The 57,671-nt window shown below is 70.4% G+C and carries 51 protein-coding genes and 1 riboswitch (1 of these 52 running past the window's edge); of the genes, 21 read left to right on the top strand and 30 right to left on the bottom strand.

Annotated features, from left to right (window positions below; genetic code table 11):
• From BIV24_RS07285 to BIV24_RS07265, 5 genes are all read right to left on the bottom strand, one after another.
• On the bottom strand, positions 1-404 hold the start of the coding sequence (locus BIV24_RS07285; protein ID WP_071365341.1) for an ROK family glucokinase. It extends 550 nt beyond the left edge of the window; 404 of the gene's 954 nt are visible here — the first part of the coding sequence; its start codon is at positions 402-404; the stop codon falls past the left edge of the window.
• A 110-nt stretch (positions 405-514) separates the two neighbouring features.
• Positions 515-1,000 (bottom strand): DUF5304 domain-containing protein, encoded by a 486-nt coding sequence (locus tag BIV24_RS07280; RefSeq protein ID WP_071365407.1) that lies wholly within the window; start codon positions 998-1,000, stop codon positions 515-517.
• A gap of 77 nt (positions 1,001-1,077) precedes the next feature.
• Positions 1,078-2,247 carry an ArsA family ATPase gene (locus BIV24_RS07275; RefSeq protein WP_071365340.1) on the bottom strand — a complete coding sequence of 390 codons (1,170 nt, stop codon included), beginning with the start codon at positions 2,245-2,247 and terminating at the stop codon, positions 1,078-1,080.
• Between the two features lie 58 nt (positions 2,248-2,305).
• Positions 2,306-2,749, bottom strand: coding sequence for an SRPBCC family protein (locus BIV24_RS07270; protein ID WP_071365339.1), 444 nt, complete (start codon positions 2,747-2,749; stop codon positions 2,306-2,308).
• Positions 2,750-2,951: 202 nt separating this feature from the next.
• Complete coding sequence (locus BIV24_RS07265; protein WP_079168065.1) at positions 2,952-3,749, bottom strand: metallophosphoesterase family protein; 798 nt, start codon at positions 3,747-3,749, stop codon at positions 2,952-2,954.
• A gap of 305 nt (positions 3,750-4,054) precedes the next feature.
• On the opposite strand from BIV24_RS07265, the gene BIV24_RS07260 reads away from it, so the two are divergent.
• Complete coding sequence (locus BIV24_RS07260; protein WP_071365337.1) at positions 4,055-5,851, top strand: AMP-dependent synthetase/ligase; 1,797 nt, start codon at positions 4,055-4,057, stop codon at positions 5,849-5,851.
• A 315-nt stretch (positions 5,852-6,166) separates the two neighbouring features.
• On the opposite strand, the gene BIV24_RS07255 is transcribed toward BIV24_RS07260, so the two are convergent.
• Complete coding sequence (locus tag BIV24_RS07255; protein ID WP_071365336.1) at positions 6,167-7,309, bottom strand: glycosyltransferase family 4 protein; 1,143 nt, start codon at positions 7,307-7,309, stop codon at positions 6,167-6,169.
• 140 nt (positions 7,310-7,449) lie between these two features.
• Between BIV24_RS07255 and BIV24_RS07250 the strand changes: the two genes are divergently transcribed.
• On the top strand, positions 7,450-8,682 hold the full coding sequence (locus BIV24_RS07250; protein ID WP_425442539.1) for a glycosyltransferase 87 family protein: 1,233 nt from the start codon (positions 7,450-7,452) through the stop codon (positions 8,680-8,682).
• Between the two features lie 49 nt (positions 8,683-8,731).
• Here the strand turns inward: BIV24_RS07250 and BIV24_RS07245 are convergent, their stop codons facing one another.
• The 5 genes from BIV24_RS07245 to BIV24_RS07225 form a co-directional block, all read right to left on the bottom strand.
• Positions 8,732-9,943, bottom strand: coding sequence for a hypothetical protein (locus BIV24_RS07245; protein WP_071365405.1), 1,212 nt, complete (start codon positions 9,941-9,943; stop codon positions 8,732-8,734).
• 183 nt (positions 9,944-10,126) lie between these two features.
• Positions 10,127-11,149 carry a C40 family peptidase gene (locus BIV24_RS07240; RefSeq protein ID WP_079168063.1) on the bottom strand — a complete coding sequence of 341 codons (1,023 nt, stop codon included), beginning with the start codon at positions 11,147-11,149 and terminating at the stop codon, positions 10,127-10,129.
• 214 nt (positions 11,150-11,363) lie between these two features.
• Positions 11,364-12,422, bottom strand: coding sequence for a C40 family peptidase (locus tag BIV24_RS07235; protein ID WP_071365335.1), 1,059 nt, complete (start codon positions 12,420-12,422; stop codon positions 11,364-11,366).
• 333 nt (positions 12,423-12,755) lie between these two features.
• Positions 12,756-14,099, bottom strand: coding sequence for an NYN domain-containing protein (locus BIV24_RS07230; protein ID WP_071365334.1), 1,344 nt, complete (start codon positions 14,097-14,099; stop codon positions 12,756-12,758).
• A 33-nt stretch (positions 14,100-14,132) separates the two neighbouring features.
• On the bottom strand, positions 14,133-14,372 hold the full coding sequence (locus tag BIV24_RS07225) for a hypothetical protein (RefSeq protein WP_071365333.1): 240 nt from the start codon (positions 14,370-14,372) through the stop codon (positions 14,133-14,135).
• A gap of 156 nt (positions 14,373-14,528) precedes the next feature.
• On the opposite strand from BIV24_RS07225, the gene BIV24_RS07220 reads away from it, so the two are divergent.
• Positions 14,529-15,260, top strand: coding sequence for a rhomboid family intramembrane serine protease (locus BIV24_RS07220; RefSeq protein WP_071365403.1), 732 nt, complete (start codon positions 14,529-14,531; stop codon positions 15,258-15,260).
• Positions 15,257-15,538: an Lrp/AsnC family transcriptional regulator gene (locus BIV24_RS07215; protein ID WP_071365332.1), complete on the top strand. Its 282-nt coding sequence runs from the start codon at positions 15,257-15,259 to the stop codon at positions 15,536-15,538. The genes BIV24_RS07220 and BIV24_RS07215 overlap by 4 nt, the downstream gene beginning before the upstream one ends.
• Here the strand turns inward: BIV24_RS07215 and BIV24_RS07210 are convergent.
• The 6 genes from BIV24_RS07210 to ctaE all read right to left on the bottom strand — a co-directional run bounded on the left by BIV24_RS07210 (position 15,535) and on the right by ctaE (position 22,915).
• Positions 15,535-16,911 carry an aminotransferase class V-fold PLP-dependent enzyme gene (locus tag BIV24_RS07210; RefSeq protein ID WP_071365331.1) on the bottom strand — a complete coding sequence of 459 codons (1,377 nt, stop codon included), beginning with the start codon at positions 16,909-16,911 and terminating at the stop codon, positions 15,535-15,537. The genes BIV24_RS07215 and BIV24_RS07210 overlap by 4 nt on opposite strands.
• Positions 16,912-17,222: 311 nt before the next feature.
• Positions 17,223-17,339, bottom strand: a riboswitch (SAM riboswitch).
• Positions 17,340-17,480: 141 nt separating this feature from the next.
• Positions 17,481-18,545: an anthranilate phosphoribosyltransferase gene (trpD, locus tag BIV24_RS07205; RefSeq protein ID WP_071365330.1), complete on the bottom strand. Its 1,065-nt coding sequence runs from the start codon at positions 18,543-18,545 to the stop codon at positions 17,481-17,483.
• Between the two features lie 134 nt (positions 18,546-18,679).
• Positions 18,680-20,317 (bottom strand): cytochrome bc1 complex cytochrome b subunit, encoded by a 1,638-nt coding sequence (gene qcrB, locus BIV24_RS07200; RefSeq protein ID WP_071365329.1) that lies wholly within the window; start codon positions 20,315-20,317, stop codon positions 18,680-18,682.
• Positions 20,314-21,372, bottom strand: a complete 1,059-nt coding sequence (gene qcrA / locus BIV24_RS07195) for a cytochrome bc1 complex Rieske iron-sulfur subunit (RefSeq protein WP_071365328.1) — start codon at positions 21,370-21,372, stop codon at positions 20,314-20,316. The genes qcrB and qcrA overlap by 4 nt, the downstream gene beginning before the upstream one ends.
• Complete coding sequence (qcrC, locus tag BIV24_RS07190; protein ID WP_071365327.1) at positions 21,369-22,181, bottom strand: cytochrome bc1 complex diheme cytochrome c subunit; 813 nt, start codon at positions 22,179-22,181, stop codon at positions 21,369-21,371. The genes qcrA and qcrC overlap by 4 nt, the downstream gene beginning before the upstream one ends.
• Positions 22,182-22,294: 113 nt before the next feature.
• Positions 22,295-22,915, bottom strand: coding sequence for an aa3-type cytochrome oxidase subunit III (gene ctaE / locus BIV24_RS07185; protein ID WP_071365326.1), 621 nt, complete (start codon positions 22,913-22,915; stop codon positions 22,295-22,297).
• Positions 22,916-23,094: 179 nt separating this feature from the next.
• Here ctaE and BIV24_RS07180 point away from each other — a divergent pair, with 179 nt between their 5' ends.
• Entirely contained in the window at positions 23,095-23,496 is a 402-nt protein-coding gene (locus tag BIV24_RS07180; RefSeq protein WP_071365325.1) for a response regulator, read from the top strand.
• Between the two features lie 86 nt (positions 23,497-23,582).
• Here BIV24_RS07180 and BIV24_RS07175 read toward each other — a convergent pair whose 3' ends face one another.
• From BIV24_RS07175 to ctaC, 4 genes are all read right to left on the bottom strand, one after another.
• On the bottom strand, positions 23,583-24,887 hold the full coding sequence (locus tag BIV24_RS07175) for a L,D-transpeptidase (protein ID WP_079168062.1): 1,305 nt from the start codon (positions 24,885-24,887) through the stop codon (positions 23,583-23,585).
• Between the two features lie 131 nt (positions 24,888-25,018).
• Positions 25,019-25,417 (bottom strand): cytochrome c oxidase subunit 4, encoded by a 399-nt coding sequence (locus BIV24_RS07170; protein WP_071365324.1) that lies wholly within the window; start codon positions 25,415-25,417, stop codon positions 25,019-25,021.
• A complete protein-coding gene (ctaD, locus tag BIV24_RS07165) occupies positions 25,414-27,150 on the bottom strand; it encodes an aa3-type cytochrome oxidase subunit I (protein WP_071365323.1) in 1,737 nt (578 codons plus the stop codon). The genes BIV24_RS07170 and ctaD overlap by 4 nt, the downstream gene beginning before the upstream one ends.
• A complete protein-coding gene (ctaC, locus tag BIV24_RS07160; protein WP_071365322.1) occupies positions 27,147-28,106 on the bottom strand; it encodes an aa3-type cytochrome oxidase subunit II in 960 nt (319 codons plus the stop codon). Before ctaC ends, ctaD begins: the two co-directional genes overlap by 4 nt.
• Before the next feature lie 290 nt (positions 28,107-28,396).
• Between ctaC and BIV24_RS07155 the strand changes: the two genes are divergently transcribed.
• A complete protein-coding gene (locus tag BIV24_RS07155) occupies positions 28,397-29,773 on the top strand; it encodes a cysteine desulfurase/sulfurtransferase TusA family protein (protein ID WP_071365321.1) in 1,377 nt (458 codons plus the stop codon).
• Positions 29,774-29,812: 39 nt separating this feature from the next.
• On the opposite strand, the gene BIV24_RS07150 is transcribed toward BIV24_RS07155, so the two are convergent.
• On the bottom strand, positions 29,813-30,787 hold the full coding sequence (locus tag BIV24_RS07150) for a carbohydrate kinase family protein (RefSeq protein ID WP_071365401.1): 975 nt from the start codon (positions 30,785-30,787) through the stop codon (positions 29,813-29,815).
• Positions 30,788-31,094: 307 nt separating this feature from the next.
• On the opposite strand from BIV24_RS07150, the gene BIV24_RS07145 reads away from it, so the two are divergent.
• On the top strand, positions 31,095-32,627 hold the full coding sequence (locus tag BIV24_RS07145) for a hypothetical protein (protein WP_079168061.1): 1,533 nt from the start codon (positions 31,095-31,097) through the stop codon (positions 32,625-32,627).
• 86 nt (positions 32,628-32,713) lie between these two features.
• On the opposite strand, the gene erpA is transcribed toward BIV24_RS07145, so the two are convergent.
• Positions 32,714-33,070: an iron-sulfur cluster insertion protein ErpA gene (gene erpA / locus BIV24_RS07140; protein ID WP_071365320.1), complete on the bottom strand. Its 357-nt coding sequence runs from the start codon at positions 33,068-33,070 to the stop codon at positions 32,714-32,716.
• A gap of 312 nt (positions 33,071-33,382) precedes the next feature.
• On the opposite strand from erpA, the gene nadA reads away from it, so the two are divergent.
• Together nadA and BIV24_RS07130 are read left to right on the top strand one after the other, a co-directional pair.
• The gene (gene nadA, locus BIV24_RS07135; protein WP_071365399.1) at positions 33,383-34,567 is read left to right on the top strand and encodes a quinolinate synthase NadA; all 1,185 of its coding nucleotides are present in this window, start codon (positions 33,383-33,385) and stop codon (positions 34,565-34,567) included.
• Between the two features lie 174 nt (positions 34,568-34,741).
• Positions 34,742-35,320: a Uma2 family endonuclease gene (locus BIV24_RS07130; protein ID WP_071365319.1), complete on the top strand. Its 579-nt coding sequence runs from the start codon at positions 34,742-34,744 to the stop codon at positions 35,318-35,320.
• 138 nt (positions 35,321-35,458) lie between these two features.
• On the opposite strand, the gene BIV24_RS07125 is transcribed toward BIV24_RS07130, so the two are convergent.
• The 5 genes from BIV24_RS07125 to BIV24_RS07105 all read right to left on the bottom strand — a co-directional run bounded on the left by BIV24_RS07125 (position 35,459) and on the right by BIV24_RS07105 (position 42,298).
• Complete coding sequence (locus BIV24_RS07125) at positions 35,459-38,584, bottom strand: efflux RND transporter permease subunit (RefSeq protein WP_071365318.1); 3,126 nt, start codon at positions 38,582-38,584, stop codon at positions 35,459-35,461.
• Between the two features lie 445 nt (positions 38,585-39,029).
• Positions 39,030-39,710 (bottom strand): response regulator, encoded by a 681-nt coding sequence (locus BIV24_RS07120; RefSeq protein ID WP_071365317.1) that lies wholly within the window; start codon positions 39,708-39,710, stop codon positions 39,030-39,032.
• A gap of 46 nt (positions 39,711-39,756) precedes the next feature.
• Positions 39,757-40,995, bottom strand: coding sequence for a sensor histidine kinase (locus tag BIV24_RS07115; RefSeq protein WP_071365316.1), 1,239 nt, complete (start codon positions 40,993-40,995; stop codon positions 39,757-39,759).
• A gap of 184 nt (positions 40,996-41,179) precedes the next feature.
• Entirely contained in the window at positions 41,180-41,458 is a 279-nt protein-coding gene (gene pspAA, locus BIV24_RS07110) for a PspA-associated protein PspAA (RefSeq protein ID WP_071365315.1), read from the bottom strand.
• Between the two features lie 39 nt (positions 41,459-41,497).
• Positions 41,498-42,298 (bottom strand): PspA/IM30 family protein, encoded by an 801-nt coding sequence (locus BIV24_RS07105; protein ID WP_071365314.1) that lies wholly within the window; start codon positions 42,296-42,298, stop codon positions 41,498-41,500.
• A gap of 303 nt (positions 42,299-42,601) precedes the next feature.
• Between BIV24_RS07105 and BIV24_RS07100 the strand changes: the two genes are divergently transcribed.
• The 3 genes from BIV24_RS07100 (at position 42,602) to BIV24_RS07090 (ending at position 45,154) form a co-directional block, all read left to right on the top strand.
• Entirely contained in the window at positions 42,602-43,231 is a 630-nt protein-coding gene (locus BIV24_RS07100) for a DUF3043 domain-containing protein (RefSeq protein WP_079168068.1), read from the top strand.
• 83 nt (positions 43,232-43,314) lie between these two features.
• Positions 43,315-44,016, top strand: coding sequence for a class I SAM-dependent methyltransferase (locus BIV24_RS07095; protein WP_071365312.1), 702 nt, complete (start codon positions 43,315-43,317; stop codon positions 44,014-44,016).
• A gap of 70 nt (positions 44,017-44,086) precedes the next feature.
• Positions 44,087-45,154, top strand: a complete 1,068-nt coding sequence (locus BIV24_RS07090) for a S1C family serine protease (RefSeq protein ID WP_071365311.1) — start codon at positions 44,087-44,089, stop codon at positions 45,152-45,154.
• Positions 45,155-45,206: 52 nt separating this feature from the next.
• On the opposite strand, the gene BIV24_RS07085 is transcribed toward BIV24_RS07090, so the two are convergent.
• Positions 45,207-45,419 carry a hypothetical protein gene (locus BIV24_RS07085; RefSeq protein WP_071365310.1) on the bottom strand — a complete coding sequence of 71 codons (213 nt, stop codon included), beginning with the start codon at positions 45,417-45,419 and terminating at the stop codon, positions 45,207-45,209.
• Positions 45,420-45,580: 161 nt separating this feature from the next.
• On the opposite strand from BIV24_RS07085, the gene BIV24_RS07080 reads away from it, so the two are divergent.
• A complete protein-coding gene (locus BIV24_RS07080) occupies positions 45,581-46,780 on the top strand; it encodes a bifunctional adenosylcobinamide kinase/adenosylcobinamide-phosphate guanylyltransferase (protein ID WP_071365309.1) in 1,200 nt (399 codons plus the stop codon).
• Here BIV24_RS07080 and BIV24_RS07075 read toward each other — a convergent pair.
• On the bottom strand, positions 46,769-47,842 hold the full coding sequence (locus BIV24_RS07075; protein WP_071365308.1) for a class I SAM-dependent methyltransferase: 1,074 nt from the start codon (positions 47,840-47,842) through the stop codon (positions 46,769-46,771). The two genes, BIV24_RS07080 and BIV24_RS07075, sit on opposite strands and share 12 nt — an antisense overlap.
• 175 nt (positions 47,843-48,017) lie before the next feature.
• Here BIV24_RS07075 and cobT point away from each other — a divergent pair, with 175 nt between their 5' ends.
• The 8 genes from cobT to BIV24_RS07035 all read left to right on the top strand — a co-directional run.
• A complete protein-coding gene (cobT, locus tag BIV24_RS07070) occupies positions 48,018-49,112 on the top strand; it encodes a nicotinate-nucleotide--dimethylbenzimidazole phosphoribosyltransferase (protein ID WP_071365307.1) in 1,095 nt (364 codons plus the stop codon).
• A gap of 120 nt (positions 49,113-49,232) precedes the next feature.
• Positions 49,233-51,026 carry a phosphatidylglycerol lysyltransferase domain-containing protein gene (locus BIV24_RS07065; RefSeq protein ID WP_071365306.1) on the top strand — a complete coding sequence of 598 codons (1,794 nt, stop codon included), beginning with the start codon at positions 49,233-49,235 and terminating at the stop codon, positions 51,024-51,026.
• Between the two features lie 28 nt (positions 51,027-51,054).
• Positions 51,055-51,756: a hypothetical protein gene (locus BIV24_RS34180; RefSeq protein ID WP_071365305.1), complete on the top strand. Its 702-nt coding sequence runs from the start codon at positions 51,055-51,057 to the stop codon at positions 51,754-51,756.
• A gap of 94 nt (positions 51,757-51,850) precedes the next feature.
• A complete protein-coding gene (locus BIV24_RS07055; protein WP_071365304.1) occupies positions 51,851-52,636 on the top strand; it encodes an adenosylcobinamide-GDP ribazoletransferase in 786 nt (261 codons plus the stop codon).
• 76 nt (positions 52,637-52,712) lie between these two features.
• Positions 52,713-53,318 (top strand): RDD family protein, encoded by a 606-nt coding sequence (locus tag BIV24_RS07050; RefSeq protein WP_245766692.1) that lies wholly within the window; start codon positions 52,713-52,715, stop codon positions 53,316-53,318.
• 357 nt (positions 53,319-53,675) lie between these two features.
• Positions 53,676-55,196, top strand: coding sequence for a leucyl aminopeptidase (locus BIV24_RS07045; protein ID WP_071365303.1), 1,521 nt, complete (start codon positions 53,676-53,678; stop codon positions 55,194-55,196).
• Positions 55,197-55,497: 301 nt separating this feature from the next.
• Positions 55,498-56,886 carry a dihydrolipoyl dehydrogenase gene (gene lpdA / locus BIV24_RS07040; RefSeq protein ID WP_071365302.1) on the top strand — a complete coding sequence of 463 codons (1,389 nt, stop codon included), beginning with the start codon at positions 55,498-55,500 and terminating at the stop codon, positions 56,884-56,886.
• A 62-nt stretch (positions 56,887-56,948) separates the two neighbouring features.
• Positions 56,949-57,671, top strand: a 723-nt coding sequence (locus BIV24_RS07035) for a biotin/lipoyl-containing protein (protein ID WP_342745241.1), incomplete at its 3' end; no start/stop codon positions are given.

Genomic DNA, 57,671 nt, shown 5'->3' with positions numbered 1-57,671 from the left:
CCGAGACCGGTGCCCAGCGTGATGCAGATGACGTTGCGGTGGCCCTTGCCCGCGCCGAACTTGTACTCGCCCCACGCGGCCGCGTTGGCGTCGTTCTCGACGACCACCGGGAGGCCGACGCGGGCCTCGACCTTCTCCTTCAGCGGCTCCTGGCGCCAGTCGATGTTCGGCGCGAAATAGACCGTGGACCGCTGGCGGTCGACATAGCCGGCGGCACCGATGCCCACGCCGACGATCTCGTGTCCGGCACGGGCGCCCTCGACGGCAGCGGCGATGGCGTCCACGATGCCCTCGGGCGTGCCCGGAGTCGGCACCGTGTGGGTCGACAGGATGGCGCCTTCCTCGTCGACCACCCCGGCCGCAATCTTCGTGCCGCCGATGTCGACGCCGATGGTGAGTCCCATGAATCCCTCAGTTTCGGTCAAGCCCCGCTACGGCCCACCGTACCCGAGGGGACCTGGGGGGTCGGGCGACTCCGCGACCCCCTGACACCCGGCCCGAAAAGGCCGAGGCACTAGTCCAGGTCGATGTGCTCCCCGGGTCCCTGATCCCCGTCCTTCCGGTCGGGGTCCCAGCCCTGGGAGGCACGACTCGTCCAGCGCCTCTCCTGGGCCTCGACGGCGGAGCGGTAGGCCGCGAGCAGTTCCGAACCGGCTGCGGCAAGGTGGTCGAAGACTTCCGGATTGCGCTCGATGACCGGTTCCACGGCGACCTTGGCCTGCTGTACCACCTGCTGGACCATCTGCTGGGCCGTGCCCGAGGCGGCGGCGCCGAACAGCGGGCTCTGCAGGCCGGACAGCTTGTCCGCGACGGCGTCGACGAGCCTGCGCAGCTCCTCGGCGGCCGAACCGGGCGGCGGGCCGTACTCGGCGCGGCGGCGGGCCTTCTCCGCGGCGAGGTCCTCGGCGCACGCCTTCGCCCAGGCGTCGGCGTCGGTCACCCGCACATCGTCGGCGGCTTCCTGCTGAGCGGCGTCGGTCCTGGGGCGCTCTTCGCTCATGGCGGACTCCTGACTGCGGTTCGTACGTCCGACGTTACCCGAACGGGGGTACACGACGTCGCCGCGCGCGGGCCCGGTCACAGCCCGCGCGGCCACAGCTGCGGATCCGGCGCGAAGCGGATGCGCAGCTCGCCGTCGCGCAGAGCGGCCCCTGCCACGGTGCAGCGGCGCAGGGCCGACGGAAGCGGAACGATCCGCCGGAACGGTCCGGCGGTCACGACGAGCTCGTCGCCGCGCCGGACCAGGTCCAGTTCCTCGCGTATCGCGCCGGGCAGCGGGAGGTGCCACACGAGCACACCGTCCTCGGCGAGCCGGGGCGTCACGGGCCACTCCACCGGAGAGGGCGCCGGGTTGACGGTGGGCGTGGTGAGCCGGGCGAGATCGTCGGCCCCGCGCGGGTCGCCGCCGAGATGCGGGGTGCGGTGGACGTCGTAGCAGCCCTGCCACTCGGCCAGGGCCTTGCGCTGCTGGGCGGCGAGGGACGCGAGCCAGGTGTCGTGGGCGTCGTCCGGCAGGACGCGGTTGGCGACGAGGGTCTCGGTACGCAAAGCCCGCAGGGCGAGCCCGGTGGCGGCGGCCCGGACGGCGTCGGTCCCGGCCGGGCCGGGCTCGGCGACCAGCCATGCGGTCGTGGCGCTGTCGGCGAGGACGGCCTCGACGGCGGCCAGGTCGAGGTCCCAGCGGGCGGCGGTCTCGTACAGCCACTCGGCGGGCATCGGGACGCCCGCGAGCCGCCCGAGGACGGGGCGCAGGGCACGGGCGGCCTGCCGCTCCGGCGGGAGCAGACGGCGCAGGTAGCGACGGAGTTCCTCGGGAAGGGCGAGGAGGGCGAGCGCCTGGGGGACGGGGGGCAGGTCGACGACGAGGAGGTCGTACGCCTCCGAGAGCGCGGCGTCGCGCAGGGCGCGCAGGAGGGCGAGTTCCTCGGCGCCGGGGAGGGGAGTGACCTCCTCGGCGTCCAGCCGGGCGGCGCCAAGAAGGTCGAGCGCGCCGGCCGCGCGCTCCTGGAAGGCGACGAGGCCCTCGCGGAAGCGGGCGGCGGCATCCGGGCGCCAGGCCGTGAGACCGGGGGCCGCCTCGACGGGGGAGGCGGCGGTGGGCACGCCGAGCACGGCACCGAGGGTGTCCGTGCGGTCGGCGCTGAGCACAAGGGTGCGCGTGCCCTGGCGGGCGGCGTGCAGCGCGGTGGCCGCGGCGACGGTGGTACGGCCACAGCCGCCGGGGCCGGTGATCAGGATGGTGCGCATGACGGTGAACGGTACTCGCGCCGTGCCGTGGGGCCGACCAGGACGTGGCCCTCCGCTCTTACTGCTCCCTCGACTCCACCCTCTTCTTCAGCCCCGCCAGCGCCCGGTCGATGATGACCTTCTCCGCCTTGCGCTTGATCATGCCGAGCATGGGGATCTTGACGTCGACCGTCAGCCGGTAGGTCACCTCGGTCGCGCCCGGGCCCGCCGGCTTCAGGAGGTAGGAGCCGTCCAGGGAGCGCAGCATCTGGGACTTGACGAGCGTCCACGAGACCTCGCTGTCGCCCTTCCATGTGTACGCCAGGGTCTGGTCGTCCTTGATCGCTCCCGCGTCCATGACGAGGTGCACCTGCTCGGCGCGGCCCTGCGCGTCCGTCGCGAGGACCTCCGCCTCCTTCACCTCACCCGTCCAGTCGGGGTAACGCGCGAAGTCGGCGATCACCCGCATGACGTCGGCCGGAGCCGCCTCGATCGTGATGCTCGAGCTGGTGTGTTCCGCCATCGCCGTGGCTCCTCCAGATGCGATCCGGTGAGGTAAGGGGGTGTGCACGTGCGCACGTGTGTGCAGCGTGAAGGCTACCGCGCACGCCGCGTGCCGCCGTCACCCCATCTGCGGTTGGGCCACCGGCCTGTCGGCCCGGGACCGCGGCCGCGCACCGCACTGCGGTCCCTCCGGACCGTCCGCTCCCTCCTGCGCCGCCCGTTCACCACTCCAGGGTCCACGGCCTCCCGCTGCCCGCGAAGTGCCCCACGTTCACGCACTCCGTCGCCCCGATCCGCATCCGCCGCACCAGCGGCTGGTGGACGTGGCCGAACAGGGAGTACCTCGGCTTCGTACGGCGGATCGCGTCCAGCAGGGCCGGGCTGCCGCGTTCGAAGCGGCGCGCCACCGTGTCGTACACCAGTTCCGGTACCTCGGGCGGGATGTGCGTGCACAGCACGTCCACCTCCCCCACCGCCTCGATCTTCGCCGCGTACTCCTCGTCGCTGATCTCGTACGGGGTCCGCATGGGGGTGCGCAGGCCCCCGCCGACGAAGCCGAACGTCCAGCCGCCGATCTCCACCCGCTCACCGTCGAGCACCCTCGTCCCGGGTCCGGCGAACTCCGGCCACAACCCCGGTATGTCGACATTGCCGTAGGTGGCGTACGTCGGCGTGGGGAAGACGCCGAACAGTTCGGCGTACTGCCGGCGGACCGCCTTCTCGATCACCGTGGCGCGGTCCGATCCCACGCCGGCCCACAGCCCGGCGCCGAACGCCCGTGCCTCCTCGAAGCGGCGGGCCGTGCGCAGTTCCACCAGCCGGTCGGTGTTCTCCCGGCCGAACAGGTCCGGGAAGATCCCGCGCGAGTGATCGGAGTAGTCGAGGAAGAGAACCAGGTCGCCCAGGCAGATCAGGGCGTCCGCCCCGTCGCCGGCTCTGGCCAGGTCCCGCACATTGCCGTGTACATCACTGACCACATGAACGCACGTCCTCGGGTCACCGCCCGGTATGGGTGCCATGACGATCAAGCGTAGGGGTGTGGGGCAAACGTGAACAGTGGCGGCCGGACCTGCGATTACTGGCTCGTCAGGAAGGGTGTGAACTACTGTGCGCGAAGGAACGCCCACACGTGTGACGCATGGAACATCTCGTCGAGACCCCCTGTCCCAAAGGCCGTACCGGCGGGTAACGTCCAGGCAGTCCAGTCATGCTCGGGATTCGACCAACGGCTTCCGGAGAAATCCTGAGCACCAGTTCGAGCCTTGGACCGCACCGTCGCACTGCACCAAGTCATGGCGTCGGGGCCCTATGAGGAGCAGCAGCCTTGCGCGAGTTCAGCCTTCCGGCCTTGTATGAGGTTCCCGCGGACGGAAACCTGACCGACATCGCCCGCAGAAACGCCGCGCAGCACCCCGACGTCGCCGTCATCGCCCGCAAGGTGGACGGCGCCTGGCAGGACCTCACCGCCACCGCCTTCCTCGCCGAGGTGCGGGCCGCGGCCAAGGGGCTCATCGCCTCCGGTGTACAGCCGGGCGACCGGGTGGGGCTGATGTCCCGGACCCGCTACGAGTGGACGCTGCTGGACTTCGCGATCTGGAGCGCGGGCGCGATCACGGTTCCGGTCTATGAGACCAGTTCGCCCGAGCAGGTGCAGTGGATCCTCGGGGACTCGGGCGCGAAGGCCTGCATCGTGGAACTGGACGCGCACGCGGCGGCCGTCGAGTCGGTGCGCGACCGGCTGCCCGCGCTCAAGCACGTCTGGCAGATCGAGGCCGGGGGCGTGGAGGAACTGGGACGCGTCGGCCAGGACATCAGCGACGAGACGGTCGAGGAGCGCAGCTCGCTCGCGAAGGCCGACGATCCGGCCACCATCGTGTACACGAGCGGAACCACCGGCCGCCCCAAGGGCTGTGTGCTCACCCACCGCAACTTCTTCGCCGAGTGCGGCAATATCGTGGAGCGGCTGCGCCCCCTCTTCCGCACGGGCGAGTGCTCCGTCCTCCTCTTCCTCCCGCTCGCGCACGTCTTCGGGCGCCTGGTGCAGATCGCGCCGATGATGGCGCCGATCAGACTGGGCTGCCTTCCGGACATCAAGCACCTCACGGACGAACTCGCCTCGTTCCAGCCGACGTTGATCCTCGGTGTGCCGCGCGTCTTCGAGAAGGTCTACAACGCGGCGCGCGCCAAGGCGCAGGCGGACGGCAAGGGCAGGATCTTCGACAAGGCGGCGGACACCGCGATCGCGTACAGCCGCGCGCTGGACACTCCCTCCGGCCCGACCCTCGGCCTGAAGATCAAGCACAAGGTGTTCGACAAGCTGGTCTACGGCAAGCTGCGCGCGGTGCTGGGCGGCCGCGGCGAGTACGCCATCTCCGGCGGCGCCCCGCTGGGCGAGCGCCTGGGCCACTTCTTCCGCGGCATCGGCTTCACGGTCCTGGAGGGCTACGGCCTGACCGAGACCTGCGCGGCCACCGCGTTCAACCCCTGGGACCGGCAGAAGATCGGTACGGTCGGCCAGCCGCTACCGGGTTCCGTGATCCGTATCGCGGACGACGGCGAGGTACTGCTGCACGGCGAGCACGTGTTCAAGGAGTACTGGAACAACGAGGCCGCGACCGCGCAGGCGCTGGCCGACGGCTGGTTCCACACGGGCGATGTGGGCACCCTCGACGAGGACGGCTACCTCAGGATCACCGGCCGCAAGAAGGAAATCATCGTCACCGCGGGCGGCAAGAACGTCGCCCCGGCCGTGATCGAGGACCGCATCCGGGCGCACGCGCTGGTCCAGGAGTGCATGGTGGTGGGCGACAAGCGGCCGTTCGTGGGCGCGCTGATCACCCTCGACGAGGAGTTCCTGGGCCGCTGGGCGGCCGAGCACGGCAAGCCGGCGGGCTCCACCGTAGAGTCGCTGCGCGAGGACCCGGAGCTGCTCACGGCGGTCCAGGAGGCGATCGACGACGGCAACGCCGCGGTGTCGAAGGCGGAGTCGGTGCGGAAGTTCCGCATCATCCCCGCCCAGTTCACCGAGGAGTCGGGCCACCTCACGCCGTCCCTGAAGCTCAAGCGCAATGTGGTGGCGAAGGACTTCGCGGCGGACATCGAGGCCATCTACCGCAAGTAACGGGCCGTTCGGCCTTCTGCCATGACGCGGTGCCCCCAGCGCGGACCCGCGTCATGATGCGTTGTGCGAGCGTGGTGCGGGCGAAGTCGCCGACCGAACGGACGCAGCCTCTGGTGCCGCGGCAGGCAACGTTCGCCCCGTCGCGACGCCCGGCACGCTCCCCCAAGCTCTTCGAGCAGGGGGACCCACCAGAGCACGCTTCCCCACTCTCGGCTTCTCCCCCACTCTCGGCTCCGCTCGAGCGGGGGGACCCCCAGAGCGGGAGGTGCCCCCACGACGCCGCTCCTCAACGGGCAGACGCTGCCTGCCACGGCACTAGAGCAGTTCCCTCAGCCGCTCCGCCAGCAAGTCCCAGCGCCACCTCTCCTCGACCCACTGCCGGCCCCGCTCCCCCATACGGCGGCGCAACTCGGGGTCGCCGAGCAGAGTGATGATGCGGTCCGCGGCATCCTCGGCGGAGCCGTCCCGGACCACCCAGCCGGTCTCCCCGTCGAGCACCGCGTCGGGTGCGCCGCCCGAGTCGCCGGCGACCACCGGGAGGCCCGTCGCGGACGCCTCCAGGTACACGATGCCGAGGCCCTCGACGTCCAGGCCGCCCCGTCGGGTACGGCACGGCATGGCGAAGACGTCGCCCGCCCCGTAGTGCGCGGGCAGCTCCGCCCAGGGGACGGCACCCGTGAAGCGGACAGCGTCGGCGACCCCGGTCTCACGCGCGAGTCTGCGCAGGTCCTTCTCGTAGGGCCCGCCCCCGACGATCAGCAGGACGGCGTCCGGCTCCTTGCCCAGGATGCGCGGCATCGCCTGGATCAGCGTGTCCTGACCCTTGCGCGGGACCAGGCGGGACACACAGACCACCACGGGGCGGTCGGTGAGCCCCAGGCGGGCGCGGACCTCGTCGCCGCCCGAGCCCGGGTGGAAGGTCTTCTCGTCGACGCCCGGCGGCAGTTGCACCATCCGCCCGGCCGCCTGCGGGGTCAGCGCGGAGGCGATGCGCGAGCGCGTGTACTCGCCGAGATAGGTGATCGTGTCGGTCGACTCGCCGATCCTTCGCAGCAGGCCGCGCGCGGCGGGCAGTTGGGCCCATCCCGCCTCATGGCCGTGCGTGGTCGCCACCAGTCGTTCGGCGCCCGCCCGCCGCAGCGCCGGCGCCATCAGGCCGAGCGGCGCCGCCGCCCCGAACCACACCGACGAACAGCCGTGCTCCCGCAGCAGGCCCACGGCCCGCCGGGTCGCGCCGGGCGTCGGCAGCAGCATCGTCGTCCGGTCCCTTACGACGGTGAAGGGCTGTTCGGCGTCGAAGGCGGCCGTCGCCTCCACGCCCTCCCGGCTCCGTTTCCAGGTGGAGGCGTGGACGACCAGTCGTGCCGGGTCCAGGCGCAGCGCCATGTTGTGCAGAAACGCCTGGATACCGCCGGGGCGCGGCGGAAAGTCGTTGGTCACGATCAGGGTCTTGTGCATCGTCGTCGACAGTACCGAACCCGGTGTGCCACCGTACTCACCGCTCTGTACGGCCGCGCTTCATGGCCCTCGCACCGTTCGACGGGAGATCATGGCCCCCCATGGCTGAACACACGCGACACGCTGGAACAGGGGCTCAGGTGGACATGGCGGGCACACGGCGGTTCCCGATCGGGCTGCTCTGCACCTGGGGCGTGACCAGACTGGCCCTACTGCTCTTCGTCTACAAGGTGTGGACCTTCCCCGGCCCGGACGTCACCAGCGACGTCTCCGTGATCTACCACGGCTGGTACGAGACCCTGCGCACCGGAACCTTCCCGCACCAAGACGTCACCTGGCAGTACCCGCCGGCCGCCGCGCTCGCGATCCTCTCCCCCGCGCTGCTGCCCTTCGTGGACTACACGCACGCCTTCTACGACATCGTCTTCCTCGCCGACCTGGCGGTCCTCTGCCTGCTCCAGTTCGCGGGCCTGCGTCCCGGCAAAACGCTGCGCGGCGCCTGGGTGTGGACGATCGGCGTGGCGCTGCTCGGCCCCACCGTGTACGCGCGCTACGACGTGATGGTGACGGCGGTGGCGGTCGCGGCGGTCCTGGCCGGAACGCGCCATCCCCGCATGATGGGGGCGCTCGCAGGCTTCGGCGCACTGCTGAAGGTGTGGCCGGCGCTGCTGCTGGCGGGTGCCGTGAAGCGGAGAGCCTGGTTCTCCGCCGCGGCGACGGCAGGCGGGCTCGCCCTGCTCTTCGCGCTGACGATGCCCGGCGCCTTCTCCTTCCTGACCTTCCAGCGCGACCGCGGCACGGAGGTCGAGTCGCTGGGCTCGATGGTCTTCCATGTGGCCCGCCACTTCGGCTGGGAGGGCCGGGTGATGCTCAACTACGGCTCGGTGGAGTTCCTCGGCCCCTACGTCGACTGGGTCAGCTGGGCGGCCGTCTTCCTGAGCGTGATCGCCTTCGGTTGGCTGCTGCTGTGGCGGCTGAGCGTGCGGCGCATGACGGCACAAGGGGTCGCGGACGCGGCCTTCGTGGCCGTGCTGATGTTCACGATCACCAGCCGGGTGATCAGCCCGCAGTACATGGTGTGGCTGGTCGGACTCGCGGCGGTCAGCCTGTGCTTCCACGGCAGCCGGATGGTGCTGCCCGGCGGACTGGTCCTGGCCTCCTGCCTCGCCACCGTCCTGGAGTTCCCGGTGTACTTCGGGGATGTCGTCACCAGCACCCCGCTGGGGATCACACTCCTCTTCGTGCGCAACGGCCTGCTGGTGGCCGCCGCGCTGATCGCCGCCCGGGAGCTGTGGCGCGGCACCGTCTCACGGCCGGCGCCGACCGTACCGCCTCAGGCCACCCGCACTCAGGAGACCCTGACGCCCTCCTGACGGCGCTCGAGGGGAGCATGGCGCCGCACCGCGGCGCCGGCCCGGGGTCTCAGCCCAGCTGCGCCGTCAGATACGCCCGCCACTGCCGTGTGAACTCCTGCGGAGTCGTCCCGAGGACCTTCTTCAGCGCGTCCTCGACCGCCCCCGCGCGCTCACGGTGCTCGCCCACCGCCCGGTAGAAGTCGTTCAGCCGGGCCTCGCCCCAGCGGTCCGTGATCATCCGGCAGGCCATCCAGCCGCCCTCGTAGGCCCGCGCCAGCTTCCCCGCGTCCCCGGCGAAGGCGAAGTCCGCGTCGTCCGGCAGCGTGGCCGGGACGTCTCCCGCCGCCAGGGAACGGCCGAGTTCGGGGGCCACCTGCGCGGGCGTACGGCCGCTGCCGCGGTAGCCGACCCAGTCGGCGTACCCCTCGGAGAGCCACAAGGGAGTGGCCGGGGTCGTACGGTCACGGGTGGCGACATGCGTGGTCTCGTGCGTGAGGACGACCTGCTTGCCGAGGCTGCCGAGGCTGCCGTACGCGTTCGGATTCACGATGATCCGGTCCGCAGGCGTCTTCGTCGCTCCCCCCGCCTCGCCGGTGGTGACCGCGGCGATCCCCCGGTACCCGGCCGTGGACGCGCCGAGCAGGCCCGCCATCCCCTCCAGCGTCCGCGGTACGAGGACCACGACGTGCCCCGGCCAGCCGGTACCCCACGCCTCGCTGACGGAGGGCACCGCCCGGTCCGCGAGGTGCGCCAGGCCCCGCAGGACGTCCTGCGGCTGCCCGACCCCGAGGACGAGGCTGTGCGCCCCGCGGGTGGCCTGGACGGCACCCTGCTCCCACAGTTGCTCGTTGGCGCCGGGGGCGGGCACCTCGGAGCTGACGTACCAGCGTCCGCCGGTGCGGGTCAGCCGCAGCGTGCGGGCGGCGGTGACGGGCGCACGGTCGTAACCCCTGATGCGATAGCGCAGTTCGGCGTCGGCGGTGGCACGGTCGCCGGTGCGGTGCAGGGCGGTGAGGCGGTAGGACCAGGCGGCCAGCGGCACCGCCCTGAGGTTGTCGAACTCAGCTGCGCCGGTGGCGGGTCGGCCCGTGGCAGGTGCCCCGGTCGCCAGGAACGCGTACCGGTCCCGGTCCAGAACCGCCGTCGCCCGCCGGTCGAGCACCCGCTGCACGGCGGCCGTCTGGTCGTCCGAAGCCGACGGGCCACCGCAGCCGACGAGTGAGGCGAGCAGCAGCACACAGCCCGCGATGCCTCCCGGCACCCGCCCACGACCAGCCACGTTCCGATGGTACGCGGTGGCTGGTGCCCCGGCAGGCACCGTCTGCCCGTCAAGGAGCGGCATCGTGGGGGCACCTCCCGCTCTGGGGTCCCCCCTGCTCGAAGAGCTTGGGGCAGCGTGCCGGGCGTCGCGACAGGGCAGGCGTTGCCTGTTGGGGCCCTCGGCCCCCACCCGCGCCGTGGTTCAGGGCCGGGTGACCGAGGAGACCGGCATCATCCCGACCGGGTCGTAGCGCACCGCGGCTCCCGGGTGCGGTGCGTGGATGACCATGCCGTTGCCCACGTACATCGCCACATGGCTGGCGTCGTTGCGGTAGACGACCAGGTCGCCGGGCCGGGCCTCGGAGAGCGGCACATGCCGTCCGGCGTACCGCTGTTGCTGCGAGGTGCGCGGCAGTCCGATGCCGGCGTGCGCGTACGACCACTGCATGAGGCCCGAACAGTCGAAGCCGGCCGGCCCGTTGGCGCCCCACACATACGGGTGGCCGAGCGCGGAACGGGCCGCGGCAACGGCGGCGGCGGCACGGCCGTCGAGCGCGACGGCACCGCCCCTGAGGTCGGGCACGTCACCGGCGGAGCGGGACGCCCGCTCGTAGGCGGCACGCTCCGCCACCGGCAGGGAGTTGAGCAGCCGCCGCGCCGCGGCCAGCTTCCGCTCAACGGCCTTCTTGTGCTGGGCGACCGCCGTGCGGCTCTTCTCCAGCGCCGCGAACTTCCCGGCCGTCTCCGTGCGTTCCTGGGCCAGTTCACGCAGGGCCGACTGAAGTCCCCTGAGCCGTACGGCCTGCTGGGCGCCGATCCGGTCGAGCGTGGTCGCCCGGTCGAGGTAGGCGTCGGGGCTGTCCGAGAACAGCAGCGCGAGGGAGGGGTCGAGCCCCCCGGAACGATACTGGGCCCCGGCGAGCGCACCGAGCGCGTCCCGCAGGCCGTTGACGCGGCCCTGCTGCCGGGCGATGCGGTCCTGCGCCTGGCCGATCTGCCGACGCAGCGAACCGGCCTGTTCCTCGGCCTTGTTGTACGCCTCGGTGGCGCGCTCTGCCTCCTGGTACAGCCGGTCCACCGTGGCCCTGGCGTCGCCGTGCGGCACGGCGTCCGCCGGTAGGACTCCGAGGGCTGCGGCGGCGACCGCCGCCGCGGACAGAACGGCTGCTGTGGCGCCACGACCCCGACCGAGGCCGGATGGTGCAAGGCGGCGATGGGACCCCACGACCTGTCGCACTCCCTTCCGCTGAACACCCCGCCGCACGGCGGGGAAACGCGGCAGACAGTAGCCGGGTGATCACGCAGCGACCAACGGCAGCCTGCGGGCACACAATCCGATGCCCCGCCGCTGACGCAGGTCATCGGCGGGGCGCGGGGTCAGCGGGAGTCGCTGGAATTCGCCCGTTCGGGCGCGGTGGCGCGGGGACTTGGGAAGGGCGTCAGATGCGGACGCCGAACTGGAACGGCATGTTGCCGATCGACTCGTAGCGCACCACGGTGCCACTGCGCGGGGCGTGCAGCACCTGGCCGTTGCCCGCGTAGAGGCCGACGTGGTGCTGGTCGCCGTAGAAGATGACCAGGTCGCCGACCTGGAGTTGGCTGGCGCTGTAGATGCGGGTGCCGTCGTTGGCCTGTGCCTGCGACTGGCGGGATATCGTGACGCCGGCCTGCCCGTACGCCCAGGAGGTCAACCCCGAGCAGTCGAAGGCGGAGGGGCCGGTGGCACCCCAGACATAGGGCGAGCCGATCTTGGTCTTGGCGGCGGCGAACGCTTGTGCGGCGCGACCGGAGGCGGGCTTGCTGGAGCCGGACGGGGCGGTGCCGGTGGAGCTGTTCAGCGCGGTGCGCTCGCTGGCGCGGCTGGCGCGGGCCTCCTCGGCCTTCAGAGCCGCGCGCTCCTGCTCGGTCAGGGTGAGGAGGAGCTTCTGCGCCTGGGCGAGCTTGCCCTGGACTTCCTTCTTCTTCTTGCCCAGTTCGGTGCGGGTGGACGCGAGGTCCTTGAGCTTGTCGGAGGCTTCCTTGCGCTCCTGGGCCAGCTCGCGCTGCTTCTCCTGGATCTTCTTCAGCGCCTCGACCTGCTGACCGCTCAACTGATTGAGCGTGGAGGCCTTGTCGAGGAAGTCGTCCGGGTTCGAGGAGAGGAACAGCTGGACGGACGGGTCGATGCTGCCGGTGCGGTACTGCGCGCTGGCCATCGAGCCGATCCCGTCGCGCAGCTTGTTGAGGTCTTCCTGACCCCGGGCGACGGTGTCCTGCAGGGTGGAGATCTGCTTCTCCAGCTTGTCCTGCTTCTCCTTGGCCCCGTTGTACTTCTCGGTGGCCTTCTCCGCCTCTTCGTAGAGCTTGTCGACCTTGGACTTGACCTCGTCCTTGTTCGGCTTCGCGCTCGGCGCGGCGTTGGCGGCCTGCGCACTCAGGGCCACAGCGGCTGCGGCGACGGTGGTGAGCACGGTCACACGCGTGCGGCTCGGCTGCTTGGGTCGACGGTGGGACGCCACGGAGGCGAGCTCCTTCTTCCTTCAGCCGCCTACCGACACGCCGGCGGGCGGTGCCCCTTCGCCGTCACTCCCATTGAGTGATCACTCGAGCGGAGGTTCGAGCTCAGACCCTAGTAACCCTCCTGTGATCAGTTCAAATCCTCACGCGAAAATTCTTCGCCACACGTGCATTCTTTGCACTCAACTCACATGCCGTAACGCCCGCTTGACGCTACGTTGCACGCGAATCCGTTAATTCGGGCATCCCTGACGGATGTTGCGGTTCGCGCGTACGGGACCCATGTGATGTATGGGCTTCCGGGTGCCGCGTTCAGCGGAGACAGGCCGCGTGCGTCAGGACAGACGCTTGAGCAGAACCGCGGACGCGACCGGGCGCGCACCGGCCCTGGCAACCCCGTCGGCCACCTCACGGTCGGTGGAGGCGACGATGACCGGCCGGCCCGGCGGCTCCGCGCGCACCAGCTGGCGGATCAACTCATCGGCGGTGACGCCCGGCTTGGAGAACAGCACCCGCACCCCGCGCGGTGGGGCCAACAGGACGGGCGCGGCCAGTTCGGCCCCGTCGAAGACACACGTGACCTCGGCACCGGTCTGCGCGGCAAGCTGTGAGAGCTGCCCGAGGATCCTCAGCCGCTGCTTCTCCAACGGCATCTGCGGATAGCCGGTCTTGGTGACGTTGTAGCCGTCGACGACGAGATGCGCCTGCGGCAGCGCCAGCAGCTGGTCGAGGATCGCCGGATCGTTCTCGGACAGGGCGCGGGCCGCGATGTCCTTCGGGGTCATCCGCCCCGGTTCGACCGCGTCCACGGTCTCCGCGGGCCGTACGGACACCGGCGGCAGCGCCAGCTCCCGCCGCAGCCCCTGGGCCGCGTCCAGCACGGTGTCGAGCAGCAGCCGTACCCGCATGTCCTCGACGCTGCGCCCCTCGCGCACCGCCCTGCGCGTGGCCTCCAGGGAGGCCTCCGCCTCCCCGAGGCGCGCCTTGAGCCGCCGGGTCTCGCTCTCGGCGGCCGACACCTGTGACTGCCCCTCGGTCCGTACGGCCTCGATCTCGCTCCGCACCTTGCGCAGGGCGGCCTCGCCGCGCTTGACGTCGCTGAGGGCCGCGCGCAGCTTGCGCTGAAGCGATTCGGCTTCCTTGCGCGCCGACTCCAGCTCCCTGCGCAGCCGCTCGGTCTCGGCGCGCGTGTGGTCGCGAGCGGCTGCCAACTCCGCGCGCAGCCGCTCCAGCTCGGCGCGGTTCTCCTCGTCGACGCGCTCGGCGTCCGCGCGCTGCACCTCCTCGCCGGCGGCGGTCACCAGTTTCACCCAGCCCGCGGGGCGCAGCACATAGGCCGCGGCGGCCACATCGAGCGGATCCGCGGCCGGGGGCGGCGAACCGGAGTCGAGGGCGCCGGTGAGTTCCGGCTGGGCCTCTTTGAGCTTCTCCGCGATGCGCTGCCGGAACAACGCATCGCTCTCCACGGCCGCCGCCATGGCGTTACCGGCGAACTTGGCGCGGCGGTTCGGCGTGAACCGGGCGTACTGCCGCAACTGCGCGGGCAGTTCACCCAGGGTCAGTGCGCCGAAGCCGTCGGACACTATCTGCACGACCCGGCGGCGCACGCCGTCGGGCAGCGGACGGTCGAGCACCTCAGCGGTGCCGTCGACCGGCTCCCCGCTCGTGGTCTCCACCATCCGTCACCCCAATACCTGTGCGGGGCCGCTCCGTCAGGAGCCGGCGCCCGGCCTCTCCACGAGTTCCACCTGGTCCACGGCGTTGCACCAGCGGCAACGCACCGACTCGATGGTCTCACTGACCACCTCGCGCTCCTCTACCGTGGGCTCACCGGACAGATCGAGGTGCACGTACTCGACGACCTTCGACGAGCGGGTCACGTCGAAACGCGTGAGGTTGCCGCAGAGCGTGCACCGCCACCGGGTCGTCTCGGTCGGCAGGGGAACCGTCATCGTGGCTGCACTTCCTTCTTCCAGTCTCCGTGATGCGCCAGTTTCCCTGGAGCGTGTGGCTCGTAACCCTACGGCCTGGCGGGTAGTCGACGCCCGCCCGTCTTCAACGGCGAGGCACTCTGTTCGTATAGGTCCGGTTACGCCATGCTCTGTCCCATGATCAGCACCTGGAGCAGGGCGGCCGCCAGAGCGCTGCGGGAACCGTCGGCGCCGATGACACACGGACTGCTCGTCCTGTGCTGCCTGATCTTCGTGATCGGACCGGCCGCGGGCCTGAATCCGGTGTACGGCACCGGGGACGCGCTGCTCGCCGCGCAACGCGCCTATTTCGCCCGCTGGGGCGTGGTCCCCGAGGAACTGTTCAGCGGGGCGGCACGGGCCGCCCTCAGCCCCGCGACGGCGCTGTTCGTGCACGGCAGCTGGGTGCATCTGCTGGGCAACATGCTCTTCCTCCACGTCTTCGGGGCGATGACCGAGGAGCGGATGGGCCGCCTGGAGTTCGCCCTGTTCTACCTGGGCTGCGGCTTTCTGGCGCTGCTGGGGTACGCGGCGGCCAACGCCGACTCGGCGCAGACACTGGTCGGAGCGTCCGGGGCGATCTCCGCGGTGCTCGGCGCCTTCCTCTTCCTGTTCCCCAGGGCACGGGTGACCAGTCTCTTCCCGTTTCTGCTCTTCCTGCCGCTGCGCTTTCCGGCCTGGGTGGTGCTGCCCTTCTGGGCGACCCTGCAGTGGCTGGCGGCGGGCCGCGCCACCCAGAGCCCGGGGGTCGCCTACCTCGCCCACCTGATCGGGTTCTCGCTGGGCTTCGTCTACGCGTGGGTGCGCTACGGGCGTACGAGTAGGGTGAAAACCCCAGCCAAGGCCCCCGAGGGAGAACACCAGCCGTGATCACCGCGATCGTGCTCATCAAGACCAGCGTGGACCGGATTCCCGAGATCGCCGAGTCGATCGCCGCGCTGGACTGCGTCAGCGAGGTTTTCTCCGTCACCGGTACGTACGACCTCATCGCCATGGTCCGGGTGAAGGCCCACGACGACCTGGCGGACGTCATCCCCGGCCGGATCAGCAAGATCCCGGGCGTCCGGGCCACGGACACCCACGTCGCCTTCCGCACGTACTCCCAGCACGACCTGGAGGCGGCGTTCGCGATCGGCCTGGACAACTAGCGCCCTGACTGCTCCCGCCGCGCGCCGTCGCCGACGAGCTCCCCGACCGCGCGGACGAAGCGCTCGACGTGCTCGTCGGGGGTTCCCGCACCGAAGCTGACGCGGATCGCGTGGAGGGACTGCTCACCGGGCGCGGTCTCGGGGGCTCCGCACTCGCCCTGCGTCTGCGGATCGCTGCCGAGCAGGGTGCGTACCAGCGGGTGGGCGCAGAACAGGCCGTCCCGCACACCGATGCCGTACTCGGCGGAGAGCGCGGCGGCGAAGCGGGAGCTGTTCCACCCCTCGACGACGAACGAGATCACTCCGACGCGGGGCGCGTCGTCGCCGAAGAGGGAGAGCACCGTGACCTCCGGGATCTCGGCGAGCCCGTCCCTGACCTTGCGGATCAGGTTCTGTTCACGGGCGACCAGCGACGCGAAGCCGGCCTCGGTGAGGACTCGGCAGGCCGCGGCGATGGAGTAGGCGCCGATGACGTTGGGCGAGCCGGCCTCGTGCCGGGCGGCGGTCTCGTGCCACTCGACGTCCACTCCCCCGTCCGTACGCCGGGTGACCCTGCGGCTGGCGCCGCCGCCCGCGAGGTACGGCTCGGCCTCGCGCAGCCAGTCGGCGCGGCCGGCCAGGACGCCGGAGCCGAAGGGGGCGTACAGCTTGTGGCCGGAGAAGGCGACCCAGTCGACGTCGAGGTCGCGGACAGACACCGGGTGGTGCGGGGCGAGCTGGGCGGCGTCCAGGACGATCCGGGCGCCGTGCGCGTGGGCGGCTGCCGCGAGCTCGCGTACGGGCCACAGCTCGCCGGTGACGTTGGAGGCGCCGGTGACGCAGACGAGGGCCGGGCCATTGGGGCCTCCCTCGCTCGAACGAAGTTGAGAGCTTGGGGAAGGGGCCCGGTCGGCGAGGGCGCGCTCCAGGGTCTGGACGGCCTGACGCGCGGAGCGCGGCGCGTCGAGGTAGGTGACCCGCGCCTCCCGCCAGGGCAGCAGGGAGGCGTGGTGCTCGGTCTCGAAGACGAAGACCCGGCAGTCGGCCGGAAGGGTGGCGGCGAGGAGATTGAGCGAGTCGGTGGTGGACCGGGTGAAGATCACCTCGTCGCCGTCCCGGCAGTCGAGGAACTCGGCGACCGTCTTGCGGGCGTTCTCGAAGAGGTCGGTGGACAGCCGCGAGAGATACCCGGCACCACGGTGGACGCTGCCGTAGTACGGCGCGTACGCCGCCACGTCGTCCCAGACCCGCTGCAGCGCCGGGGCGCTGGCCGCGTAGTCGAGCGCGGCGTAGGTGACCTCGTCGCCGGTGACGAGCGGGACGGTGACATCTCGCCCCAGAACGGGCAGCGGGGCACAAACGGACCGGTCGGCGGCAGCGGTGAGAACGGACATGGGTGTACTCCCGTGAAAGCAGGCGGAATCACCGTGCCGGGCGGCACGCGCCGGGGCGCGCCTGCGTCAGCGGCACAGGATGGGTGAAAGAAGGATGCGGAGGCGGGGCTCTGGGCCCCAGGTCCTGTCGCCGGACTCCCGCCCGCCCCACGACGCCATGGACGTCGGCTTCGCTCGCGCGGGCGGTGCCGGCCCACGCGGCCGCGAGCCCGCCCTCCCGGCGGACGACGGGAGTGTGACGACAGGACCTAGCGCATTCGCTTGCTCACGGAAGGCTCCCTCGAACGACCAGGACCCCTGGTGACGCGAGGGGTCCGCGCTTGCCGCAGACCTCGCTGCCTGCGGCCTGGTCTTCACCCGGGGCACCCCGCCACGGACGGAGGGTTGCCGGACAGCCGGCCGGGGCCGAATGACTGTCGCTCATGACCTGATCAGGACCGTACGTGACGTGATCGCCGGGCCGCAACTTCTGTCCGGATGCCGGGACATACCGCACCCGGTCCCCACCGCCGCGGCGCGCAACGACCAGCGGAGCCCGGCCGTGCCGGGCTCCGCGCCACCCCGGAGCGCTACGCGTTGCTCACGTCCACCCAGCGCTCCAGCGTCCGCCTGGCCGCCCCCGAGTCGATGGACTCCGCAGCCTTCTGCATCCCGGCGCGGATCTGCTCGGCCAGGGGTGCCCCCGTGGGCTCCAGCGCCACCAGTGCCGCCGCCGAGTTCAACAGCACCGCATCCCGTACGGGCCCCGTCTCGCCCGCGAGCAGCCGCCGCGCGACATCCGCGTTGTACGACGCGTCGGCGCCCCGCAGCGCCTCCACCGGCACCAGCTCGATACCGACGTCGCGCGGGTCGAAGGCCTCCTCGGTGACCTTGCCGTCACGGACGATCCACACCCGGGACGTGGAGGTCGTCGTCAGCTCGTCCAGGCCGTCGTCGCCACGGAACACCAGCGACGAGTTGCCGCGTTCGGCGAAGACACCCGCCATGATCGGCGCCATGCGCGGATCGGCGACACCGACGGCCTGGGCCTTCACCTGCGCCGGGTTGGCCAGCGGACCGAGGAAGTTGAACACGGTGCGAATCCCCAACTGCCCCCGGGCGGCGGCGACATGCCGCAGCGCCGGGTGGAACTTCGCCGCGAAGCAGAAGGTGATCCCGGCCTCCTCCGCGACCTCCGCGACCCGCCGTGGCGTCAGCTCCAGATTGACGCCGAGCTTCTCCAGGACGTCGGAGGCCCCGGACGCCGAGGACGCGGCCCGGCTGCCGTGCTTGACGACCTTCGCACCGGTGCCGGCGACGACGATCGACGACATGGTGGAGATGTTCACCGTCTTCGCGCCGTCGCCACCCGTGCCGACGATGTCGACCGTGCGCCCCGGCACCTCGATCACGCTCGCGTGCTCGTACAGCGCCCGCACACAGCCGGAGATCTCCTCGACGGTCTCCCCCTTGGCACGCAGGGACACCGCGAACCCGGCGATCTGCACGTCGGTCGCCTCGCCGCGCATGATCAGGTCCATCGCCCAGGCGGTGTCGTCCGCGGTGAGGTTCCGGCCCTCCAGCAGGCCGTTCAGCAACACGGGCCAGGAACGGCCCGCCGCGGTGTCGCCTCCAGCGGGGGTCACAGCGCTCATAAGCCGCTCCATGGTCGGCGTCCCGAACGGGACGCGGGTCTCTGCCACGTCCAGCCTATCCAGCGCCAGGGACGACGAAGGACCCCGTCCGGTTCATGGACGGGGTCCTTCGGCCGTGGCGTGGCGCGCAGCGATCAGTGGTGGCCGTGGCCGCTCGTGATCTCCTTGTACTCGTCAGCCGTGGGCTTGGAGATCTGGTTCAGCTCCCCGTAGTAGGCGCTGCTCAGCTTCGCGCGAAGCTTCTCCGAGCCCTTGAGCTTCCGCTCGACGCCGTGCTCGTCGACCAGCGGACCGATCTCGACCGGCACGTACTGCTCGTGCGCGGTGAGCGTGTGCAGCTGCTCCTGGCTGAGCGGCTCGTGGACCTCGATGAACTCACCGTGCGGCAGCCGCTTGATGATGCCCGACTCGCGGCCGTGCAGCACCTTGTCGCGGTCGCGGCGCTGAAGGCCGAGGCAGATCCGCTTGGTGGCGACGAACGCGACGACCGGTCCGGCGAAGAACGCGATCCGGACGAACCAGGTGACCGCGTTGATCGACAGGTGGAAGTGCGTGGCCCACAGGTCGTTGCCACCACCGACCAGCATCACCATGTACGCGGTGATCCACGCGACACCGAAGGCGGTGCGCGTCGGCGCGTTGCGCGGGCGGTCCAGGATGTGGTGCTCGCGCTTGTCGCCCGTGACCCACGACTCGATGAACGGGTAGACCGCGATCGCGGCGAGGACCAGCGGGAAGATCACCAGCGGGATGAACACACCCAGGACGAGCGTGTGGCCCCAGATGTTGATCTCCCAGCCCGGCATCGCACGGATCAGACCCTCGGCAAAGCCCATGTACCAGTCGGGCTGAGCGCCCGTGGACACCTGGTCCGAACGATAGGGGCCGATGGCCCAGATCGGGTTGATCGTGGCGATCGCAGCGACGGCCGCGATGACACCGAAGACCAGGAAGAAGAAGCCTCCGGCCTTGGCCATGTACACCGGCAGCAGCGGCATACCGACGACGTTGTTGTTCGTCTTGCCGGGGCCCGCGAACTGCGTGTGCTTGTGGTAGAAGACCAGGATCAGGTGACCCACCATCAGGCCGAGCATGATGCCCGGCAGCAGCAGGATGTGGATCGAGTAGAAGCGGGCCACGAAGTCGTGCCCCGGGAACTCGCCGCCGAAGAGGAAGAACGAGATGTACGTGCCCACGATCGGCACGGACAGGATCGCGCCCTCCATGAAGCGGACACCGGTGCCGGAGAGCAGGTCGTCCGGAAGCGAGTAACCGGTGAAGCCGGTGAACATGCCCAGGACGAACAGCAGGAAGCCGAACAGCCAGTTGATCTCACGCGGCTTGCGGAACGCGCCCGTGAAGAACACGCGCATCATGTGCACGAACATGCCGGCGAGGAAGATCAGCGCCGCCCAGTGGTGGATCTGCCGGATCAGCAGACCGCCGCGGACGTCGAAGCTGATGTGCAGCGTCGAGTTGAACGCCTCACTCATCAGCTGTCCCTGCAGCGGGACGTAACTGCCGTTGTACACCACCTCGTTCATCGACGGGTGGAAGAACAGCGTCAGGTACACACCCGTGAGGATGATGATGATGAAGCTGTAGAGGCAGACCTCACCCAACATGAACGACCAGTGGTCGGGGAAGATCTTGCGCATGTTGGACTTGGCCAGGGAGTAGATCCCCAGGCGGCCGTCGGCCCAGTCCGCCAGGCGCTCTCCGGCCGGCGCCGCTCGGCGCGCGCCGGAGTCGTTGGTCGTCGTAGTGCTCATCCGCGCTCCCAGAAAGCAGGACCGACGGGCTCTTCGAAGTCGCCGAGCGCTTCGAGGTAACCGTCTGCGTTGACGCCGATGCGCAGCTGCGGCAGGGCGTGACCGGCCGGGCCGAAGATGACCCGGGCACCGTCGGAGAGGTCGAAGGTGGACTGGTGACACGGGCAGAGGACGTGATGCGTCTGCTGCTCGTAGAGGGAGATCGGGCAACCGACGTGGGTGCAGATCTTCGAGTAGGCCACGATGCCCTCGTGGGACCACTCGAGTTCCTTCTTGTCCTTGATGTCGTCCGGCTGCAGCCGGACGAGCATCAGGGCCGCCTTGGCGATCTCGTTCTGGAATTCCTCGTCGTGCTCCTCCAGGCCCTCGGGCTTGGCGAAGGTGAGCGAGCCGACCGCGACGTCCGAGGGACGCATCGGCTGGTTCGTGTTCATGTTGACGAGGAGCTTGCCTCTGCGCCAGGCGGTGTGGCGCAGCTTCGTCTCGGGCAGCGGGCCGAGGTCGCGCAGCAGGACGACGCCGGAGAGCGGCACCAGGGTCAGCGCGCCGAGCATCGTGTTGCGGATCAGCTTGCGACGGCCGAGCGCGGACTCCTTGGCACCCTGCCGGAAGTCGTCGAGGACCTTCGACTTGACCTCGGGGGAGGCCTCGATCGGGTGGCGCTCGTCGGCGACCTCCACATCGGACATGAGGGTGCGGGCCCAGTGGACCGCGCCCGCGCCGATCGCGAACAGCGCCACGCCCAGGGTCAGGCCCAGCGAGAAGTTGAGCGCGCTGATGTGGCCGATCGGGAAGACGTAGATCGACTTGTCGGCGGGGAAGGCGACGAACGACGCGATGAAGCCGATGGTGGCCAGCATCGACACCGTGAACAGCAGGGCGACCGTGCGCTCGGAGCGCTTGGCTGCCCGCTCGTCGATGTCCTGGATACGGTGCTCGTGGGGCGGGAGACCCGGGTCCGCGAACGGGTGTTTCTCGTCCGCGCCCGTCACCTTGTCGAGCGTGGTCTCCTGCGCAGCGGGCAGGTTCTCTTCTGGAATGTCTTGGCTACTCATGACTTCTTGGCCTTTGCGGTCCGAGCGGCGACCCAGACGGCGACCGCGATCATCGTGCCGAGTCCGAAGATCCAGGCGAACAGGCCCTCGGAGACCGGACCGAGGCCGCCCAGCTGGAGACCGCCCGGGCTCTTGGTCTGGTCACTGTTGACCGCGTCGAGGTACGCGACGATGTCCTTCTTGTTCTGCTGCGACAGCGTGGTGTCGGGGAAGGACGGCATGTTCTGCGGGCCGATCTGCATGGCCTCGTAGATGTGCTTAGGGGCGACACCCTCAAGGCTCGGCGCGAACTTGCCGTGCGTCAGCGCGCCACCCTTACCGGTGAAGTTGTGGCACTGCGCGCAGTTGGTGCGGAAGAGCTCGCCACCCTTGGCGATGTCGGCACCATTGGGGCTGTAGTCGTTCGTCGTCGGCACGGCCGGGCCGGCGCCGAGCGAGGCGACGTACGCCGCAAGCTGGTCGATCTCGGCCTGCGTGTAGATGATCTTCTTCCGCGGCGCCTGGGCGCCCTGGGAGGTGGCGGCCGGCATACGGCCGGTGCCCACCTGGAAGTCCACGTTCGCGGCGCCCACACCGACCAGGGTCGGGCCATCGGAGCTGCCCTGACCGCCGGTGCCGTGGCAGCTGGCGCAGCCCACCCGGTAGAGCTTCTTGCCCTCTTCGATGGCGAGGGACTGGGCGGTCTCATCGGCCTGTGCCTTGCTCGCGGGCGCGAACGCGGCGTACAGCCCCCCGGTGGCCGCCAGCGCGAGGAGTAGAACGACGACAGCCGCCAGCGGATGGCGTCGTCGTGCGGAGAGCTTTTTCACGGATTACCCCGGTGTCAGGATCTTCTGCGTCGATGCTTCTGGAAATTGATCGTGTCGTCGCGGGCGATCGGTTCCCCCCGATCGGGTGACCGTCCGCCCATAGCGACGCCCGATTACTTGATCATGTAGATCGTGGCGAAGAGGCCGATCCAGACGACATCGACGAAGTGCCAGTAGTAGGACACGACGATGGCGGCGGTTGCCTGCTCGTGAGTGAACCTCTTCGCCGCGTAGGTGCGCCCGAGGACCAGCAGGAAGGCGATGAGACCACCCGTCACGTGCAGGCCGTGGAATCCGGTGGTCAGGTAGAACACCGAACCGTACGGGTCAGAGGAGAGCGAGAGGCCGTCCTTCTTGACCAGCTCGGTGTACTCGAAGATCTGCCCGCCGACGAAGATCGCACCCATGATGAAGGTGACGATGAACCAGCCCCGGAGCTTCTTCACGTCCCCGCGTTCGGCGGCAAAGACGCCGAGCTGGCAGGTGAGAGAGGAAAGCACCAGGATCGTGGTGTTCGTCGCCGAGAACGGGAAGTTGAGATGACTCGCCATCTCCTTCCAGTGAGTCGGCCCGGTCACCGATCGCAGGGTGAAGTACATCGCGAAGAGGGCCGCGAAGAACATCAGCTCGGAACTCAACCAGATGATGGTTCCGACGCTGGTGAGGTTCGGTCGATTGACCGACGGGTGCGCGTGCCCGGTTTCTACTGTCGTTGCTGTCGCCACGACCGACATTATGTCGGTCGCTTATCTCGCCCTCACCCCGGGGGGTGCTGTTCGGGGTGTCCGACCCGTGTGTACTGCCCGGATGGCGCATCGCCGCCCTCTGCGAACCGCTGTCGACGGGGTACGCGAGGGAGTAGCATCCGCCCCAACAGTCCGTCCCGTACAACGCCGACGTCCCGGAGGCAAGCATGCAGCCGACCGCCACGGTGCTGGTCTACAGCGACGATTCCACCACCCGCGAACAGGTACGGCTCGCGACCGGGCGCAGGCCCGCTCCGGACGTTCCCGTGGTCGAGTTCGTGGAGTGCGCGACGCCGGCCGCCGTCCTCAGGGAACTGGACAAGGGCGGCATCGATGTGTGCGTCCTGGACGGTGAGGCCGTTCCGATGGGCGGGATGGGTGTGTGCCGGGAGATCAAGGACGAGATCTTCGGCTGCCCGCCGGTGCTGTTGCTGATCGCGCGCCCGCAGGATGCGTGGCTCGCGACGTGGAGCCGGGCCGACGCCGCTGTGACGCTGCCTGTCGAGCCGGTCGAGTTCGCCTCGGCTCTGGCTGCGCTGTTGCGGCGTAAGGCCCTTGCGAGCGCCTGAGAGCGCGAGACGTGTCCTCGTGCGGCTCCAGGCCCGTTGTGCGGCTCCGCCCGCGGGCGGAGCCGCACAACGGGAGCAGGGGTACCTCACGCCGCCTGCGGGCGCAGTCGTGCGCGGTCCTGGGGGGTCGGGCCCTCGGGTGAGGCGACCAGAGCGCTGCCCTTGCGCCACTTCGCCCAGCCGAGGTTCCAGTCACCGAAGCCGTTGCCGAACGGGGTCATGTCCGCGCCCCCGGAGTTGACGACCTTCACGATGTCGCCCACCCGCACCGTGTCGAAGAACCACTGAGCATTGCCGTTGCTCATCCCGGTGCAGCCGTGACTGACGTTGGCGTACCCCTGGGAGCCGACGGACCAGGGCGCGGCGTGCACATACTCGCCGCTCCAGGTGACCTGGGCCGCCCAGTGGACCAACAGGTCATAGGAGTCCGAGGAGCCCTCGGAGATGCCGATGGTGCTTCCCCGCATCCGCACGGTGGACTGCTTGCCCAATATGACCTTGATCCCATTCCGGGTGGCATAGCCCGGCTTGCCGGTGGTGACGGGGATCTGCCTGATCGGCTGGTCGTCCTTGTAGACCGTCAGCAGGTGCGTGGCGGCGTTCGTGACGGCGATGACTCGGTCGCCCGTGGTGAGCTTCAGGGGCTTCGTGTCGCCGCCCCAGAGGTTCTCGGCGATTTTCACGTCCGCGAGGTTGCTGTGGACCCTGACGGTGGCGTGGGCGGGCCAGTAGTCCTTGGGGCGGTAGTGGAGCGTCTTGTCGTCGACCCAGTACCAGGAACCCTCGACCGCGGGCTCCGAGTCCACCTTGAGGGCGCGTTCCACGATCGCCCGGGACGCCTTGTCCTTGACGGGCTCACTGAGTTCGGCGGTGACCGGCTGACCGACGCCGTAGGTGCCGGCCTTGGGGCCGAAGGCGACGTTCAACCGCTTCTTGGTCTTCGGGGTGCTGGTCTGGACGTCGTAGATCTTGCGGCCGGGGGCGCCGTCGTCGTCCTCCGTGGTGACCCCCACCGTGTAGTGGGTGCCTGCGGCCAGCGGTGAGGTGCTGTGCCAACGGCTGCCGTCCGCGGTGAGTTCACCGGCCACGTGGCGTCCTCGGGCGTCGGTGGCCGTGACGTCCGTGATGCGCCCGTCCGAGCCCGACAGGGTGACCTCCAGGGGCTTGTCGGGGTCGGCCTTCTTGCCGTCGCCGACGGGCACGTTGAATTCGAGGTCGTCGGCCGCGTCGTACGGCTTCTCCAGTGGGTCGCCTCCGGACCCGCAGGCGACGAGGCCCGCGCCCAGGGCGATCACCAGCAGAGTGCAACTGACGACTGTGCGCCGCGGACCCCGCGCCGCCAGGCGCGTACCGGACGCTCCGGCGCGCCGGAAGAAGACTGAGTGGCTCATGCCCTCACGCTAGGGAGGCCCAACGGCCACGGCACGCCGAGTGGGCCGTTCAGGGGACGCGAAGGCCCGCCAAAAGAAGGAGCCCGGACGCTCCTTGCGGAGTGTCCGGGCTCCTGTGCGCTCGGCACGTGTTACTGGGTGCGGTTCTCGCCGCGGTAGTACTCGAAGACCCAGCCCCACACAGCCACCAGGATGATGGGGGCCGAGAAGTACATCAGCCACCAGCCGACCGCGACGCTCAGGAAGGCAAGCGCGCCACCGAAGCCGAGGGCGAGCGGCTGCCAGCTGTGCGGGCTGAAGAAGCCGACCTCACCGCTGTCGTCCGCGACATCGGCCTCCTTGTTGTCCTGGGCGCCCGTGTCGACCCGCCTGGCCGTGAAGGTCAGGTAGTAGCCGATCATGACGCTCAGGCCGAAGGCCAGGAAGAGCGCGGTGGCACCGGCCGGCTCCTTCGCCCAGACGCCGTAGACGACGGCTGTGGCGAGGATGAAAACCGCCAGCCAGATGAACATCTTGCCCTGGATCTTCACTTGCCGGCCTCCTTGCCACCAGCGATGCCCTTGCTACCGGCACCGGCGTACTCGAGCTGCTCGAGCGCGGCGACCTCCGGGTGGTGCAGGTCGAAGGCAGGCGATTCGGAACGGATCCGCGGCAGCGTGAGGAAGTTGTGCCGCGGCGGCGGGCAGGACGTCGCCCATTCGAGCGAACGGCCGTAGCCCCACGGGTCGTCGACGTTGACCGGCTTGCCGTACTTGGCCGTCTTCCAGATGTTGTAGAAGAACGGCAGCATCGACAGGCCGAGCAGGAACGAACTGATCGTCGAGACCATGTTCAGAGCGGTGAAGCCGTCGGCCGCGAGGTAGTCCGCGTAACGACGCGGCATGCCCTCGGCACCCAGCCAGTGCTGCACCAGGAAGGTGCCGTGGAAGCCGAGGAACAGCGTCCAGAAGGTGATCTTGCCGAGGCGCTCGTCGAGCATCTTGCCGGTGAACTTCGGCCACCAGAAGTGGAAGCCGGCGAACATCGCGAAGACGACCGTACCGAAGACCACGTAGTGGAAGTGCGCCACCACGAAGTACGAGTCGGAGATGTGGAAGTCAAGCGGCGGCGAGGCCAGGATGACACCGGTCAGACCACCGAACGTGAAGGTGACCAGGAAGCCCATCACCCAGAGCATCGGCGTCTCGAAGGACAGCGAGCCCTTCCACATCGTTCCGATCCAGTTGAAGAACTTCACGCCGGTGGGTACGGCGATGAGGAACGTCATGAAGGAGAAGAACGGGAGCAGCACGCCACCGGTGACGTACATGTGGTGCGCCCACACCGTGATCGACAGACCGGCGATGGAGATGGTGGCGCCGACCAGACCCATGTAGCCGAACATCGGCTTGCGGCTGAAGACCGGGATGATCTCGGAAACGATGCCGAAGAACGGCAACGCGATGATGTACACCTCTGGATGGCCGAAGAACCAGAAGAGGTGTTGCCATAGCAAGGCGCCACCGTTGGACGCGTCGAAGACGTGCGCACCGAACTTGCGGTCCGCCTCCAGGGCGAACAGCGCGGCCGCGAGGACCGGGAAGGCCAGCAGGACGAGCACACCGGTCAGCAGCACGTTCCACACGAAGATCGGCATGCGGAACATGGTCATGCCGGGGGCACGCATGCAGATGATCGTGGTGATGAAGTTGACCGAGCCGAGGATCGTACCGAAGCCGGAGAAGGCCAGACCCATGATCCACAGGTCGGAACCGATGCCCGGCGAGCGGATCGCGTCAGACAGCGGGCTGTAGGCGAACCAGCCGAAGTCGGCCGCGCCGTTCGGGGTGAGGAAGCCACCGAGCGCGATGAGCGAGCCGAACAGGTAGAGCCAGTAGGCGAACATGTTCAGCCGCGGGAACGCCACGTCGGGCGCGCCGATCTGCAGCGGCATGATCCAGTTTGCGAAACCGGCGAACAAAGGCGTCGCGAACATCAGCAGCATGACCGTGCCATGCATCGTGAACGCCTGGTTGAACTGTTCCTTCGACATGATCTGCATGCCCGGCCGGGCGAGCTCGGCGCGCATGAGGAGCGCCATGACGCCGCCGATGCAGAAGAACGCGAAGGACGTGATCAGGTACAGCGTGCCGATCGTCTTGTGGTCCGTGGTAGTCAGCCACTTGACGACGACGTTGCCGGGTCGCCGACGCCGTACCGGCAGCTCGTTCTCGTACGAGTCCTCAGCTGCGGCGGCACCCTGGGGTTCGTTGAGGATGCTCACAGTGTGTTCGTCTCCCGGTTCTTCTCGTGGCTCGTCTGCGCGATGCCAGCGGGGATGTAACCGGTCTGCCCCTTCTTCGCAAGGTCCTTGAGGTGCTGCTCGTAGCGCTCGGGCGAGACGACCTTCACGTTGAACAGCATCCGGGCGTGGTCGACGCCGCAGAGCTCGGCGCACTTGCCCAGGAAGGTGCCCTCCTGGTTGGGGGTCACCTGGAAGGCGTTGGTGTGACCCGGAATGACGTCCTGCTTCATCAGGAACGGCACCACCCAGAAGGAGTGGATGACGTCACGAGAGGTGAGGACGAACCGGACCGTCTTGCCCTTGGGCAGCCACAGGGTCGGGCCGGGGTTGCCGGTCTGGGGATTGCGCGTGGCGGGCGTGCCGTAGTCGTAGACACCACCGGCGTTCGCCGGGAAGTCGTCCTTGAACCGGTTCGGAATCGCGTTGAGATTCGGATTGGTCTTGGCATCGCCCGTCACCCCGTCGACCGGGGTGATGTAGTTGAAGCCCCAGCTCCACTGATAGCCGATGACGTTGACCGTCACGTCAGGCTTCTTGGAGATGTCCATGAGCTTCGACTCGTCGCGGGCCGTGAAGTAGAAGAGCACCGAGACAATGATGAGCGGGACCACGGTGTACAACGCCTCGATGGGCATGTTGTACCGGGTCTGCGCAGGAACTTCGACCTTGGTGCGGCTGCGCCGGTGGAAGAACACGCTCCACAGGATCAGGCCCCAGACCAGGCAGCCGATGACGAGCGCGGCCGCCCACGACCCCTGCCACAGAGAGAGGATCCGGGGAGCCTCTTCCGTGGTCGGGGTGGGCATACCAAGGCGGGGGAAGTCCTTGTATGTGCAACCGGTGGCGGTCACCAGGACCAGGCCCGCAGTCAGCGCCTGCAGCAGCTTCCGCCGCATCGGGCGCCGCGGCGAGCGGTCGGAGCCGTTGGGACTCACGTAGCGCCTTCCCGAGAGTCTCGCCCGCGCGGTTGGCTGCGGCCTTCTCGCTGGTCGGCTGCCGCCCTGCGTCGGGCAGGGGTTTGGATGTTTATGCGGACCAAACCCTACTGGACGCCATTTGGGGCTGCGCGGGGAGGGTGCCCAACGCGCCGCCGGACACCCCGAAGGAGCGATCACGCCCGTGAAGAGGCGGTTCCAGGACCCCCGAAGCACTGGCTGCGGCACCCCTTTGACGGGGCTTCGACCCCTTCAGCCGGCAGCGCGTTCCCAGGAGTTAGCGTGACGGTGTGTCCTACTTCGACGCCGCCTCCGCGGCCCCCCTCCACCCTGTCGCCCGTCAGGCACTGCAGGCCTCGCTCGACGAGGGATGGGCCGATCCCGCACGGCTGTACCGCGAGGGGCGCCGGGCCCGGCTCCTGCTGGACGCGGCGCGCGAGGCGGCCGCCGAGGCGGTGGGCTGCCGCCCGGACGAGCTGGTGTTCACCCCCTCCGGCACACGGGCGGTGCACTCCGGGATCGCGGGGGTGCTGGCGGGTCGCCGCCGGGTCGGACGCCACCTGATCGTGTCCGCGGTCGAACACTCCTCGGTTCTTCATGCGGCGGAGGCGTTCGAGGCGGACGGCGGGACGGTGACCCGGGTACCCGTCTCGCGCGCGGGTGCGGTCACCCCCGAGACATATGGAGAAGCGCTGCGCCCGGACACCGCGCTGGCCTGCCTCCAGTCGGCCAATCACGAGGTGGGCACGGTGCAACCGGTCACCGAGGTGGCCGCCGTGTGCCGTGCGGCCGGGGTGCCGCTGCTGGTGGACGCGGCGCAGTCGCTGGGCTGGGGCCCCGCGCAGGGCGACTGGTCGGTCCTGACGGCCAGTGCGCACAAATGGGGCGGACCGTCAGGTGTCGGACTTCTCGTGGTGCGCAAGGGGGTGCGGTTCGCCCCCCGAGGTCCCGTGGACGAGCGGGAGTCAGGGCGGGCTGCCGGGTTCGAGAACATCCCGGCGATCGTGGCGGCCGCGGCATCGCTTCGGGCGGTGCGCGCAGAGGCCGCGGCAGAGGCGGTACGGCTGCGGGAGCTGACGGAACGGATCCGGGCGAGGGTGCCGGAGCTGGTCCCGGATGTGGAGGTGGTGGGCGACCCGGTCCGCCGTCTGCCCGGGATCGTCACCTTCTCCTGTCTCTATGTCGACGGAGAGGCACTGCTGCACGAGCTGGATCACGCAGGCTTCTCGGTCTCGTCCGGATCGTCCTGCACGAGCAGCACGCTGACACCGAGCCATGTGCTGAAGGCGATGGGGGTGCTGAGCGAGGGCAACGTCCGGGTGTCGCTGCCGACTGCGACGCCGGCGGAGGAAGTCGACCGGTTCCTTTCGGTGCTGCCGGGCGTGGTGGCGGGGGTGCGAAAGAAGCTGGGCGCGCCGTCCGTGCGGACGGCCGCGCACGAGGACGCCCTCGTCGTGGACGCCCTCGGCAAGCGTTGCCCGATCCCGGTGATCGAGCTGGCGAAGGTCATCGGGGACGTCCCGGTCGGCGCCCTGGTGCGCGTTCTCTCGGACGACGAGGCGGCGCGGCTGGACATCCCGGCTTGGTGCGAAATGCGGGGACAGGAGTACGTGGGGGAGGAACCGGCACCGAGGGGCGCGGCCTACGTGGTGCGGCGGCTGTCCTGAGGGGCACCGGCAGCGGCGCCCCTCAGGACGAAGTCACCTTCAGGCCAGGTACTCCTCGATCTCCGTCACGGCCTCGTCGCCGTACGCCTTGGCGAAGCGGTCCATGAAGTGGGCGCGGCGCAGCTGGTACTCCTGGGTGCCCAGCGTCTCGATGACCAGCGTCGCGAGCATGCAGCCGACCTGGGCCGCGCGCTCCAGCGAGACACCCCAGACCAGACCCGACAGGAAGCCCGCGCGGAAGGCGTCGCCCACCCCGGTCGGGTCGACCTTCGCCGTCTCCTCGGGAACGCCGACCTCGATCGGGTCCTCACCGGACCGCTCGATGCGCACGCCCCGCGAGCCGAGCGTCGTCACCCGGTGACCCACCTTGGCCAGGATGTCGGCGTCCGACCAGCCCGTCTTGGTCTCGATGAGCCCCTTCTCGTACTCGTTGGAGAACAGGTACGTCGCGCCGTCCAGCAGGATCCGGATCTCCTCGCCGTTCATGCGCGCGATCTGCTGCGAGAAGTCGGCGGCGAACGGGATGGACCGGGAGTGGCACTCCTCCGTGTGACGCAGCATCGCCTCGGGGTCGTCCGCGCCGATCAGCACGAGGTCGAGCCCGCCCACCCGGTCGGCGACCGTCTTCAGCTCGATCAGCCGGGCCTCGCTCATCGCGCCGGTGTAGAAGGAGCCGATCTGGTTGTGGTCGGCGTCGGTGGTGCAGACGAACCGGGCCGTGTGCAGGGTCTCCGAGATGCGTACGGACTCGGTGTCCACCCCATGGCGGTCCAGCCATGCCCGGTACTCGTCGAAGTCCGAACCGGCGGCGCCGACCAGGATCGGCTCGGTACCCAGTTGCCCCATGCCGAAGGCGATGTTCGCACCCACCCCACCGCGGCGTACGTCGAGCCGGTCGACCAGGAAGGAGAGCGAGACCGTGTGCAGCTGGTCCGCGACGAGCTGGTCGGCGAAGCGGCCGGGGAAGGTCATGAGGTGGTCGGTGGCGATGGAGCCGGTGACTGCGATACGCACGGCGAGGACACGCTCCCAGGGGAGGAGAGGCATTTGACAGTTCACGCTACCCGCTCGGACCAGCGCTACGAAGCGGACGAAACTACCCGATAGTAGCTGTTTCCTCGTGCGATCGAACGTGCCATGTCGGACTTCCGGGGACCGAGTGCGTGCTCCCGCGGACCGGGAGCGCCCGCGAGGGAACCGTGCGCTCCCCCGCCGCGTCCCACCGCTGTCCCCCTAAAAGGGGAGACGGTGTACGACCCCGGCCCTTCTTCCGGCGCGGCGGGGTCTCCTGGGACAGCAGCGGAGCCGAAGGAGCGATGCGGTGAACACCGAGCGACCCGACGACGCGAGCGACGCCCCCGAAGTCACCGGAAGCACGGAGGGGGCCGTACCTCCGAGGCGGCGTTCCCCGGTGGTCGTCGCCTCGGTCGCGGCCGCGGTCCTGCTGGCGGGAGGCGGCGGGGCGTATCTCGCCGCGGCTGCCTCCGGTGGCTCGGGCGGCTCGGCGCCGGGGGGTGACGGCGCTCCCCCGGCGCTGACCCTGGACGGCTACGGCGAGGGCGGCTCGCCTCCGGGCATCGCGGTGGGCGAGCCCGACCCGTACGGCACGACGTACCGTGCGCGGGGCACGCTCCCCGACGGCCCATCATCGGCGCCCGTGTACTGGGCGAAGGGCGAGGTGACACAGGACGAGGCGGCCCGGCTCGCCCGGGCCCTGGACGTGGCCGGCACACCGAAACGGGACGGCCGGGCATGGACCGTCGGGGCGGCGAAGGACGGTTCGGGGCCGGCCCTGCGGGTGACCGTCCAGACGCCGGGGACGTGGACGTTCAGCCGCTCCGCACCCGGTTCGCCCCCCTCCTGCGAGGACGGCAAGCCCTGCACGTCCGCCGAGGACTCCCCCCGGCCCGTGAGCGAGTCCGCCGCGAGGAAGGCCGCAGCGCCCGTACTGAAGGCGCTGGGCCAGGACGACGCCGCGCTCGACGCACACCAGGCCCTGGGCTCCGTCCGGGTGGTGAACGCGGACCCGAAGGTCGGCGGGCTGCCCACGTTCGGCTGGTCGACCGGCCTGCAGGTGGCCGCCGACGGCCGGGTGACCGGGGGCAGCGGCACTCTGAAGGCTCCACTGAAGGGCGCCGTGTACCCCGTCCTCGGTGCGCGCAAGACCTTGGACCTGATGAACGGCGCGCCCACCTCCTACGGCCGCAAGGGCATCGGCGGCTGCGCGAGCCCCGTACCGCTGAAGGACCGGGACGAGACACCGTGCGGGGCGTCCACCGCGGTACCGAAGCGGGCGTCGGCGGTCGTGGAGGGCGCGGTGTTCGGACTGGCCGTGCATGCCGTGAACGGGACGGCGGTCCTGGTGCCGTCATGGCTGTTCGAGGTGCGGCCGGCCGGGACCCGGGACGCCTTCACGGTGACGCGCCCGGCCGTCGACCCGCGGTATCTGACCGCGCCCCAGCCGCCCGGGCAGCCGAGTGAGGAACCGGGGCCGCGGACGGGTGGACCGGACGCGACGCCGTCGTCGGTGCCGACGCGGCGCGATGTGAGGGTGATGGGCTACACCACCGACGGCAAGGACCTGACCATCGCCTACCAGGGCGGGGTGTGCGCGGACTACGCGGCATCCGTGAGCGAGAGCGCCGGCAGGGTGACGGTGGCCGTGACCGAGACGCCCTGGCAGGGCAAGGTCTGCATCATGATCGCCAAGGTCTACCACCGCACCCTGCATCTGAAGGCGCCGCTCGGCGACCGCGCGGTGGTGGGTTCGGACGGCCGGAGGATCCCGCGGGGGACCGCGGGCATGCCGCCCGAGGCGGCCTCCGGTCACCTCGGGGCGCTGCAGCCGCAGTAGGACCGCTCGCGGATACACGAAAGGCGGCGCCCCCCGTCAGGAGGGGGCGCCGCCGTCGTACGCGTTTGCCTCGGGGAGGTGCGTGCTCAGCTGAAGGAGTCGCCGCAGGCGCAGGAGCCCGTCGCGTTGGGGTTGTCGATCGTGAAGCCCTGCTTCTCGATGGTGTCCACGAAGTCGACGGTGGCGCCGACGAGGTACGGAGCGCTCATCCGGTCGGTGACGACCTTGACCCCGCCGAAGTCCTTCTCCACGTCACCGTCGAGGGAACGCTCGTCGAAGAAGAGCTGGTACCGCAGGCCGGAGCAGCCGCCGGGCTGAACCGCCACGCGCAGCGCCAGGTCGTCCCGGCCTTCCTGGTCGAGCAGGGCCTTGACCTTGGCCGCGGCGGCGTCGGTCAGGATGATGCCGTCGGTGACGGTGGTCTTCTCGTCCTGTACGGACATCTACATCTCTCCCGGGTTGTACGGAGACGGCTTGCCGACGAGTTGCAACCGGCACGGCCGCGGATTCATTCCGGGCCGAAGGCGTTTCTCTCGCTTTTTCCTTCATTCATGCTCGCACATGCGCCGGAGGCCGGACACCGACGTGTGGACGACGGGCGGGGCGGGATTCACGTCACATCGACGTTATGGACATCGTCAAACTGACGTGAACCGGATATGATAGATAGCGTCAATTCGACGAAAAGGATTGTCCCGCATGTCCCGCCGGCTCTCTCGAGGCCGGCGAGCCGCAGAACAGAAAGGGTGCGTGCCGTGACCACCGCCCAATCCCAGGAGCTCGGCGTACAGCCGACGCCCCTCGCCCTCCTGCTGCTCGGCCGTGAGGCCGACCCGAGGAGCGAACGGGGCGTCGAGTGCCCCGGCGAGCTGCCCGCACCGTCCGATCCGGACCTGGTCGAACGCGCCCGTGCGGCCAAGGAGAAGCTCGGGAGCAAGGTCTTCGTGCTCGGGCACCACTACCAGCGCGACGAGGTCATCCAGTTCGCGGACGTCACCGGCGACTCCTTCAAGCTGGCGCGGGACGCGGCGGCGCGGCCGGAGGCCGAGTACATCGTGTTCTGCGGTGTGCACTTCATGGCCGAGTCCGCGGACATCCTGACCTCCGACGACCAGAAGGTGGTCCTGCCGGACCTCGCCGCCGGCTGCTCGATGGCCGACATGGCGACCGCCGAACAGGTCGCCGAGTGCTGGGACGTCCTGACCGAGGCGGGTGTCGCCGAGCAGGTCGTGCCGGTCTCGTACATGAACTCCTCCGCGGACATCAAGGCGTTCACCGGCAAGCACGGCGGCACCATCTGCACGTCGTCGAACGCGAAGCGGGCCCTGGAGTGGGCGTTCCAGCAGGGTGAGAAGGTCCTGTTCCTGCCCGACCAGCACCTGGGCCGCAACACGGCCGTGCGGGACATGGGCATGTCGCTCGAGGACTGCGTCGTCTACAACCCGCACAAGCCGAACGGCGGGCTGACGGCCGAGGAGCTGCGGGCCGCGAAGATGATCCTGTGGCGGGGTCACTGCTCGGTGCACGGCCGCTTCAGCCTCGACTCGGTGAACGACGTGCGCGAGCGGATCCCCGGCGTGAACGTGCTGGTGCACCCCGAGTGCCAGCACGAGGTGGTGGCCGCGGCCGACCACGTGGGGTCGACCGAGCACATCATCAAGACGCTGGAGGCCGCTCCGGCGGGCTCCAAGTGGGCCATCGGCACGGAGCTGAACCTGGTCCGCCGACTGGCGAACCGTTTCGCCCCGGAGGGCAAGGAGGTCGTCTTCCTCGACAAGACGGTCTGCTTCTGCTCCACGATGAACCGCATCGACCTGCCGCATCTGGTGTGGGCGCTGGAGTCGCTGGCCGAGGGGAACCTGGTCAACCGCATCGCGGTGGACAAGGAGACGGAGGCGTTCGCGAAGCTGGCGCTGGAGCGGATGCTGGCGCTGCCGTAGCTCCTTCTGCGGCCATATGCCTGACGAGGGGCGCCCCGTTGCACGGGGCGCCCCTCGTCGTGTTCCTGACGGCGGCCGTGGCCCTGTGCCACGATCGAGGGAACGGTTCCCATCTGATGGGCAGGTGATCTTCCGATGGCCCAGTCTGGCAAGCGACAGAAGGAGGGGCGTGACATGACAGCTGTGGCTCATGAGCCGATCACGGCGGCCGAGGGCTTGCTGGAGACCTTCCTGGGTCTCGACACCCCGGAAGGCTTCCGGGCGGAACTGATCGAGGGGGAGATCGTTGTGACACCGCCGCCGGACGGGGACCACGAGGACTACATCGGCCTGATCGTGAGCCAGGTGATCAGGCGGGCCCGGACCGACATGCAGTTCTCTGGCAACAAGGGCCTGAAGCTGCAGAGCGGAGGCGCCTGCCCGAGGGACCATGTGATCCCCGACGGCACGTTCGCCCCCAGGGAACTTCGGCTCTACCGCGGCGCCGACTCCTGGATGCCCTGCGACGGCGTCGCCATGGTGCTCGAAGTGACGTCCACCAAGCCCCGGACGGACCGCGAGGCGAAACGCCGCTGCTATGCCCGCGGCGGCATCCCCCTCTACTTGCTCATCGACCGCGAGGCTTCCTCCATCACCCTGTTCAGTGACCCGGAGGACGACGACTACCGCCAGCACTGCACGCTTCCGTTCGGCAAGCCGCTCGCCCTCCCGGAACCGTTCGCCTTCGAACTGGACACCGCGGACTTCCTCTGACGTCCGCGTCGGGCCGCTGCCCGAAAGTGAAGCCGGGGTGCGTCCTGGGGACGCACCCCTCAGGGGCGGGACGAGGGAGGCGCGGCGGGGACGAGCAGGCTCTCACCCGGCCCCCAACCGCCCCTCCCGGGCACCCGTCTACACGCCCGCGGGCTCCGGCTCCGCCGAGTCGGTGGACTGCGCGGACGCGCCCGCCTTCTTCGCCCTCTTCGCCGCCCTCTTCTTGGCGCGGCGCTCCTTGCGGAGCTCCAGCATCGCGTACAGGGTCGGGACCAGCAGCAGGGTCAGCAGGGTGGACGTGATGAGTCCGCCGATCACCACCACCGCCAGCGGCTGGGCGATGAAGCCGCCCTCGCCCGTGACACCCAGGGCCATCGGGAGAAGCGCGAAGATCGTGGCCAGGGCCGTCATCAGGATCGGGCGCAGACGGTGCCGGCCGCCCTCGACCACGGCCTCGACGACGCCGTAGCCCTGCCCGCGGTACTGGTTGATCAGGTCGATCAGCACGATCGCGTTCGTCACCACGATGCCGATCAGCATCAGCATGCCGATCATCGCCGGAACGCCCATCGGGGTGCCCGTGGCCACCAGGAGGCCGATCGCGCCCGTGGCCGCGAACGGGATGGAGACCAGCAGGATGAGGGGCTGGGCCAGGCTGCGGAAGGTCGCGACCAGCAGCATGAACACGATCGCCACCGCCGCCAGCATCGCCAGCGCCAGGTTCTGGAACGCGTCGCTCTGGTCCTGCGAGACACCGCCGATCGTCGCGGTCGCCCCCGCCGGCAGCTTGAGCGCGTTGATCTTCGACTGGAGGTCCGCGCTCACCGCGCCCGTGTTGTCAGCCGTCGGGCGGGCCGTGATGGTCGCCGCCCGCTGGCCGTCGATCCGGGTCATCGACACCGGGCCGTCCACCAGCTTCACATCCGCGATATCGCCCAGCTTCACCGCGCCGAGGCGCAGGTTCCGCAGCTGCTCCAGCGTCTTCGCCGGCTTCGCCGACCTGATGACGACGTCACGCTCGGCGTCGTCCAGGACCGCCTTGCCGGTCTTGGTGCCCTGCACCGCCTGGGTGACCGCCATGCCCAGCGTCTGGTCATTGAAACCGGCCGCCGCCGCACGGGAGTTGGCCTTGACCGAGACGCGTGGCACGCTCTGCGCCAGGTTGCTCGTCACATCCGTGACGTCCTTGAGCTTCGCGACCTCGGCGCGGACCTGCTCCGAGGCCGTGCGCAGGACGTCCGCGTCGGCCGCCTTCACGACCACGCTCAGATCCTGGCTGCCGAAGCCGTCCCCCGCCGAGACCGTGGTCGTACCGATCCCGGAGAGCCTCGCCAGCCCGTCCTCGATGTGCTTCTGTACGTCCTTGGAGTCGGCCGAGCCGTACAGCATGACCGAGTACGAGGCCTGGTTGGTGTCCGTGCCGCCGCCGAACGCCGCCATGAAGCCGGATGAGCCGACCGTGACCTGGTAGTCCTTGACGCCCTTCACCCCGGCGAGCATGTCCTCGACCTTCTGTGCCGAGGCGTCCGTCGTCGCCAGGCTCGTACCCGGCTTCAACTTCTGCTTGATGCTGAGGACTTCCTGCTTGCCCTGGTCGAAGAAGTTCGTCTTCAGCAGCGGCGCCATGCCGAAGGTCCCGATCAGGACGACCACCGCGATGGCCACACTGGTGAGACGGCGACGGGTGGCGAAGCGCAGCACGGGCACATAGAGGCGCTGGAGACGGCTCTTCGCCTCCTTCTCCTCGGCCGCGCGGCGCGCCTCCTGCGCGTCCTCGGGCGTGCCCTTGGGGGCGCGCAGGAACCAGTACGACAGGACCGGAACGACCGTCAGCGACACCAGCAGCGAGGCCAGCAGGGCCGCCGTCACGGTGAGGGAGAACGAGCCGAACAGTTCACCCACCATCCCGCCGACCAGGCCGATCGGCAGGAAGACGGCGACCGTCGTCAGCGTGGACGAGGTCACCGCGCCGGCCACCTCGCGGACCGCCGCGAGGATCGCCGCCTGACGCTCCTCGCCGTAGCCGAGGTGCCGCTTGATGTTCTCCAGGACCACGATCGAGTCGTCGACGACCCGGCCGATGGCGATGGTCAGCGCGCCGAGCGTCAGCATGTTCAGCGACAGGTCGCGCGTCCACAGCACGATCAGGGCCAGGACCACCGACAGCGGGATCGAGACGGCCGTGACCAGGGTGGAGCGGATCGACGCCAGGAAGACCAGGATCACCAGGACCGCGAAGACCAGGCCCAGCGCGCCCTCGGTCGTCAAGCCTTCGATGGACTTGGAGACCGCCGGGCCCTGGTCGCTGACCACCGTGATCCTGGCACCGTTGCCGAGGTTCTTGCGCAGGTCCGGAAGCTTGTCCTTGACCGCCTCGGAGATGGCGACCGCGCTGCCGTCGTGGTCCATGGTGACGGCCACGGCGAGGCTGGGCCTGCCGTCCGTACGGGTGATGGAGTCGGCCTTGGCCTCCTCCTGCCGGACCGTGGCGATGTCACCGAGGCGCACCGGCTTCTTGCCCTGCTCTCCCGCGACCATCAGGTCCTCGATCTGCTTCAGCGAGGTGAAGCCGCCGCCGACCTGGACCGTGCGGTTGCCGCCGTTCTCGTCGAAGGAGCCCGCCGGAACCGTCGCGCCGCCCGCCTGAAGGGCCTGGCCGAGCGCGGCCGGGGACAGCCCGGCCTGCGCGAGCTTCGCGTCGTCGGGTGTGACGGCGACCTGGAGGTCGCGGACGCCGCTCACGGTCACCTGGCCGACCCCGTCGATGTTCTTCAGTGCGGGCACCACCGTCTTGTCGAGCTGGTCGGCCAGTGCCTGCTGGTCCTTGCCCGAGGCGACGGCTAGGACGACGGTCGGGATGTCGTCCGTCGAGCCGGCGATGACCTGCGGGTCGACCGAGTCCGGGAGCCGGACGCGGGCCCGGTTGACGGCCTGCTGGACGTCGGCGACGAGCTGCTTGGTGTCATTGCCGTAGTCGAAGGACGCCATGATGACGGCGTTGCCCTCGCTCGCCGTGGAGGTGACGCCCTTGATGCCGGAGACGGCCTGCAGGTTGTCCTCGAGGGGCTCGATGACCTGCTTCTCGACCACGTCGGGCGACGCACCCTGGTACGGCGCCAGGATGGAGACGAGGGGCAGGTTGATGGTGGGCAGGAGTTGCTGCTTGAGCTGGGGTATCGCGATCGCCCCGAAGACGATCGCGATGATCGACATCAGACCTATCAGGGCCCTTTGCGCGAGGCTGAAGCGTGACAGCCAGGACATGGGTCGGCGTCTTTCTGTTGGCGAGCGGAGGTCCGGGGCGCAGACGAGCGCCCACTGGTACACCCTCAGCCATCGCCCGACGCCGGTCCGTCCGCCCAGGGTCCAATTCTCTCCAGGCCTCTACTGCGGCCGCAGTACGGCCGGTCGGAGGCCGCTCCATCCATGGATGTACCGACGAACCCAGCGGCCCGGACCTCACTTGGCTCGATCATTCATTCGATAGCCGCACACCCCGGCTCTCCGCGATCCGCAGCGCGCCTCCCGGCGCCTCGGCCGGCCGTACGCCGGTGAAGCGCAGCTCGGTGGCCCGCAGGGCCATCGCCGAGGGCGACGCGAAACGCCCTTTACCCGGCCCGCGGGAGCACGACACTGACAAAGGAGCGGACGGCCCCACAGCGGCTCCCCACAGTGTGGTCTACCGGGACGCACCGCGGGAACAGCGCCGTCAGTCCCTCTTCGGACGTACCAGCCCCGACTCGTACGCAATCACCACGAGCTGTGCCCGGTCGCGTGCGCCCAGCTTGGTCATGGCGCGGTTGACGTGCGTCTTCACCGTCAGCGGGCTGACCTCCAGGCGTTCGGCGATCTCGTCGTTGGAGTGGCCGCCGGCGACCTGGACGAGGACCTCGCGCTCGCGGCCGGTGAGCGTGTCGAGCCGGTCGGAACGGGCCGGGTCCCGTCCGTCGTCGCCGTCGCCCTGGGCGAGGAACCGGGTGATGAGCCCCTTGGTGGCGGCGGGCGACAGCAGCGCCTCGCCGCCGTGCGCGATCCGGATGGCGTTCAGCAGTTCCTCGGGCTCGGCCCCCTTGCCGAGGAAGCCGGACGCCCCGGCGCGCAGCGACTGCACCACGTAGTCGTCGACCTCGAACGTCGTCAGTATGACCACCCGGACCTGGGTGAGAGCGGGGTCGGCGCTGATGAGCCGGGTCGCGGCGAGACCGTCGGTGCCGGGCATGCGGATGTCCATGAGGACGACGTCGGCGCATCGCTCCCCGGCCAGCCGGACCGCCTCGGCGCCGTCCGAGGCCTCGCCCACCACCTTCATGTCCGGCTCCGAGTCGACGAGTACGCGAAAGGCGCTGCGCAGCAGCGCCTGGTCGTCGGCGAGCAGGACCCGAATGGTCATGCGCGCGCTCCCTGAGGGGTGGTCATGCACGCTCCCTGGACGGTGGTCATGCGCTCTCCCCGGCTGTCGTCGCGTGGTTCTTGAGCGGCAGGATCGCATGAACCCGGAAGCCGCCTCCGTAGCGGGGACCCACGGTGAGGGCGCCGCCGACGGCGGTGACGCGCTCCCGCATGCCGAGCAGGCCGTGCCCGCCATGGCCGTCCGGTGCGCCGGTGTCCCCTGGCCCGGCGTCCTCGCCCGTTCCGCCGTCAAGGACCGTGATCTCCACGTTCGGTCCCACGCGTACCACGCTGACCTCGGCTCTCGCCCCCTGGCCCGCGTGCTTGCGCACATTGGTGAGGGCCTCCTGGATGACGCGGTACGCGGCCAGGTCGAGGGTGGTGGGCAGGGTGGTGCCGTGGTCGGCGCGGGCGATCTCCACGGGGAGCCCGGCGTTGCGGAAGGTGTCGGCGAGTTCGTCGAGCCGGGCGAGCCCTGGGGCGGGCTCGGTGGGGGCCGCGGGGTCGCCGGACTGCCGGAGCAGACCGACGGTGGCACGGAGTTCTTCGAGCGCGGTGCGGCTGGCCTCGCGGACGTGGGCGAGGGCCTCCTTCGCCTGGTCGGGCCGCTTGTCCATGACGTGTGCGACGACCCCGGCCTGCACGTTGACCAGGGCGATGTGGTGGGCGACGACATCGTGCAGATCGCGGGCGATGCGCAGCCGCTCCTCCGCGACGCGGCGGCGGGCCTCCTCCTCGCGGGTGCGTTCCGCCCGCTCGGCGCGCTCTCTGATGGCGTGCACGAAGGCGCGACGGCTGCGGACGGCGTCTCCGGCGGCCGCGGCCATACCCGTCCAGGCGAACAGTCCGACGTTCTCCTGGGCGTACCAGGGCAGGGGGCCGACGAGCATGGCGGTGCCGGTGAGCACGGTCATGGTGAGCAGGCCCACGCGCCAGGCGGTGGGGCGGTCGGTGGTGGCGGCGACGGTGTAGAGGGCGACGACCACGGACATCGCGACCGGCGTACGGGGGTCGGCGGTGACGAGGTCCACGAGAGAGAGCGCGGCCGTGACCGCGAGGACGGCTCTCGGCCCCCGGCGGCGGAGGACGAGCGCTGCGGCGCCGAGCACCATGAGGGTGAAACTGAGGGCGTCCGGGGTGTGAGCGCCCCAGGTGGGCCCGCCCTCGGCGTGGGGGTCGACGAAGGAGCCCGCCACCATGCAGAGGAGGACGCCGACCGCGAGGACGGCGTCCAGAGCCAGGGAGTGTGCCCTCAGGCCGTCCCTGGTGCGTTCCAGGATGCTCACGTCAGCCACACCTTGCAGGGGGTGAAACCGGTGCTGCCGCCCGTACCCGTGGCGGGTGGACCGTCCGGGGGCTGTCGCACCCCCGGACCCGGGCTGTCGGCCTGAACGGCCTCGTCCGCCATCTTCCCCGCTCCCGGCTTCGCCCGAGCGAGGGGATCCCCGCGACGGGCTGAGTGATGCACCCTCAGCCGGGGAGCAGGCCGTCGTCGTTCAGCATCTGGCGTACCTCTTCCAGGTCGGCGTCCGGTGCCGGAAGGATCAGTTCCGACGGTTCCAGAGCGTCGTCCGGCAGCGGAGTACCCAGGCCGCGGACCGCGTCCAGGAGGGCGTTCAGAGTGCGGCGGAAGCCCTGCTCGTCACCGCTCTCCATTTCCTGGAGCAGCTCGTCGTCCAGCTTGTTCAGCTCGGTGAAGTGGGCGTCGTCCAACTTCACCTGCCCCTCCCCCATGATCCGTACGATCATGTTGCCCTCCTCAGGCGTGGGATCCGGTGGATGACTGGGTCACTGCTTGTCGAAGCGCGGAGTGTCCTGCGGCTGGGACGAGGACTGCTGTCCCTGGCCCGTGCCGCCTTCGATCGCCTGCGGCTGCGCGGACGAGCCGCCGGCCAGCTCCGCCTTCATGCGCTGCAGCTCCAGCTCCACATCGGTCCCACCGGAGAGCCGGTCCAGCTCGGCCTGGATGTCGTCCTTGGCCATGCCGGAGGGGTCGTCCAGTGCGCCCGAGGCGAGCAGTTCATCGATGGCGCCCGCGCGGGCCTGCAGCTGGGCCGTCTTGTCCTCGGCCCGCTGGATCGCCAGGCCGACATCGCCCATCTCCTCGGAGATGCCGGAGAAGGCCTCGCCGATCCGGGTCTGCGCCTGGGCAGCCGTGTACGTCGCCTTGATGGTCTCCTTCTTCGTGCGGAAGGCGTCCACCTTGGCCTGGAGGCGCTGGGCCGCAAGGGTGAGCTTCTCCTCCTCGCCCTGCAGCGTCTGGTGCTGGGTCTCCAGGTCCGTCACCTGCTGCTGGAGCGCGGCGCGCCGGGACAGCGCCTCGCGGGCCAGGTCCTCGCGACCGAGCGCGAGCGCCTTGCGGCCCTGGTCCTCGAGCTTGGAGGACTGGCTCTGCAACTGGTTGAGCTGCAGCTCCAGGCGCTTGCGGCTCGTCGCCACGTCCGCGACGCCGCGGCGCACCTTCTGCAACAGCTCCAGCTGCTTCTGGTACGAGTAATCGAGGGTCTCGCGCGGGTCCTCGGCCCGGTCAAGGGCCTTGTTCGCCTTCGCGCGGAAGATCATCCCCATACGCTTCATGACACCGCTCATGGGCTTCGCGCGCCCCCTTCTGACGGACTCCAGCTCCAGCAGCTCTGCAACAGCACCCACAGTACGGGCCCTGCATCCATTACCGCACTGTTCGGGGACGGATGCGGTCATCCCCGAGGACGACTGCCTTCGATCCCGCTCCGGCGTAGGGAGGAGGTGTCCCCCCAAGGTTACATGCGGGGAGACGCCCGGATTCCCGCTGCCGACGTACGGAAGAACGACGGCGCCCTTCCCTTTCGGACCGCTCTGTCCCAGTACAAGACGACCGGTGTTGCCGGATCGTTCCCCACTCGGCTGGGGTCCATGCGGGCGAACCCCTTACCCTTGGGTTTTGTGTTTCGTAGCCGTGCCAAGGAAGAGAAGGCCCCGACCGCCGACAAGGCGCTGGTGACCGACTCCAAGCAGTCCCGCGACCCGCAGGCCCCCAAGGGCCGGCCCACGCCCAAGCGCAGTGAGGCCCGGTCCCAGCGCCGCAGCGTCGCCAATACGCCGATGACGCGCAAGGAAGCCGCGAAGCGGCAGCGCGAGACGCGCCGCGTCCAGATGGAGAAGCAGCGCCAGGCGCTGGCCAGCGGTGACGAGCGGTATCTGCCGGCGCGGGACAAGGGTCCGGTCCGCAAGTTCGCCCGCGACTTCATCGACTCGCGTTTCAATGTCGCGGAGTTCTTCCTGCCGATGGCCGTGGTCATCCTGGTGCTGAGCATGGTGCGGGTGGCCCAGCTGCAGAACATCGCGCTGCTGCTGTGGCTCGTCGTGATCGTGCTGATCGTGCTCGACTCGATCTTCGCCGGGTTCCGGCTGCGGAAGCAGCTCGCCGAGCGCTTCCCCGGCCACAACAGGAGGGGCGCGGTCTTCTACGGGCTGTTGCGCGCCCTGCAGATGCGCCGACTCCGGCTGCCGAAGCCGCAGGTCAAGCGCGGAGAGCGGCCCTGAGCACGACTTCCTTCTCGGGGGGCGCGGCGGATGCCTGGCTGAGCGGGCTGGGTGGTCTGCGTGATGTCGTACGCCAGGAGCTGGTGGCCCGACAGCTGGACGAGCAGATATCCGGGCGGTACCCGGTCGGGCAGCGCCTGCGGGTGCTCGACGTGGGGATGGGGCAGGGCACGCAGGCCCTGCGCCTGGCCCGGGCCGGGCACCGGGTCACCGGGATCGAGCAGGATCTGACGATGATCTCCGTGGCCCGCAAGGCCCTGTCCGCCGAGCCGGAGGGCATCCGGGAGCGGGTGCGGATCATCGAGGGCGACGGACGGGACACGGGCGTCCACTTCCTGCCGGGCAGCTTCGACGTGGTGCTGTGCCACGGCGTGCTCATGTATGTCGAGGAGCCCGATCCGCTGGTGGCGGGGCTGGCCCGGATGCTCGCGCCCGGCGGGCTGCTGTCCCTGCTCGTCCGCAACGGGGACGCGCTGGCGATGCGGCCGGGGCTGTCCGGGGACTGGGGTGCGGCGCTCGCCGCCTTCGACACGAACACCTATACGAACCGGCTTGGGCTCGATGCACGGGCCGACCGGCTGGAGGCGCTGACCGCGACGCTCGCGGGGATCGGGGCGCCCTTGCACGCCTGGTACGGAGTGCGGGTCTTCACGGACACGGCCGCCGACGACGCGGGGATCCCCCCGGACGTGGAGGTCCTTCTGGACGCGGAGGAACGGGCGGGGCGTACGGATCCGTACCGGCGGGTGGCGGCGCTGCTGCACCTGTGCGGAGTACGCGGCTGAGGAAGCCGGATCGAACCCGTTCGGAGGCATCGGAAAAGCCGGGCCCTCTCCCCGACGGGAGACTCGGGGCATGGACGCTTCCCGATTCCGTGTCTTCCGGCTGTGTGCCCCCGCCGTCGTCTGCTCACTGGTACTGCTCGGTGGCTGCACCGGCTCCGATTCCCCGGCGAAGCAGGACGGCACGACGAGCACGCGGGACGTCGCCGCCGGGACGGCCAGCGATCTGCAGAGCGAGTACATGCGGGTCATCAAGGACGTCCTGCCGTCGGTCGTGCAGATCCGTTCCGGCAACGCTCTCGGGTCCGGCGTGGTCTACGACGACAAGGGCCATATCGTCACCAACGCGCACGTGATCGGGGACGGCAGGACGTTCCAGGTGACCACCGCCAACAGCGAGCACACGCTCACCGCGAGTCTGGTCTCCTCCTACCCCGCCCAGGACCTCGCCGTCATCAGGCTGAACACGGTGCCGCGGGGGCTGAAGGCGGCCGTCTTCGCGAACTCGGCCAAGGTCGAGGTCGGGCAGATCGTCCTCGCCATGGGCTCACCGCTCGGGTTGTCGTCGAGCGTGACCCAGGGAATCGTCTCGGCGACCGGACGGACCGTCAGCGAGAGCGGCACGCAGGGCGGTACGGGCGCCACCATCGCGAACATGGTGCAGACCTCGGCGGCGATCAACCCCGGCAACAGCGGGGGCGCGCTCGTCAACCTCGACAGCCAGGTCATCGGCATCCCCACGCTCGCCGCGGTCGACCCCGACCTCGGGAACAGCGCGGCGCCCGGCATCGGGTTCGCGATCCCGGCGAACATGGTGAAGACGATCGCCGACCAGATCATCGGGACGGGGAGGGTCACCCATTCGGGACGGGCCGCGCTCAATATCACCGGCCGCACGGTGGTGAACGCCGGCTACCGCCCGATCGGGGTCGCGGTGGCCAGGGTCGATCCCGGGGGCGCGGCCGACCGGGCGGGCCTGCGGACCGGGGACATCATCATCAAGGTGGGTGACCAGGACATCACCACGATCACGTCCCTCGCCGAGGCACTCGCCGGTGACAAGCCGGGGCAGCGGACGACGGTCACGTACCTGCGCGACGGCAGCCGTAAGACAGCCGATGTGACGCTGGGCGAGCAGTGAGGGGCAGGGGGAGGAATCGCTCCGCCCCCTCCCCCGGACGACGGACGACGGGCTACGCGTCCTCGGCGTGCAGGCTCATCGGCCCGTAGATCTCCGTCATGTCCTCGAACAGCCGTACCTGGTCGGCGCCGCCTTCCGACAGTTCCCTCCAGTGCTCCCCGATCCAGGACTCGGCGTCCCCCTGCGTGGTGAACTCCTCGGGCATGACCGCGGGCCGGATCTCCGCCCCGTCGGCCTTCTCGAACCGCCACGTCCATGCCGCCATGTACGCCTCCCAGATGTGAGCACACGCTGAGCAGCATCCGGATGGTGGTCCGGCTGCTGCCCGCAGCCTATGCGCTCCTCCGGCCAGGGGGGAGAAGACCGCGGGTCGCAGGACCCGACCTGGGCGCGCGCCTCCTGCGGGGACCCGGGAAAATCGGGTCCGTGGAACTGACACTGCTCGGCACCGGTGCCCCCGCGGGACTGCCCCGCACCGACTGTCCCTGCGCGGCCTGCGCGCGTGCGCTCGGCCAGGAGGCGCGTGCGGCGACCGCGGTGCTCGTGGACGGGGCGCTGCTGCTGGACCTCACTCCGGGCGCGGCGTTCGCGGCGGCGCGCGCCGGGCGGTCGCTGGCCGGCGTACGGCAGGTACTGCTGACGCATCCGCACGGCGGGCCCGCGGTCGAGGTCCCGGCGGGCCTGCCGCAGCCCGGGCGGGTGCCGGACGGACGGGAGTTGGCGCTGCTGACCGGCCACCGGGTGCGGGCGCTGGCGATGGACGCGCCGGGCACCGGGTACGCGGTGACCGGACCGGACGGGCTGCGGCTGCTGTATCTGCCGCCGGGCGCGGCGCCCGCGGGTCTTACGGTGCCGGCGGAGCCGTACGACATGGTGCTGGCCGACGTCCTGGGGCGGCCGGACGCGCTGGCGAAGCTGCGGGCGGTGGGGGCGCTCGGGCCGACCACGGACGTCATCGCCGTGCACCTCGACCACGACGTGGCACCGGGCGCCGAGTTGCGCAGGCGGCTCGCGGCGGCCGGGGCGCGTGCGGTGCCGGACGGGGCGACGCTGACCGTGGGCGGCTATGAGCACGTGCCGGACGTGCCGCGGCGCACGCTGGTGCTGGGCGGGGCGCGGTCGGGCAAGTCGGTGGAGGCGGAGCGCCGGCTGGAGGCGTTCCCGGACGTGCTGTACGTGGCGACGGGCGGCTCGCGCTGCGGGGACACGGAGTGGGCGGCGCGGGTGGCCACGCACCGGGAGCGGCGGCCCGGGTCCTGGCGGACCGCCGAGACCTGCGATCTCGTGCCGCTGTTGGAGGAGGACGGGCCGCCACTGCTGATCGACTGTCTGTCGCTGTGGCTGACCGACGCGATGGACACGGTCGGCGCCTGGGACGACGCGGAGTGGGCGGGCGGCGGCGAGCGGGCGCTGCGGGCACGGGTGGGGGAGCTGGCCGCGGCGGTGCGCGGCACACGCCGGACGGTCGTGGCCGTCTCGAACGAGGTCGGCTCCGGTATCGTCCCGGCGACCGCGTCCGGCCGCCGCTACCGGGACGAACTCGGCCGCCTGAACGCGGCGTTCGCGGCGGAGTGCGAGCATGTGCTGCTGGTGGTGGCCGGGCAGGCGCTGACGCTACGCGGGTGACCGCGCGATGATCCGGTAGGCGTTCGAGAAGCGGGTACGCCGCAGCAGCGGCGCCCATACGTGGTCCAACGCTGTGGCCCCGACCACCAAGGGCGCCGTCGCCCCCGCCAGAGCCGTGCGTACTCCGCGCCGCAACCGGGTCGGCGACACCGGCCGCCACGGGGCGTCCGGGGCCGGCAGGACACGGCCCAGCGCGAGGGTCAGGGCGCCCGCGATGTCGTACGGCGTGTGCGGCTCGCGACGGTTCGTGGTGACGATCGCGCAGCCCAGGCCCTCCAGTTCGGCCAGCAGGTTGTCTCGCGGCATCAGCTGGAGGCGGCGCGGCTGGCCGTAGGACGCCCACCACTTGCCGAGCAGAGCGCCGAACGCGCAGTCGGGGTCGGAGACTTCGATGAGCAGATGGCCACCGGGGCGCAGCACCGTCAGGGCGGCGCGCAGTTCGGCGCGCGGGTCGGGGGTGTGCTCCAGGTGGTGGACCATGCTGACGACGTCGTAGCGGGAGCGCAGCCGCGCGAGGATCTCCGGGTCGGTGAGGTGCCCGCGATGGGCCTCCTCGACGCGGCCCGCGGCTCGTGCCGTCTCGACGCGGCGGGTGGGGTCGAGGCCGTCGAAGGACGTGTACGGGTGGACCTCCTTGGCCGCCTGGGGGAACCGGCCGTGCCCGGTGCCGACGTCGAGCCAGCTCTCCGGCTCCGGAAAGGTCAGCATCGCGCGGGCCGCCGCCCGGTGGCGTCGAGCGCCGCCGTGGGCGGTGAGGATGCGTTCGGCGAGGTGCTCGCGTCCGGCGTGGTCCTCGTGGACGTCGCGGTGGTAGAAGGCGACCCCCTCGGCGCTGAGGCGGGGGTTCTGGAAGGTGTGGGCGCAGTCCCGGCACTGGTCGACGACGAATGTGCCCGGCTTGTGCTGCACCAGGTCCCGGGTGCGCAGCCGGGTGCGCAGCCGCGTCGAGCCGCACCACGGGCAGTCCACGCGGCGCGGCTCGTGGAACCGGTCGGTGCCCTGGGCGAGTTCCCCGAGGTACTCGGCACGGCGTGCGGCGTCCGGGTGCGGGGTGGAGGGCATGGGCGGCTCCTGAGCGGGGGACGGCGTACGACCAGGGGGACCGGGGCGCACGACGGTGACCAGAGGTGCGACAATACGTGCCCAAACGGTACGTACGGGATTCCTCTCACGGATGCAATGACGTGCCGTCGATGTGGCGCCGCCGCGTTCGATCCCTGCCGGTACTGTTCGGCGAATGAGCTCGCTTAATCTCGACGACTTCACCGACCTGATCGAGCGCCCCGACGGCGGGGTGCGCCGCGACGCGGAGGCGCGCCGGGAGCGTCAGATCGTGCCGCCCGGGGCACTGGGCCGCCTCGACGACCTGGGTGAGTGGCTGGCGGCCGCGCAGTCCGCCGTACCGGTGCGGCCGATCGAGCGGCCTCGCATGGTGCTGTTCGCCGGCGACCACGGGGTCGCGGCGCTCGACGTGTCGGCGCGCCCCGCGGGCAGCGCCACCCGGCTGGTGCGAGCGGTGCTGGAGGGCACCGGCCCGGCCTCGATCCTGGCGCGGCAGCTGAACGTGCCCGTGCGCGTGGTCGACATGGCGCTCGACTGCGACCCGGGCGAACTGCCGGCGGACGTCGTACGGCATCGGGTGCGGCGCGGCAGTGGGCGCATCGACGTCGAGGACGCGCTGACGCAGGAGGAGGCGGAGGCAGCGTTCCGGGCGGGGGTCGCGATCGCGGACGAGGAGGCGGACTCCGGGACGGACCTGGTGGTCCTCGGCGATGTGAGCGTCGGAGGGACGACGCCGGCAGCCGTGCTGATCGCGGCGCTGTGCGGGACGGACTCTTCGGTGGTGACCGGGCGCGGCGGTCTGGCGATCGACGACCTCGCCTGGATGCGCAAATGCGCGGCCATCCGCGACGCGCTGCGGCGGGCCAGGCCGGTACTGGGCGATCAGCTGCAGTTGCTGGCGGCGGTGGGCGGTGCCGACCTGGCCGCGATGACCGGGTTCCTGCTGCAGTGCGCCGTGCGCAAGACTCCGGTGATTCTGGACGGGGTCGTGTCGGCGGCGTGTGCGCTGGTGGGGCAGCGGATTGCGTTCCGCGCGCCGGACTGGTGGCTGGCCGGGCAGAGCAGCGGGGAGCCGGCGCAGGCGAAGGCGCTGGACCGGCTGGCCCTGGAGCCGCTGCTGGACCAGGGGGTGTCCGTGGGCGAGGGCACCGGGGCGCTGCTGGCGCTGCCGCTGGTCCGGGCTGCGGCGGCCCTGGCGGCGGAGCTTCCGGAGAAGCCGGCCGAGGCCACAGAGGCCACAGAGGCCACAGAGGCCACAGAGAAGGGATAGGCTGCCGCGACCGGTCCACCCCTCCCCCGCCGCGCCAAGAGGACAGGGGTCCCGGGCCGACCGGCCCCCGCCTCGCCCCTCTCTCCCGCGCACCACAGGGGACCCATATCATCACCCTTCATGGGAGATGCCCGTTTTACCGCGGAACAGGAACGCACGACTCGGTCAGGGGGCGAGGCACAGCGGTCCAGCCGGACTTCCCGGCGGGCCGCCGCCTGCGCCGTCTGGTACCTCCGCGCTGTCATGTTCATCAATTTCCTCTCCGCCGTGTGGCTTACCCTCGGGCAGGACGTACGGCGGCACAACCAGCAGGACCTCTTCACGCCGTACCTGCTGACCGCGGGTTTCGCCTCCGGCGTGTTCACGATGTTCCTCGCCATCACCATGCGGCGCCGCAAGCGTGCCGCCTGGATCCTCAACCTCGCGCTCAGCGGGTCGTTCCTCCTGCTCTTCGCCTTCGCCATGTCCTTCCCCGAGATCCGGCAGTACGCCCAGAACTGGGTCTCCCTGCTCCTCACCGCGGCCTTCGTCGGCTCGCTCCTCGTCGGGCGACGGGAGTTCTACGCCAAGGGCGACCGGTCCAATCCCCGGCTCGCGGCCGTTGTCGCCGTCGGTGGCCTGCTCGTCACCTCGCTGCTCGCCGCACTCCTGGTGACCGTCACCAACACCTCGTCCTATGCGCAGCGTTCGACGTTCCCGGAACGCTGGCGCTACGGCACCTTGCGGCTCGTGTCGGTCACCGTCGACGACTCGCACTACCCGTGGATCTCCACGCCCAGCTGGGTCAACGTCACGATCAACGCCTTCAGCACGCTGCTCCTCCTCGCCGTCCTGTACGCCGCCTTCCGTTCCCGGCGTGCCGTCGACCCGATCAGCGAGGACGACGAGAAGCGACTGCGGGCGCTGCTGGACAGGCACGGTGACCGGGACTCGCTCGGCTACTTCGCGCTGCGCCAGGAGAAGAGTGTGATCTGGTCGCCCACCGGCAAGGCGGCGGTCGCGTACCGCGTCGTCAACGGGGTCTCGCTGGCTTCCGGTGATCCGCTCGGCGACCCGGAGGCATGGCCGGGCGCCATCGAGCCCTGGCTCGCCGAGGCGCGTGCGCACGGCTGGACCCCGGCCGTGATGGGCGCGAGCGAGGAGGCCGGGACCGTGTACGCGCGGCACGGTCTCGACGCCCTCGAACTCGGTGACGAAGCCATCGTGGACGTCGACGAGTTCACCCTCGAAGGGCGGGCCATGCGCACCGTCCGCCAGGCCTACAACCGGGTGAAGCGCGCCGGGTACACGGTCCGTATCAGGCGCCACTCGGACATCCCGGCCGACGAGATGGCGTTCCTCCTGCAGAAGGCCGACGACTGGCGCGACGGGGCCACCGAGCGCGGCTTCAGCATGGCGCTGGGGCGGCTCGGGGACCCCGAGGACGGGCAGTGCGTCATGCTCGAGTGCTCGGACGCCGAAGGCGAGTTGAAAGCGCTGCTGTCCTTCGTGCCCTGGGGCCCGCACGGGCTCTCCCTCGACCTCATGCGCCGCGACCGGGACTCCGAGAACGGGCTCATGGAGTTCATGGTGATCGAACTGCTGCGCCGCGCCCAGGAGATCGGGATCACCCAGGTCTCTCTCAACTTCGCGATGTTCCGGTCCGTCTTCGAACGTGGTGCGCGTCTTGGCGCCGGACCGGTGCTGCGGCTGTGGCGCTCGCTGCTCAGCTTCTTCTCCCGCTGGTGGCAGATCGAGTCGCTGTACCGGGCCAACGCGAAGTACCGGCCGATCTGGGAGCCCCGGTTCCTGCTCTTCGAGAAGAGCCCGGACCTGCTGCGTATCGGCCTCGCCTCGGCGCGCGCCGAGGGATTTCTGGAGGCTCCGGGGCTGCCGAAGTGGCTGCACCGCAAGCACCTGGTATCCCACAGGTGAGAAGCACCGGACAGATGAGGACCGCTGGATGAAGCGCATCGCCCGCCTGGTCCGCGCCGAGTTAGGACCCCCGTACGTCACCGTGCGTCAGGCCCTCGCGCGGCGACACTGGCGGGCGGTCCCGATGACGCTCGCGGCCGTGTGCCTGACATCGGTCCTGCAGTTCGTGCAGAACCAGCCCTGGGGCTTCCCGTTCGTGCAGAACATCGGATCCGTACGGGCCGAGGAGCCGCTGTGGCTCTCCCTTCTGCACACCCCGCTCTCCCTGTTCGTACCGGCCCTCGACCTGCCGGTCTGGGGTGCGCTCCTGCAGATCCTCTTCGTGTTCGGGATCGCCGAGATCTGTCTGGGCTGGTGGCGCACGACCGTCATCGCGTACGCCGCCACACTGGCCGGCACGCTGTACGCGCGCCTGAGCATCGGCCTGGGCCCGCACCATCCGCTGGGGCTGCCCGCGACGGACGCGCAGGTCGTCGACACCGGGCCGTCGGCGGCCGTGATCGGGCTCGCCCTCTTCCTGTGCTGGCGGTATCGCGCCCGCCTCACCGGAGGGGTGTTGATCGCGGCCATGGTCGTGGAAGTCGTGCTGAAGGCGAACCTGGCGGGCAAGGAGCACATCGCCGCGATCGCCATAGTGCTGGTGCTGTGCGGGGTGTCGGCGCTGCGCCGGCGCCAACGGCCGTCCGGCCGAGTGGAATGCGCGACGGACTTGCCTCCGATCCAGTCCTGAGGTCTTCGGCAAGGGCCCGTCCGGCGGCGGTCCGAGCTGCTCGCCCGCGGACGCCGGGGCCGAACGGGGTACGGCGGTCACGTACCCTTCGGCCGTGCCCAAGACCCCGTCCTTCCACGGCCTCCGCTTCGCTTTCGGCACCCTCACCGTTCTCCCGGTCCGGGTGACCCGGTGGGACCGGGAGGCCGCGCGCGGCGGGATGCTGTGCGCGCCTCTGGCCGGAGCGGTGGTCGGCGGTCTCGCGGCCCTGCTCGGCACGGCCCTGCTCCTCCTGGGCGCGGGGCGCCTGCTCGCCGCCGTCGCCTCCGTCGCCGTACCCGCCGTGCTCACCCGGGGTCTGCACCTGGACGGAATCGCCGACACCGCGGACGGGCTCGGCAGCGGAAAGCCCGCCGAGGAGGCGCTGCGCATCATGAAACGGTCGGACATCGGACCGTTCGGCGTGATCACCCTGTTGTTCGTGCTCCTCGCACAAGTGGCGGCGCTCGCGCAGGCGTACGGCGACTCCTGGGCGCGAGGTGCGTCGGCCGTCGTCGTCTCGGCCACCGCGGCCCGGCTGGCCCTCACGCTGGCCGCGCGCAGCGGGGTGCCGGCCGCCCGGCCGGAGGGGCTGGGCGCCGCGGTCGCGGGAGTGGTTCCGGTGCGCGGCGCACTGGCGGTGGCTGTCGCGGTCACCGCGGCGGCGGCAGCCGGGGGCGCGCTGCCGGGGGCGTCCGGCGTGGTCCGCACTGCGGCCGCGGTGCTGCTCGCGATGGGCGCCGCCGAACTGCTGCTGCGGCACTGCACCCGCCGCTTCGGCGGGGTGACGGGCGATGTGTTCGGCGGTCTCGCCGAGACCGCCGCGACGACGGCACTCGTGGTGCTGTCGATCGGCCAGTAGGTGCCCTCCGGTGCCCCGGAAGCCTGCCGGGCACTACTCTGACGCACCGATCACTCACTGTTCCCGGGGGACGACTGTGCAGAAGACGCGCCGCTTCCTGGCCTGGCTCATCGACTTCGCGCTGGTGGTCGCGGCGGCCTCGGCACTCGCCATGCTCACCTTTCACCGCATATCCGCGATCGTCACGGATGTGCCGGGACTCGCGGCCAGAGGCGGCTTCGATCTGCTCACCTCACGGGGCGACGTCCTGAACGCCTCGGAGGGCCTCGGGCTCTCGCTGTGGCACAAGACGGTGCTGTACGTGGAACAGGGCTTCGGGCTGCTGGTGCTCGCCGCCTTCCTCTACCAGTGGGCGTCGCTCGCCCTCATCGGGCGCACCCTGGGCAAGGCGCTGACCGGCTTCAAGGTCACCCCGAGTCCCCTGCGCCGGGCCGCGCTGCGGGCGGCCGTGACGACGACCGCGGACGTGGCGGTGTACGCGCTGGCCTGCGTACTGCTGGTCGAGGGCCACTTCATGATGTCGATGCTGGCCTGGACGCTGGCCGTGGTGGTGTTCCTCCTGAACGCGCTGCCCGTCCTCTTCGCCGGGCGCCGCTCGCTGGCGGACCGGGTGGCGGGGACGACGGTCGAGAGCCTCCGGCTCGGCAGGCCTGCCGCCATGTCCCCCGCTCATGACTCTTGAACAACGCCCCCTGCAGCGGCGGGCGTTGGAGCGTCGGGGATCATCGCCGGGCGCGTCGACGCGCGCTCCGGAGCCCGCCGTGCGAGGCGATGAACCGGCCACGTATCCGACATCGGCGCATGTGCCCCAGGCCGTCGGGGGAAGGGAAGCGGCCAGGGCACCACGGAGAGATGAGCACCCGGAGTAATGAGCAAACCGCCCCCCGCGCGTAGGCTCATGCCGGGGGTTCCCCTGCCCAGGTAAAGACCGCACAGTCGGGGGATCTAGGGTCGGTTCCCGGGCTGGTCGACCCCATCCGTTCGGCCACCGAAACCCAATCGGCCACCGAAACTCAATTGGAAGCGAGATTTCACCACCGTGACTGCTCTCACTCTCAGCACCGCCGCGGCGGCCGGCCTGCGGGCCGACGCGATCGTGGTCGGCGTCGCGAAGGGCGCTCAGGGCCCGGTCGTCGCACCGGGCGCCGAGGCCGTGGACCAGGCGTATGACGGCAAGCTCGCCGCCATCCTGGAGACCCTGGGCGCCACGGGCGCCGAGGGCGAGGTGACAAAGCTGCCCGCGCCCTCCGGCTTCAAGGCGCCCGTCGTGGTGGCTGTGGGCCTCGGTGCCGAGCCGGAGAAGGACGAGGCGTTCACCGCCGAGTCCCTGCGCCGCGCCGCAGGTAGCGCCGCCCGGGCGCTGGCCGGCTCCAAGAAGGCCGTCTTCGCCCTGCCGGTCACCGAGGCCGCCGACACCGGCGCCATCGGCGAGGGCGCGCTGCTCGGCGCGTACGCCTTCGACGCGTACAAGGAGAACGCCAAGAACGCCAAGAACGGCAAGCCGCCGCTCGCCGAGGTCGCCGTGCTGGGCGGCAAGCCCCGCGACAAGGCGTACAAGGCGGCCGTCGAGCGCGTCGTCGCCGTCGCCGAGGAGCTCAACCGGGCTCGCGACCTGGTCAACACTCCGCCCAACGACCTGAACCCGGCGTCCTTCGCGGCTCTCGCGCAGACCGCCGGCAAGGAGCACGGGCTCAACGTGCAGGTGCTCGACGAGAAGGCGCTGACCAAGGGCGGCTACGGCGGCATCCTCGGCGTCGGCGCGGGCTCGGCCTCCGCTCCCCGCCTGGTGAAGCTGTCGTACAAGCACCCCGAGGCGGACAAGCACCTGGCCTTCGTCGGCAAGGGCATCACCTACGACTCGGGCGGCATCTCCCTCAAGCCGGCCGGCCACAACGAGACCATGAAGTGCGACATGGCCGGCGCGGCGGCGGTCTTCGCCGCGGTCGTGACCGCCGCGCGCCTCGGTCTCGAGGTCAACGTCACCGGCTGGCTCGCCCTGGCCGAGAACATGCCCTCCGGTTCGGCCACCCGCCCGGGTGACGTGCTGCGCATGTACAGCGGCAAGACCGTCGAGGTGCTCAACACGGACGCCGAGGGCCGACTGGTCCTCGCGGACGCGCTGTGGGCCGCCTCGGAGGAGAACCCGGACGCGATCATCGACGTCGCGACCCTGACCGGCGCGATGATGGTGGCGCTCGGCAACCACACCTTCGGGGTCATGGCGAACGACGACGCGTTCCGCACCGCGATCCACGAGGCCGCCGAGGAGGTCGGCGAGGACTCCTGGCCGATGCCGCTGCCCGAGCACCTGCGCAAGAGCATGGACACCCCCACGGCCGACATCGCCAACATGGGCGAGCGGATGGGCGGCGGCCTGGTCGCCGGTCTGTTCCTGAAGGAGTTCATCGGCGAGGGCATCACCTGGGCCCACCTCGACATCGCGGGTCCGGCCTTCAACGAGCAGGCTCCCTTCGGCTACACCCCGAAGGGCGGCACCGGCTCGGCCGTGCGCACGCTGGTCCGGCTCGCGGAGCTGACGGCGGCGGGCGACCTGGGCTGATCCCCACGCCCGCGGGAGGGCGGCCCCGGGTTCGGCAGAACCCCGGGGCCGCCCTCCCGGCCGTTACCGGAGTTTCGCCCTCGACGAAATCAGTACGACCGTCCGTGCCCGCGACCTTTGGACGTGATGGATCCGACGTCTCACACCTCCGGCCCGGCGTCCATTCCACCGCCGACAAGTGCGAAGATGGGGCTCGGCAGGACAGGGCCCCACCGAAGGGCCGAAGCAAAGCGGCCGGACACCAGCCGCCGACCGGTCACCGCAGACCGGGCGCACGGCGCAGATTCATGGAGGACGTGACGTGGCGAACGACGCCAGCACCGTTTTCGACCTAGTGATCCTCGGCGGCGGTAGCGGCGGTTACGCCGCGGCCCTGCGCGGAGCGCAGCTGGGCCTGGACGTCGCCCTGATCGAGAAGGACAAGGTCGGCGGCACCTGCCTGCACCGGGGTTGCATCCCCACCAAGGCCCTGCTGCACGCGGGCGAGATCGCCGACCAGGCCCGCGAGAGCGAGCAGTTCGGTGTCAAGGCCAGCTTCGAGGGCATCGACGTACCGGCTGTCCACAAGTACAAGGACGAGGTCATCTCGGGCCTGTACAAGGGTCTGCAGGGCCTGATCGCCTCCCGCAAGGTGACCTACATCGAGGGTGAGGGCCGGCTGTCCTCCCCGACCTCCGTCGACGTGAACGGTCAGCGGATCCAGGGCCGCCACGTCCTCCTGGCTACCGGCTCCGTGCCGAAGTCGCTGCCGGGCCTGCAGATCGACGGCAACCGCATCATCTCCTCCGACCACGCCCTCGTCCTGGACCGCGTGCCGCAGTCCGCGATCATCCTCGGCGGCGGCGTCATCGGTGTCGAGTTCGCTTCCGCCTGGAAGTCCTTCGGCGCGGACGTCACCGTCATCGAGGGCCTCAAGCACCTCGTGCCGGTCGAGGACGAGAACTCCTCCAAGCTGCTCGAGCGCGCCTTCCGCAAGCGCGGCATCAAGTTCAACCTCGGCACCTTCTTCCAGAAGGCCGAGTACACCGAGAAGGGCGTCAAGGTCACCCTTGCCGACGGCAAGGAGTTCGAGGCCGAGGTCCTGCTCGTCGCCGTCGGCCGCGGCCCGGTCTCCCAGGGCCTGGGCTACGAGGAGGCCGGGGTCGCCATGGACCGCGGCTACGTCCTCGTCGACGAGTACATGCGCACGAACGTCCCGACCATCTCCGCCGTCGGTGACCTGGTCCCGACCCTCCAGCTCGCGCACGTCGGCTTCGCCGAGGGCATCCTGGTGGCGGAGCGTCTGGCCGGTCTGAAGGTCGTTCCGATCGACTACGACGGTGTGCCGCGGGTGACGTACTGCCACCCGGAGGTCGCCTCCGTCGGTATCACCGAGGCCAAGGCCAAGGAGATCTACGGCGCGGACAAGGTCGTCGCTCTCAAGTACAACCTGGCGGGCAACGGCAAGAGCAAGATCCTCAAGACCGCCGGCGAGATCAAGCTCGTCCAGGTCAAGGACGGTGCCGTGGTCGGCGTCCACATGGTCGGCGACCGTATGGGCGAGCAGGTCGGCGAGGCCCAGCTGATCTACAACTGGGAGGCGCTGCCGGCCGAGGTGGCCCAGCTCATCCACGCCCACCCGACGCAGAACGAGGCGCTCGGCGAGGCCCACCTGGCCCTGGCCGGCAAGCCCCTCCACTCCCACGACTGACGCCTTCAGTCTTCGGGCGCGACGACACAGACTTCCGCAATTCGTAAGGAGAAACCGAAACCATGGCGGTTTCCGTAACCCTTCCGGCGCTCGGTGAGAGCGTCACCGAGGGCACTGTCACCCGCTGGCTGAAGGCCGAGGGCGAGCGCGTCGAGGCCGACGAGCCGCTGCTCGAAGTCTCGACGGACAAGGTCGACACCGAGATCCCGGCCCCTGCCTCCGGCGTGCTGTCCTCCATCAAGGTCGCCGAGGACGAGACGATCGAGGTCGGCGCCGAGCTGGCCGTCATCGACGACGGCACGGGTGCGCCCGTTGCCGCCCCGGCCCCGGCCGCCGCCGAGGCCCCCGCCCCCGCGCCGGTCGCCGAGCCTGCCCCGGCTCCGGTCGCCGAGGCCCCGGCCCCCGTCGCCGCCCCGGCCGCTCCGGCCAGTGGCGCCCAGGGCACGGACGTGGTCCTGCCCGCGCTCGGTGAGTCCGTCACCGAGGGCACCGTCACCCGCTGGCTGAAGTCGGTCGGCGACACCGTCGAGGCCGACGAGCCGCTGCTCGAGGTCTCCACGGACAAGGTCGACACCGAGATCCCCGCCCCGACTTCCGGCGTGCTGCTGGAGATCGTGGTCGAGGAGGACGGGACCGCCGAGGTCGGCGCCAAGCTGGCCGTCATCGGCGCCCCGGGTGCCGCTCCGGCGGCTGCCCCGGCCCCGGCAGCTCCGGCTCCCGCCCCCGCCGCTCCGGCTCCCGTCGCCCCCGCGGCTCCGGCCCCCGTCGCCCCCGCGGCTCCGGCC

This window comes from Streptomyces colonosanans, assembly GCF_001866645.1.
Lineage (GTDB): Bacteria > Actinomycetota > Actinomycetes > Streptomycetales > Streptomycetaceae > Streptomyces > Streptomyces colonosanans.
This window is presented reverse-complemented; position numbering and strand designations above follow the sequence as displayed.

What these genes read in the sequence shown, in the direction of transcription:
- BIV24_RS07280 (WP_071365407.1), bottom strand. Translation starts at nt 1,000, where the DNA reads ATGAGCGAAGAGCGCCCCAGGACCGACGCCGCTCAGCAGGAAGCCGCC.
- BIV24_RS07275 (WP_071365340.1), bottom strand. Translation starts at nt 2,247, where the DNA reads ATGCGCACCATCCTGATCACCGGCCCCGGCGGCTGTGGCCGTACCACC.
- BIV24_RS07270 (WP_071365339.1), bottom strand. Translation starts at nt 2,749, where the DNA reads ATGGCGGAACACACCAGCTCGAGCATCACGATCGAGGCGGCTCCGGCC.
- BIV24_RS07265 (WP_079168065.1), bottom strand. Translation starts at nt 3,749, where the DNA reads ATGGCACCCATACCGGGCGGTGACCCGAGGACGTGCGTTCATGTGGTC.
- BIV24_RS07255 (WP_071365336.1), bottom strand. Translation starts at nt 7,309, where the DNA reads ATGCACAAGACCCTGATCGTGACCAACGACTTTCCGCCGCGCCCCGGC.
- BIV24_RS07230 (WP_071365334.1), bottom strand. Translation starts at nt 14,099, where the DNA reads ATGGTGGAGACCACGAGCGGGGAGCCGGTCGACGGCACCGCTGAGGTG.
- BIV24_RS07225 (WP_071365333.1), bottom strand. Translation starts at nt 14,372, where the DNA reads ATGACGGTTCCCCTGCCGACCGAGACGACCCGGTGGCGGTGCACGCTC.
- BIV24_RS07220 (WP_071365403.1), top strand. Translation starts at nt 14,529, where the DNA reads ATGATCAGCACCTGGAGCAGGGCGGCCGCCAGAGCGCTGCGGGAACCG.
- BIV24_RS07210 (WP_071365331.1), bottom strand. Translation starts at nt 16,911, where the DNA reads ATGTCCGTTCTCACCGCTGCCGCCGACCGGTCCGTTTGTGCCCCGCTG.
- trpD (WP_071365330.1), bottom strand. Translation starts at nt 18,545, where the DNA reads ATGAGCGCTGTGACCCCCGCTGGAGGCGACACCGCGGCGGGCCGTTCC.
- qcrB (WP_071365329.1), bottom strand. Translation starts at nt 20,317, where the DNA reads ATGAGCACTACGACGACCAACGACTCCGGCGCGCGCCGAGCGGCGCCG.
- qcrA (WP_071365328.1), bottom strand. Translation starts at nt 21,372, where the DNA reads ATGAGTAGCCAAGACATTCCAGAAGAGAACCTGCCCGCTGCGCAGGAG.
- ctaE (WP_071365326.1), bottom strand. Translation starts at nt 22,915, where the DNA reads ATGTCGGTCGTGGCGACAGCAACGACAGTAGAAACCGGGCACGCGCAC.
- BIV24_RS07180 (WP_071365325.1), top strand. Translation starts at nt 23,095, where the DNA reads ATGCAGCCGACCGCCACGGTGCTGGTCTACAGCGACGATTCCACCACC.
- BIV24_RS07175 (WP_079168062.1), bottom strand. Translation starts at nt 24,887, where the DNA reads ATGAGCCACTCAGTCTTCTTCCGGCGCGCCGGAGCGTCCGGTACGCGC.
- erpA (WP_071365320.1), bottom strand. Translation starts at nt 33,070, where the DNA reads ATGTCCGTACAGGACGAGAAGACCACCGTCACCGACGGCATCATCCTG.
- BIV24_RS07130 (WP_071365319.1), top strand. Translation starts at nt 34,742, where the DNA reads ATGACAGCTGTGGCTCATGAGCCGATCACGGCGGCCGAGGGCTTGCTG.
- BIV24_RS07125 (WP_071365318.1), bottom strand. Translation starts at nt 38,584, where the DNA reads ATGTCCTGGCTGTCACGCTTCAGCCTCGCGCAAAGGGCCCTGATAGGT.
- BIV24_RS07120 (WP_071365317.1), bottom strand. Translation starts at nt 39,710, where the DNA reads ATGACCATTCGGGTCCTGCTCGCCGACGACCAGGCGCTGCTGCGCAGC.
- pspAA (WP_071365315.1), bottom strand. Translation starts at nt 41,458, where the DNA reads ATGATCGTACGGATCATGGGGGAGGGGCAGGTGAAGTTGGACGACGCC.
- BIV24_RS07105 (WP_071365314.1), bottom strand. Translation starts at nt 42,298, where the DNA reads ATGAGCGGTGTCATGAAGCGTATGGGGATGATCTTCCGCGCGAAGGCG.
- BIV24_RS07100 (WP_079168068.1), top strand. Translation starts at nt 42,602, where the DNA reads ATGCGGGCGAACCCCTTACCCTTGGGTTTTGTGTTTCGTAGCCGTGCC.
- BIV24_RS07090 (WP_071365311.1), top strand. Translation starts at nt 44,087, where the DNA reads ATGGACGCTTCCCGATTCCGTGTCTTCCGGCTGTGTGCCCCCGCCGTC.
- BIV24_RS07085 (WP_071365310.1), bottom strand. Translation starts at nt 45,419, where the DNA reads ATGGCGGCATGGACGTGGCGGTTCGAGAAGGCCGACGGGGCGGAGATC.
- BIV24_RS07075 (WP_071365308.1), bottom strand. Translation starts at nt 47,842, where the DNA reads ATGCCCTCCACCCCGCACCCGGACGCCGCACGCCGTGCCGAGTACCTC.
- cobT (WP_071365307.1), top strand. Translation starts at nt 48,018, where the DNA reads ATGAGCTCGCTTAATCTCGACGACTTCACCGACCTGATCGAGCGCCCC.
- BIV24_RS07065 (WP_071365306.1), top strand. Translation starts at nt 49,233, where the DNA reads ATGGGAGATGCCCGTTTTACCGCGGAACAGGAACGCACGACTCGGTCA.
- BIV24_RS34180 (WP_071365305.1), top strand. Translation starts at nt 51,055, where the DNA reads ATGAAGCGCATCGCCCGCCTGGTCCGCGCCGAGTTAGGACCCCCGTAC.